This is a genomic window from Type-D symbiont of Plautia stali, from assembly GCF_001485335.1.
Classification (GTDB): domain Bacteria; phylum Pseudomonadota; class Gammaproteobacteria; order Enterobacterales; family Enterobacteriaceae; genus Pantoea; species Pantoea vagans_C.
This window is the reverse complement of sequence record NZ_BBOC01000025.1, coordinates 1-57,671: the sequence shown is the minus strand read 5'-3', so window position 1 is coordinate 57,671 and position 57,671 is coordinate 1. Positions and strand designations below refer to the sequence as shown.

47 protein-coding genes, 2 pseudogenes and 1 riboswitch (1 of these 50 running past the window's edge) are annotated in these 57,671 nt (G+C 54.9%); of the genes and pseudogenes, 26 read left to right on the top strand and 23 right to left on the bottom strand.

Features of this window, described 5'->3' with window-relative positions; genetic code table 11:
* The 5 genes in view from apaG to lptD are tightly spaced (at most 54 nt apart) and all read right to left on the bottom strand, a layout consistent with a single transcriptional unit that may run on beyond the window.
* Positions 1 to 13, bottom strand: partial view of a Co2+/Mg2+ efflux facilitator ApaG/CorD gene (gene apaG / locus PSSD_RS10250; RefSeq protein WP_039329393.1) — the start only. The gene continues 365 nt to the left of window position 1, outside the view; 13 of the gene's 378 nt are visible here — the first part of the coding sequence; it begins with the start codon at positions 11 to 13; the stop codon falls past the left edge of the window.
* A gap of 4 nt (positions 14 to 17) precedes the next feature.
* On the bottom strand, positions 18 to 842 hold the full coding sequence (gene rsmA, locus PSSD_RS10245) for a 16S rRNA (adenine(1518)-N(6)/adenine(1519)-N(6))-dimethyltransferase RsmA (RefSeq protein ID WP_058971227.1): 825 nt from the start codon (positions 840 to 842) through the stop codon (positions 18 to 20).
* Complete coding sequence (gene pdxA / locus PSSD_RS10240) at positions 835 to 1,827, bottom strand: 4-hydroxythreonine-4-phosphate dehydrogenase PdxA (protein ID WP_058971236.1); 993 nt, start codon at positions 1,825 to 1,827, stop codon at positions 835 to 837. The genes rsmA and pdxA overlap by 8 nt, the downstream gene beginning before the upstream one ends.
* Positions 1,817 to 3,112, bottom strand: a complete 1,296-nt coding sequence (surA, locus tag PSSD_RS10235; protein ID WP_039329389.1) for a peptidylprolyl isomerase SurA — start codon at positions 3,110 to 3,112, stop codon at positions 1,817 to 1,819. Before surA ends, pdxA begins: the two co-directional genes overlap by 11 nt.
* Before the next feature lie 54 nt (positions 3,113 to 3,166).
* On the bottom strand, positions 3,167 to 5,545 hold the full coding sequence (gene lptD / locus PSSD_RS10230) for an LPS assembly protein LptD (RefSeq protein ID WP_058971224.1): 2,379 nt from the start codon (positions 5,543 to 5,545) through the stop codon (positions 3,167 to 3,169).
* Positions 5,546 to 5,726: 181 nt separating this feature from the next.
* On the opposite strand from lptD, the gene djlA reads away from it, so the two are divergent.
* Positions 5,727 to 6,539, top strand: coding sequence for a co-chaperone DjlA (gene djlA / locus PSSD_RS10225; RefSeq protein ID WP_058971221.1), 813 nt, complete (start codon positions 5,727 to 5,729; stop codon positions 6,537 to 6,539).
* A 145-nt stretch (positions 6,540 to 6,684) separates the two neighbouring features.
* On the opposite strand, the gene rluA is transcribed toward djlA, so the two are convergent.
* From rluA to polB, 3 genes are all read right to left on the bottom strand, one after another.
* On the bottom strand, positions 6,685 to 7,344 hold the full coding sequence (gene rluA, locus PSSD_RS10220; protein WP_058971218.1) for a bifunctional tRNA pseudouridine(32) synthase/23S rRNA pseudouridine(746) synthase RluA: 660 nt from the start codon (positions 7,342 to 7,344) through the stop codon (positions 6,685 to 6,687).
* A gap of 20 nt (positions 7,345 to 7,364) precedes the next feature.
* Positions 7,365 to 10,271 (bottom strand): RNA polymerase-associated protein RapA, encoded by a 2,907-nt coding sequence (gene rapA, locus PSSD_RS10215; protein ID WP_058971215.1) that lies wholly within the window; start codon positions 10,269 to 10,271, stop codon positions 7,365 to 7,367.
* Positions 10,272 to 10,423: 152 nt separating this feature from the next.
* On the bottom strand, positions 10,424 to 12,784 hold the full coding sequence (gene polB, locus PSSD_RS10210; RefSeq protein WP_058971212.1) for a DNA polymerase II: 2,361 nt from the start codon (positions 12,782 to 12,784) through the stop codon (positions 10,424 to 10,426).
* A 153-nt stretch (positions 12,785 to 12,937) separates the two neighbouring features.
* Between polB and PSSD_RS10205 the strand changes: the two genes are divergently transcribed.
* A complete protein-coding gene (locus tag PSSD_RS10205; protein WP_039329378.1) occupies positions 12,938 to 13,702 on the top strand; it encodes a DedA family protein in 765 nt (254 codons plus the stop codon).
* Here PSSD_RS10205 and thiQ read toward each other — a convergent pair.
* The 4 genes and pseudogenes from thiQ to sgrR form a co-directional block, all read right to left on the bottom strand.
* Positions 13,699 to 14,400, bottom strand: a complete 702-nt coding sequence (gene thiQ / locus PSSD_RS10200) for a thiamine ABC transporter ATP-binding protein ThiQ (protein WP_058971209.1) — start codon at positions 14,398 to 14,400, stop codon at positions 13,699 to 13,701. The two genes, PSSD_RS10205 and thiQ, sit on opposite strands and share 4 nt — an antisense overlap.
* Positions 14,384 to 15,970, bottom strand: a complete 1,587-nt coding sequence (gene thiP, locus PSSD_RS10195) for a thiamine/thiamine pyrophosphate ABC transporter permease ThiP (RefSeq protein WP_058971205.1) — start codon at positions 15,968 to 15,970, stop codon at positions 14,384 to 14,386. Before thiP ends, thiQ begins: the two co-directional genes overlap by 17 nt.
* On the bottom strand, positions 15,970 to 16,956 hold the full coding sequence (thiB, locus tag PSSD_RS10190) for a thiamine ABC transporter substrate binding subunit (RefSeq protein WP_058971233.1): 987 nt from the start codon (positions 16,954 to 16,956) through the stop codon (positions 15,970 to 15,972). The genes thiP and thiB overlap by 1 nt, the downstream gene beginning before the upstream one ends.
* Positions 16,957 to 17,004: 48 nt before the next feature.
* Positions 17,005 to 17,097: riboswitch (TPP riboswitch) on the bottom strand.
* A gap of 35 nt (positions 17,098 to 17,132) precedes the next feature.
* A pseudogene (gene sgrR / locus PSSD_RS10185) lies at positions 17,133 to 18,793 on the bottom strand (HTH-type transcriptional regulator SgrR).
* 254 nt (positions 18,794 to 19,047) lie between these two features.
* Between sgrR and PSSD_RS10180 the strand changes: the two are divergent.
* Positions 19,048 to 20,229: an MFS transporter gene (locus tag PSSD_RS10180; protein ID WP_058971202.1), complete on the top strand. Its 1,182-nt coding sequence runs from the start codon at positions 19,048 to 19,050 to the stop codon at positions 20,227 to 20,229.
* 73 nt (positions 20,230 to 20,302) lie between these two features.
* Here the strand turns inward: PSSD_RS10180 and leuD are convergent, their stop codons facing one another.
* The 5 genes from leuD to leuL form a co-directional block, all read right to left on the bottom strand.
* Positions 20,303 to 20,908: a 3-isopropylmalate dehydratase small subunit gene (gene leuD, locus PSSD_RS10175; protein ID WP_039329368.1), complete on the bottom strand. Its 606-nt coding sequence runs from the start codon at positions 20,906 to 20,908 to the stop codon at positions 20,303 to 20,305.
* Between the two features lie 3 nt (positions 20,909 to 20,911).
* Positions 20,912 to 22,318, bottom strand: coding sequence for a 3-isopropylmalate dehydratase large subunit (gene leuC, locus PSSD_RS10170; protein WP_058971199.1), 1,407 nt, complete (start codon positions 22,316 to 22,318; stop codon positions 20,912 to 20,914).
* Positions 22,319 to 22,322: 4 nt separating this feature from the next.
* Positions 22,323 to 23,414: a 3-isopropylmalate dehydrogenase gene (gene leuB, locus PSSD_RS10165; RefSeq protein WP_058971196.1), complete on the bottom strand. Its 1,092-nt coding sequence runs from the start codon at positions 23,412 to 23,414 to the stop codon at positions 22,323 to 22,325.
* A 2-nt stretch (positions 23,415 to 23,416) separates the two neighbouring features.
* Positions 23,417 to 24,979 (bottom strand): 2-isopropylmalate synthase, encoded by a 1,563-nt coding sequence (gene leuA, locus PSSD_RS10160; protein ID WP_058971194.1) that lies wholly within the window; start codon positions 24,977 to 24,979, stop codon positions 23,417 to 23,419.
* A 90-nt stretch (positions 24,980 to 25,069) separates the two neighbouring features.
* A complete protein-coding gene (gene leuL / locus PSSD_RS28435) occupies positions 25,070 to 25,153 on the bottom strand; it encodes a leu operon leader peptide (RefSeq protein WP_153011429.1) in 84 nt (27 codons plus the stop codon).
* A gap of 998 nt (positions 25,154 to 26,151) precedes the next feature.
* Between leuL and ilvI the strand changes: the two genes are divergently transcribed.
* From ilvI to mutT, 22 genes are all read left to right on the top strand, one after another.
* Positions 26,152 to 27,876 (top strand): acetolactate synthase 3 large subunit, encoded by a 1,725-nt coding sequence (ilvI, locus tag PSSD_RS10155; RefSeq protein WP_039329361.1) that lies wholly within the window; start codon positions 26,152 to 26,154, stop codon positions 27,874 to 27,876.
* A 2-nt stretch (positions 27,877 to 27,878) separates the two neighbouring features.
* Positions 27,879 to 28,370, top strand: coding sequence for an acetolactate synthase small subunit (gene ilvN, locus PSSD_RS10150; protein ID WP_008108620.1), 492 nt, complete (start codon positions 27,879 to 27,881; stop codon positions 28,368 to 28,370).
* Between the two features lie 198 nt (positions 28,371 to 28,568).
* Positions 28,569 to 29,579 carry a catabolite repressor/activator gene (gene cra / locus PSSD_RS10145; protein ID WP_039329358.1) on the top strand — a complete coding sequence of 337 codons (1,011 nt, stop codon included), beginning with the start codon at positions 28,569 to 28,571 and terminating at the stop codon, positions 29,577 to 29,579.
* Positions 29,580 to 30,072: 493 nt separating this feature from the next.
* On the top strand, positions 30,073 to 30,531 hold the full coding sequence (gene mraZ / locus PSSD_RS10140; protein ID WP_039329356.1) for a division/cell wall cluster transcriptional repressor MraZ: 459 nt from the start codon (positions 30,073 to 30,075) through the stop codon (positions 30,529 to 30,531).
* A gap of 2 nt (positions 30,532 to 30,533) precedes the next feature.
* Entirely contained in the window at positions 30,534 to 31,475 is a 942-nt protein-coding gene (gene rsmH, locus PSSD_RS10135) for a 16S rRNA (cytosine(1402)-N(4))-methyltransferase RsmH (protein WP_058971191.1), read from the top strand.
* Positions 31,472 to 31,792 (top strand): cell division protein FtsL, encoded by a 321-nt coding sequence (gene ftsL / locus PSSD_RS10130; protein WP_039329354.1) that lies wholly within the window; start codon positions 31,472 to 31,474, stop codon positions 31,790 to 31,792. Before rsmH ends, ftsL begins: the two co-directional genes overlap by 4 nt.
* Positions 31,793 to 31,808: 16 nt before the next feature.
* A complete protein-coding gene (locus PSSD_RS10125) occupies positions 31,809 to 33,575 on the top strand; it encodes a peptidoglycan glycosyltransferase FtsI (protein ID WP_039329353.1) in 1,767 nt (588 codons plus the stop codon).
* Complete coding sequence (gene murE, locus PSSD_RS10120; protein ID WP_058971188.1) at positions 33,562 to 35,049, top strand: UDP-N-acetylmuramoyl-L-alanyl-D-glutamate--2,6-diaminopimelate ligase; 1,488 nt, start codon at positions 33,562 to 33,564, stop codon at positions 35,047 to 35,049. Before PSSD_RS10125 ends, murE begins: the two co-directional genes overlap by 14 nt.
* Positions 35,046 to 36,407, top strand: a complete 1,362-nt coding sequence (murF, locus tag PSSD_RS10115; RefSeq protein ID WP_058971185.1) for a UDP-N-acetylmuramoyl-tripeptide--D-alanyl-D-alanine ligase — start codon at positions 35,046 to 35,048, stop codon at positions 36,405 to 36,407. The genes murE and murF overlap by 4 nt, the downstream gene beginning before the upstream one ends.
* Positions 36,401 to 37,483 (top strand): phospho-N-acetylmuramoyl-pentapeptide-transferase, encoded by a 1,083-nt coding sequence (gene mraY / locus PSSD_RS10110; RefSeq protein WP_039329348.1) that lies wholly within the window; start codon positions 36,401 to 36,403, stop codon positions 37,481 to 37,483. Before murF ends, mraY begins: the two co-directional genes overlap by 7 nt.
* Positions 37,484 to 37,485: 2 nt before the next feature.
* Positions 37,486 to 38,802, top strand: coding sequence for a UDP-N-acetylmuramoyl-L-alanine--D-glutamate ligase (gene murD / locus PSSD_RS10105; RefSeq protein WP_058971184.1), 1,317 nt, complete (start codon positions 37,486 to 37,488; stop codon positions 38,800 to 38,802).
* A complete protein-coding gene (gene ftsW / locus PSSD_RS10100; protein WP_039329344.1) occupies positions 38,802 to 40,016 on the top strand; it encodes a cell division protein FtsW in 1,215 nt (404 codons plus the stop codon). Before murD ends, ftsW begins: the two co-directional genes overlap by 1 nt.
* Positions 40,013 to 41,071, top strand: coding sequence for an undecaprenyldiphospho-muramoylpentapeptide beta-N-acetylglucosaminyltransferase (murG, locus tag PSSD_RS10095; protein ID WP_058971180.1), 1,059 nt, complete (start codon positions 40,013 to 40,015; stop codon positions 41,069 to 41,071). Before ftsW ends, murG begins: the two co-directional genes overlap by 4 nt.
* Positions 41,072 to 41,142: 71 nt before the next feature.
* Positions 41,143 to 42,618, top strand: coding sequence for a UDP-N-acetylmuramate--L-alanine ligase (murC, locus tag PSSD_RS10090; protein WP_039329341.1), 1,476 nt, complete (start codon positions 41,143 to 41,145; stop codon positions 42,616 to 42,618).
* Positions 42,611 to 43,531, top strand: a complete 921-nt coding sequence (locus tag PSSD_RS10085) for a D-alanine--D-alanine ligase (RefSeq protein ID WP_058971177.1) — start codon at positions 42,611 to 42,613, stop codon at positions 43,529 to 43,531. Before murC ends, PSSD_RS10085 begins: the two co-directional genes overlap by 8 nt.
* Before the next feature lies 1 nt (position 43,532).
* On the top strand, positions 43,533 to 44,372 hold the full coding sequence (ftsQ, locus tag PSSD_RS10080; RefSeq protein WP_039329338.1) for a cell division protein FtsQ: 840 nt from the start codon (positions 43,533 to 43,535) through the stop codon (positions 44,370 to 44,372).
* Positions 44,369 to 45,625, top strand: coding sequence for a cell division protein FtsA (gene ftsA / locus PSSD_RS10075; RefSeq protein ID WP_013507861.1), 1,257 nt, complete (start codon positions 44,369 to 44,371; stop codon positions 45,623 to 45,625). Before ftsQ ends, ftsA begins: the two co-directional genes overlap by 4 nt.
* A gap of 70 nt (positions 45,626 to 45,695) precedes the next feature.
* Complete coding sequence (gene ftsZ / locus PSSD_RS10070) at positions 45,696 to 46,850, top strand: cell division protein FtsZ (RefSeq protein ID WP_039329333.1); 1,155 nt, start codon at positions 45,696 to 45,698, stop codon at positions 46,848 to 46,850.
* A 101-nt stretch (positions 46,851 to 46,951) separates the two neighbouring features.
* The gene (gene lpxC, locus PSSD_RS10065) at positions 46,952 to 47,869 is read left to right on the top strand and encodes a UDP-3-O-acyl-N-acetylglucosamine deacetylase (protein WP_058971174.1); all 918 of its coding nucleotides are present in this window, start codon (positions 46,952 to 46,954) and stop codon (positions 47,867 to 47,869) included.
* Positions 47,870 to 48,142: 273 nt separating this feature from the next.
* Positions 48,143 to 48,643, top strand: a complete 501-nt coding sequence (gene secM / locus PSSD_RS10060; protein ID WP_058971171.1) for a secA translation cis-regulator SecM — start codon at positions 48,143 to 48,145, stop codon at positions 48,641 to 48,643.
* A gap of 74 nt (positions 48,644 to 48,717) precedes the next feature.
* Positions 48,718 to 51,423, top strand: coding sequence for a preprotein translocase subunit SecA (gene secA / locus PSSD_RS10055; RefSeq protein WP_039329327.1), 2,706 nt, complete (start codon positions 48,718 to 48,720; stop codon positions 51,421 to 51,423).
* 111 nt (positions 51,424 to 51,534) lie between these two features.
* Positions 51,535 to 51,930: an 8-oxo-dGTP diphosphatase MutT gene (gene mutT / locus PSSD_RS10050; protein WP_039329325.1), complete on the top strand. Its 396-nt coding sequence runs from the start codon at positions 51,535 to 51,537 to the stop codon at positions 51,928 to 51,930.
* A gap of 25 nt (positions 51,931 to 51,955) precedes the next feature.
* Here the strand turns inward: mutT and yacG are convergent, their stop codons facing one another.
* Genes yacG through coaE form a run of 3 tightly spaced genes read right to left on the bottom strand, consistent with a single transcriptional unit; the run spans position 51,956 to position 53,518 of the window.
* The gene (yacG, locus tag PSSD_RS10045) at positions 51,956 to 52,153 is read right to left on the bottom strand and encodes a DNA gyrase inhibitor YacG (protein WP_034829659.1); all 198 of its coding nucleotides are present in this window, start codon (positions 52,151 to 52,153) and stop codon (positions 51,956 to 51,958) included.
* Positions 52,154 to 52,161: 8 nt separating this feature from the next.
* Positions 52,162 to 52,905 carry a cell division protein ZapD gene (gene zapD / locus PSSD_RS10040; protein ID WP_058971169.1) on the bottom strand — a complete coding sequence of 248 codons (744 nt, stop codon included), beginning with the start codon at positions 52,903 to 52,905 and terminating at the stop codon, positions 52,162 to 52,164.
* A 4-nt stretch (positions 52,906 to 52,909) separates the two neighbouring features.
* A complete protein-coding gene (gene coaE / locus PSSD_RS10035) occupies positions 52,910 to 53,518 on the bottom strand; it encodes a dephospho-CoA kinase (protein WP_039329320.1) in 609 nt (202 codons plus the stop codon).
* Between the two features lie 218 nt (positions 53,519 to 53,736).
* Here coaE and PSSD_RS10030 point away from each other — a divergent pair, with 218 nt between their 5' ends.
* The gene (locus PSSD_RS10030; RefSeq protein ID WP_039329319.1) at positions 53,737 to 54,777 is read left to right on the top strand and encodes a GMP reductase; all 1,041 of its coding nucleotides are present in this window, start codon (positions 53,737 to 53,739) and stop codon (positions 54,775 to 54,777) included.
* A 30-nt stretch (positions 54,778 to 54,807) separates the two neighbouring features.
* Here PSSD_RS10030 and hofC read toward each other — a convergent pair whose 3' ends face one another.
* The 3 genes and pseudogenes from hofC to PSSD_RS10015 all read right to left on the bottom strand — a co-directional run.
* Positions 54,808 to 56,007 (bottom strand): protein transport protein HofC, encoded by a 1,200-nt coding sequence (hofC, locus tag PSSD_RS10025; RefSeq protein WP_058971166.1) that lies wholly within the window; start codon positions 56,005 to 56,007, stop codon positions 54,808 to 54,810.
* Complete coding sequence (gspE, locus tag PSSD_RS10020) at positions 56,000 to 57,388, bottom strand: type II secretion system protein GspE (RefSeq protein WP_058971164.1); 1,389 nt, start codon at positions 57,386 to 57,388, stop codon at positions 56,000 to 56,002. Before gspE ends, hofC begins: the two co-directional genes overlap by 8 nt.
* A 2-nt stretch (positions 57,389 to 57,390) precedes the next feature.
* A pseudogene (locus PSSD_RS10015) lies at positions 57,391 to 57,671 on the bottom strand (prepilin peptidase-dependent pilin); the annotation flags it as partial.

The window sequence follows — 57,671 nt, the reverse complement described above, 5'->3', positions numbered from 1 at the left end:
CCAATTCACTCATACACTCAGCTCTCCGGCGTTTCAGCCTGATGGTTACCCAGCCAGTTGGCCAGTTGACAATACTGCGCCACGGTGACATTTTCTGCACGCAGCGAGGCATCAATATCGAGTTGATCCAGCGCACCGGCCGCAAACATATGTGCGAGACTGTTACGCAGAGTTTTACGACGTTTACCGAACGCTTCCGTGGTAATACGGCTCAGCAGACGAATATCGCTGACCGGATGCGGTGGCTGTGCATAAGGCATCAAACGTACCACGGCGGAATCCACTTTAGGTGGTGGGGTAAAGGATTCAGGTGGCACTTCCAGCACCGGAATAACCTGGCAGTAATATTGCGCCATCACGCTCAGACGACCATAGGCTTTGCTGCCTGGTCCGGCAACTAAACGGTTAACCACTTCTTTCTGCAGCATGAAGTGCATGTCTTTAATCGAACCAGTATAGCTGAAAAGGTGGAACATCAGCGGCGTGGAGATATTGTAAGGCAGATTGCCGAACACTCGCAGCGGCTGACCTTTCTCCTGCGCCAGAGCGGAGAAATCAAAGGTCATCGCATCTTGCTGATAGATGGTCAGCTTAGGGCCGAGGAACGGATGGGTCTGCAAACGCGCGGCCAGGTCGCGGTCCAGCTCAACAACGGTCAATGCATCGAGACGTTCGCCGACGGGCTCCGTTAAGGCGCCAAGGCCGGGACCAATCTCCACGATAGCTTCTCCCTTCTGCGGGTGAATAGCGGAGACAATGCTGTCGATAATGTACTGATCGTTCAGGAAGTTTTGCCCGAAACGTTTACGGGCGTAGTGCCCCTGGTGGACGCGATTATTCATTACTGCTCTTGATCATAGTGATGGCGAGATTAAGCGCCGTGATAAAGCTGCCCGGTTCTGCCTTGCCCTGGCCGGCTAATTCAAGCGCGGTGCCGTGGTCGACAGAGGTCCGGATAAAGGGCAGGCCAAGGGTGATATTCACCGCACGACCAAACCCCTGAAATTTTAGCACCGGTAAGCCCTGATCGTGATACATCGCCAGGACGGCATCGGCATGTTGCAAATATTTCGGCTGGAACAAGGTATCCGCTGGCAAAGGGCCAGTGAGCTGAATGCCTTGCTGACGCAGTTCGTCGAGCGCCGGAATAATGGTATCAATTTCTTCGCGACCCATGTGACCACTTTCGCCAGCATGAGGGTTTAAGCCGCAAACGAAGATGTGTGGCTGCGCTAAGCCAAATTTCTGCTGCAAATCCTGATGCAGAATGGTGATCACTTCATGCAGGCTGTCGCGGGTGATGGCATCGGAGACATCTTTTAATGGCAGATGGGTGGTCGCCAAAGCAACGCGTAACTCTTCCGTTGCCAGCATCATCACCACGCGGTCTCCGCCTGCGCGATCGGCAAAGAATTCGGTATGGCCGGTAAACGGAATGCCGGCATCATTGATCACACCTTTATGGACCGGACCGGTGATCAGCGCAGCGAACTCGCCATTCAGGCAGGCATCACAGGCACGTGCCAGCGTCTCCAGCACATAGTGACCGTTTGCGACGGTGAGCTCACCGGGCGTCACGGGTTGAGCGGTATCGACCTGCAACAGCGTTAACGTACCCGCCTGCTGCGGTTGCGCGGCTACACCAGCTTGGTAATCACGCAGCGTTAACGGCAAGCCGAGTTGGCTGGCGCGTTGGCGGAGCAGATTACCGTCGGCACACACCACCAGCTCAACTGGCCAGTCAAGCTGGGCCAGTTGAACGGTGAGATCAGGACCAATCCCGGCGGGTTCGCCGGGCGTGATCACCACACGATAGTTACTGGCCATTGCCATCCAGAATTTTCACGTAAGCACTGGCGCGCTGTTCCTGCATCCAGGTCTGTGCTTCTTCAGCAAATTTACGGTTGAACAACAGGCGATAAGCACGCTCTTTCTGCGCTGCATCGGTTTTGTCCACCTGGCGGGTATCCAGCAGCTGAATCAAGTGCCAGCCGAAGGATGAGTGTACTGGCTCGCTGATCTGGCCTTTCTGCAACTTCAGCAGTGCATCACGGAATGCCGGATCGTAGATTTCTGGGGTTGCCCAGCCGAGATCGCCACCCTGGTTAGCCGAACCGGGATCGTCAGAGAACTGTTTTGCTGCGGCGGCAAAGGTGGTTTTACCACTTTTGATATCAGCAGCGATCTGCTCGATCTTCGCCTGCGCCTGCGCGTCAGTGAGAATCGGTGACGGCTTCAGCAGAATGTGACGCGCATGTACTTCGGTTACCGAGATATTTTTACTCTCACCGCGCAGATCGTTCACTTTCAGGATGTGGAAGCCCACGCCGGAACGGATTGGGCCAACGATGTCTCCTTTCTTCGCGGTGCTCAGTGCCTGAGAGAACAGGGTTGGCAGTTCTTCAATTTTTGCCCAGCCCATGTTGCCGCCTTTCAGCGCTTGTGGATCGGCAGAGTAGGTGACCGCCAGTTTACCGAAGTCGGCACCGCCTTTCAGTTGTCCCACCAGCTGACGCGCCAGCGCTTCCTGATCGTCCACCTGTTGCTGGGTTGGATTTTCGGGCAGCGGCAGCAGGATCTGGCTGACATTCAGCTCCGTACCCTGGGCGTTTTGTGAACCAACCTGAGCGGCGAGCGCATCAACTTCCTGTGGCAGGATGGTCACACGACGGCGCACTTCGTTGTTACGCACTTCAGAAATCAGCATCTCCTGGCGAATCTGCGCACGGTAAGCATTGTAATTCATACCGTCATAGGCGAGGCGGCTGCGCAGCTGATCCATGGTCATCTTATTCTGTGCGGCAATGTTCTGGATCGCCTGATCCAGCTGCTGATCGCTGACCTGCAGGCCGGCTTTTTCACCCATCTGAAGAATGATGGCATCCATGACCTGACGCTCAAGGATCTGATGACGCAAGGTTTTGTCATCAGGTAACTGCTGATGTGCCTGCTGCGCCTGTGATTTCACGGTGCGCATCATGTTATCAACGTCACTTTCCAGCACCACACCGTTGTTCACGACTGCGGCAACTTTATCAACCTCTTGTGGGGCTGCGAACGCAGTGTTAGCGGTAATCGCTACACCAAGAATCAGCATTCTCCAGTTCTTCATACTTTATCCATTGTTGTTTCCGCACTGCGGGATAGCCTGTCAAACATCACAACATCAGAAAGCGCGCTGGTAAGGGATGATGCCCTGACGCAGCATTTCATTGGTGCCTAAGCCATAGTTAGAACTCAGACCACGTAGCTCAATGTTGAATGAGATTTGGTTGTCGTACTTACTGTCGTTGTTTTCCCAACCGTTGATCTTGCGCTCGTAACCCAGACGAATGGCATAGCAGCACGAGCTGTACTGCAAGCCGATAAGCTGCTCAGCCGGACGACTGTTGCGGGTATCGTAGTAATAACCTCCCACCAGTGACCAGGCATCGGCAATCGGCCAGCTCCCGGTCGCACCCACTTGTGAAATCCCGTTCTTATAAATCGGGTTAGTCAGCAAGCTGGCGTTATTCAGTGCCTGAGCAACATACTCCGGGCTGCTGTAACGGTAGCTTAACTGCACCATACGATCGGCATCCTGGCGGTATTCCAGGATGGCGTTGCCTTGAGCGACGTTATCGAGGCGGGTGTCATATTGCAGTCCGCCGCGCGCGCCCCAGCGATCGCTGATTTTCCAGTACGTATCGCCAGCCCACACCAGGCTGCCGGTATCATCTTCGTCACTTGTCTGGTTTACGCCGGTACGAGACGGGGTAAACGAGTAGATTTGACCTACAGAAACGTTAAAACGTTCAACCAGATCGTTATCATAAATTCGTGTGGTCAAACCGGTTGCGACTTCGTTCGCTGAAGCGATGCGGTCCAGACCACTGTAAGTACGATCGCGGAACAGGCCGGTGTAGTCTGTTTGCAACAGTGTGGAGTCGTACGGATAGATGTTGCTCTGGTTACGATACGGAATGTAGAGGTACTGAACACGCGGCTCCAGCGTTTGCGTGTAGCCCGGCTCCCAATCCATATTACGGTCAAATACCAGACGTCCATCCACTTTGAATTGTGGCAGAGTACGGTTGACCGAATCATCTAAGTGATTCCCTGTACTGTCGATACCTGAGATTTGGTTATTGTTGTATCGATCAATATTGTCTTGCTGGTAATGAGTGGCCAGGAATTTGGCTTCAGTATCCAGACTTGCCCAGCCATTAGACAGCGGCAGATTCAGCGTTGGCTCAATGTGGAGACGGGTGGCCTCCGGCATTTTGCTGTTCACGTTAGTGAATTTCACCGCCTGTGCATAGATGCGGCCATCAAAGGGTCCAATATCGTTCTGATAAAGATTCAGATCGAGCTGCGGCATCGCGCGATACACGTTGGTGGAGTCTGTGGTGCCGAAGACCTGGAAGTCTTTGGTCGACAGGGTCGCATCCCAGTTTGTGTCGGCGTAACCGAAGCTAAATTTCTGCGTCGCGTAACCGTCGGTAGAGCTGTAATACTTCGAGTCGAGATCGTTGAAGTAGTAAGGATCGCTCACCTTGGTGTAGTTGGCATTGAAACGCCAGTGCTGTTCATAGACGCCCGCATGCTGCCAGTAGAACAGCCAGCGATCGGAGCTGTCATTCTCGGCGATTCCACGCACCGCTTTGTCGTTGTCGTACTGCTTATCTGAAGGCAGATAATCCAGTTCCATCAAACCGGCACCAAACACGGTCAGATAGCGGAATTCATTCTGCAATTGCAGACCACGTTTACTCATGTAATGCGGCGTAATAGTGGCATCTGCCTGTGGCGCGATGTTCCAGTAATACGGCAACATGAACTCGAAGCCATTGTTACTGCCGTACTTCGCGTTGGGGATCAGGAAACCAGAACGACGGCGATCGCCAATCGGTAACTGCAGATACGGGCTGTAGAATACCGGGACATTGCCGAGTTTGAAGCGCGCATTCCAGATTTCGGCCACTTCTTCCTGGCGATCCTGAATCACTTCGGAGCCAACCACACTCCAGCTGTTGGAACCCGGCAAGCACGATGTAAAGCTGCCGTTTTCCAGAATGGTATAGCGGTTATCACCGCGCAGTTTCATCTGATCGGCGACGCCACGCCCCTGACGGCCGACCATTTGATAGTCACCGTTCCAGACGTTGGTGTCTTTAGTATTAAGATTGGACCATGCTTTCGGACCTTTCAGGATGACCTGATTGTCGTCATAGTGCACATTACCCAGCGCATCGACTGTACGTACTGGCGTGGTTTGCCCATCCTGCTGGCGCTGATGCAGTTGCATCTCATCGGCGCGTAAGCGGCTATTGCCCTGCTGCACGTCAACATTGCCAGTAAAAACCGCGTCATTCGGGTAGTTACCCTTGGCCGAGTCAGAGTGAATGGTGACAGGCAACGAATTGGTATCGCCACTGACCAGTGGACGGTTGTAGCTCGGCACGCCCAGCATACACTGCGACATAAGGTCGTCGGCGAACGTCTGCTGACTGTAGAGCGCTGCACCAATCATGGTTGCCAGCAGGGTAGGTATCTGTTTTTTCATACGCGGTTCGGGATTTCCATGAGAACGGGCATCATGCCGACAATCGGCTCAGAGACTAACTTACTGCCCGGCGTTGTGCCAGTGTTAATCCTTGTCTGATCGCGTTGCTGTTAGGCACTGAAGTAAATGAAAGGTATGATAATGCAATTTTCAGCCGCAAGCATGGCGAATTGAGGAGTTTATGCGCTACTGGGGAAAAGTTATTGGTCTGGCTCTCGGCTTACTTTCCGGGGCAGGCTTTTGGGGCATTGTACTGGGTCTGCTCATTGGCCATATGTTTGACAAAGTGCGCAGTGTGAAAGGACAGGGTTATTTCGCCAACAATCAGGCGCGACAAACCCTGTTTTTCAGTACCACTTTTCAAGTGATGGGCCATTTGACCAAGTCAAAAGGGCGCGTCACCGAAGCCGATATTCAGATTGCTTCTTTATTCATGGATCGTATGCAACTGCATGGCGATGCGCGCGTGGCTGCCCAAAGGGCTTTCCGCGAAGGCAAGCAGAGCGACTATCCACTGCGGAATAAACTGCGTGAGCTGCGTAGCGCCTGTTTTGGCCGCTTCGACCTGATTAGGATGTTTCTGGAAATTCAGATCCAGTCAGCGTTCGCCGATGGGTCGCTGCATCCCAATGAGCGTCAGGTGCTGTATGTGATCGCTGAAGAGCTGGGTATTTCGCGCACTCAGTTCGATCAGTTCCTGCGCATGATGGAAGGCGGGCAACAGTTCGGCGGCGGTGGTTCGTCCTACGGTGGTGCCTATCAGCAGGCGAAACGTGGGCCAACGTTAGAGGATGCGTGTAGCGTGCTCGGCGTGAAAAGCAGTGACGACAGCACCACCATCAAACGGGCTTACCGCAAACTGATGAGCGAGCACCATCCGGATAAACTGGTGGCGAAAGGATTGCCTCCGGAAATGATGGAGATGGCGAAGCAGAAAGCGCAGGAGATTCAGGCGGCTTATGATCTGATTCGTAAGGAAAAGGGGTTTAAGTAGGGCTTTTTTCCCCTCCCCCTGGCCCTCTCCCGCAAGCGGGCGAGGGGACTGATTGAGCGAATTTCTATTAAAGCTTCAGACTGACACATCACACTGTACGTCACCTTCTCCCGCTTGCGGGAGAAGGCTGGGATCAGGGAAGCCGTTAAAAATCCGCCGGCTGCTTAAACGTCATGCTATTGCCGAAGGCCGGATGGGTGATCGTCAGGGACTCCGCATGTAACTGCAAACGCTCGCCCATGGCTAATGCCTCTTCGTGGGCATAAAAACGATCGCCCAGAATCGGATGACCCAGTGCCAGCAAATGCACGCGCAGTTGATGCGAGCGTCCGGTAATCGGCTTAAGCCGCACGCGAGCACTGTTTCCTGCCTCATACTCCAGCACCTGATACTCGGTCTGCGCGGCTTTACCGTTCTCGAAGCACACCATTTGCTTTGGCCGATTTGGCCAGTCACAAATTAAGGGCAGATCGATCAAGCCCTCTTCAGCAACAGGATGGCCCCAGATGCGTGCGACATAGTACTTAGAAGGCTCCCGCTCACGGAACTGACGCTTTAGCTCTCGCTCCGCCGCTTTATTCAGCGCCACTACGATCACACCGCTGGTCGCCATATCCAGTCGATGTACCGATTCCGCCTGAGGAAAATCACGCTGGATGCGCGTCATCACGCTGTCCTTATGCTCCTCAAGCCGGCCCGGCACGGACAACAAGCCACTTGGCTTGTTCACCACCATAATATGCTCGTCCTGATACAGAATATGTAACCAGGGTTCCAGCGGCGGATTGTAGGCTTCCATCAACATGTCGTAGTGACCTTAAGCGATTATTGGTGCGTCACGACGATCAGACGCAGCGCATCCAGACGCCAGCCCGCATCGCCCAGGCTTTCCAGCACCTGCTCGCGATTGCTTTCCAGCGCTTCAACCTCATCATCACGGATGTTAGGGTTGACCGCTTTCAACGCTTCCAGGCGTGACAACTCGGCGCTCAGCTTCTCATCCGCTTCCACTTTCGCGGCAGCGATCAATGCCTGTGCTTCCGGCACAATCATCTTCTCGGCCTGCGTCAGAATCTCGTGCACTTCCTGCTGAACCGCATTAACCAGCTTGCTGCCGGTGTGGCGATTAACGGCATTCAGCTGACGGTTGAAGCTTTCAAACTCCACTTTGCCTGCCAGGTTGTTACCGGCACGGTCCATCAGCAAACGTACCGGTGTCGGCGGCAGGAAGCGGGTGAGCTGCAGGCTCTTCGGCGCCTGGGCTTCCACGACGTAAATCATCTCAACCAGCAGCGTGCCCACTGGCAGCGCCTTGTTTTTCAACAGCGACAGCGCGCAGCTGCCGGTATCGCCCGACAGAATCAGGTCGAGACCGTTGCGGATCAGCGGATGTTCCCAAGTGATAAACTGGGTATCTTCACGTGACAACGCCTGGTTACGGTTGAACGTGACCGTGCAGCCGTCTTCTGGTAAGCCTGGGAAATCCGGCACCAGCATGTGATCGGAGGGGGTCAGCACGATTAAGCTGTCGCTGCGGTCTTCCTGATTGATACCGACGATATCAAACAGATTCAGCGCGAAGTTGACCAAATCGGTGTCGTTATCCTGCTCGCCAATCGCATTCGCCAGCACTTGCGCCGCTTCACCACCGTTTGAGTTCAACTCCAGCAAGCGGTCACGGCCTTGTTCCAGCTGGGCTTTCAGCGCGTCGTGCTGTTTCCGGCTTTCTGTGATGAACTCATCCAGACCTTGCGGGTTCTCTGGTGCCGCGAGGAATTCAATCAGTTTGCTATATTCGCTGTCGTAAATGGTGCGACCGGTTGGGCAGGTATGCTCAAACGCATCCAGCCCTTCGTTGTACCAACGCAGCAGCACCGCCTGTGCGGTTTTTTCCAGCCACGGCACCAGAATCTGGATATCGTGCATCTGACCGATACGATCGAGACGACCAATACGCTGTTCCAGCAAATCCGGGTTGAATGGCAGGTCAAACATCACCAGGCGGCTGGCGAACTGGAAGTTACGGCCTTCCGATCCGATTTCAGAGCACAGCAGCACCTGCGCACCTTCTTCTTCAGAGGCGAAGAAAGCCGCTGCGCGGTCGCGTTCCAGAATCGATAACCCTTCATGGAACACCGCGGCACGAATGCCTTCGCGCTCACGCAGCACTTGCTCAAGCTGCAGTGCAGTGGCGGCTTGGGCACAGATCACCAACACCTTCTCTTTACGGTTACTGGTCAGATAGCCCATCAACCATTCAACGCGAGGATCGAAGTTCCACCAGGTGCCACTATCACCTTCAAACTCCTGGTAAATCTTCTCTGGATACAGCATGTCGCGCGCACGCTCTTCAGCACTTTTACGCGTTCCCATGATGCCAGAGACTTTGATCGCGGTTTGATACTGCGCGGGCAGCGGCAAACGGATCTGATGCAGTTCGCGTTTTGGGAAGCCCTTCACGCCATTACGGGTGTTACGGAACAGGACGCGGCTGGTGCCGTGGCGATCCATCAGCATGGAAACCAGCTCTTTGCGCGCGTCCTCTTTGCCGTCGCGATCGCTATTGGCGACCTGCAGCAGCGGCTCAATATCTTGCTCGCCGATCAGGTCGTTGATCAGGTTCATCTCTTCTTTGCTGATCGCATGGTCGGCCAGCAGCGAGCTGACGGCATCGGCCACCGGACGATAGTTCTGCTGCTCAGCCACAAACTGGCTGAAGTCGTGGAAGCGATTGGGATCCAGCAGGCGCAAACGTGCGAAGTGGCTCTCCAGGCCCAGCTGTTCAGGTGTGGCGGTCAGCAACAGTACGCCAGGGGTTTTCTCCGCTAACTGCTCAATCACCTGGTATTCGCGGCTAGGTGCTTCTTCGCTCCAGGCCAGGTGGTGAGCTTCATCGACCACCAACAGATCCCATTCGGCATCGGCCAGTAATTCGAGACGCTGTTTATTACGACGCACGAAGTCCAGTGAGCAGATAATCAGCTGCTCGGTTTCAAAGGCGTTGTCACTGTCGTGTTGCGCTTCGGTGTAACGGTCATCATCAAACAGCGCAAAGCGCAGGTTGAAGCGACGTAACATCTCAACCAGCCACTGATGCTGCAAGGTTTCCGGTACCACGATCAGCACACGTTCGGCGCGGCCAGCCAGCAACTGCTGCTGGATAATCATCCCGGCTTCGATGGTTTTACCCAAGCCCACTTCATCGGCCAGCAAAACGCGAGGGGCATGACGGCGACCCACATCATGGGCGATGTGCAGCTGATGGGGGATTAGATTGGTGCGCATTCCGCGTAAGCCGCTGATCGGCAAGCGATACTGCTCACTCTGATATTTACGCGCGCGGAAACGCAGTGCAAAACGATCCATGCGGTCGAGCTGACCGGCAAACAGACGGTCCTGAGGTTTGCTGAATACCAGTTTGCTATCCAGCATCACTTCACGCATCACCACGCCGCTTTCTGCGGTGTCGAGACGTGTGCCGATGTAAGTCATTAATTCGTTATCGTTACGGACTTCATCGACGCTCATCTGCCAACCTTCGTGGTTGGTGATGGTGTCACCCGGATTAAAAATCACACGCGTGACGGGCGCATCATTGCGGGCATACAGGCGGTTTTCGCCGGTTGCCGGAAACATCATGGTGATCATGCGCGTATCAATCGCCACAACCGTTCCCAGTCCCAGTTCACTTTCTGTATCACTAATCCAGCGTTGACCCAGTGTAAAAACCATATATTTTTAGCTCGACTCTCTGACATGCCATAAAGAAGTTCACCTGTACTCAGGCAATACATCGCCGCCAAACGAGAGTTTGGTCAGATTGTATCTGCGGTGAGAATCAGGAAGGGCGCTATGGTACTGGATGGCAAGGCATTCGTCACCTGTCAAAAAAGCCCCAACTGCCCAGTAATGAGTGTAGCAAAGTCATCGCCAACGAAGGGTAAAATGCCTTCCGCCACCGGCTGTAACTGCTTGGTGACGTAGTGATCGTAGTCTAAGGGCGTGCTGCGTGCTTCCAGCGGTTCCGGGCCAGCGGTCGCCATCACATAGCGAATGGAGCCGCCATTTTGATACTGCAGCGGGCGCTGTAGTTTCCGATTTTGCTCATCGGCAATACGCGCTGCGCGCACATGGGGTGGCACATTTTTTTCATAATCTTTTAACGCCCGGCGCAGCCGCTTTTTGTAGATCAACTGATCATCCAGTTCGCCCGCCAGCAACTGGGCTACTGTTTCACGGATATAGTCTTGCCAGGGCTCGCCACGGAAAATGCGACCATACAAATTTTGCTGGAACTGCTGTGCGAGCGGCGTCCAGTCGGTGCGCACCGATTCCAGCCCTTTGAACACTAATCGTTCCGTGCCGTCGGTACGAATCATCCCGGCGTAACGCTTTTTGCTACCTTGCTCGGCCCCGCGAATGGTCGGCATCAGGAAGCGGCTGAAATGGGTTTCGTATTCCAGCTCCAGTGCACTCTCCAGCCCGTAAGTTTGCTGCAGATGCTGCTGCCACCAGCTGTTGACCTGTTCTGCCAGGCGACGGCCAATTGCTGTGGCATCCGCTTCGCTGTGTGCGCTTTTCAGCCAGACAAAGGTTGAATCGGTATCGCCGTAAATGACATCAAAACCCTCGGCTTCGATCAGTTGACGCGTTTGCTGCATGATGGCGTGCCCGCGCAGGGTGATCGATGACGCCAGGCGAGGATCAAAGAAGCGGCAGGCGCTGGTGCCGAGCACGCCATAAAAGGCGTTCATGATGATCTTTAATGCCTGCGACAAGGGTTGATTGCCCTCGCGCTTTGCGGCTTCACGCCCTTGCCAAATCTGCTGCACAATCGCCGGTAAGCAATGTGTATGGCGCGAGAAGCGCGCATGGCGGAAGCCGGGCACCGAATCTTTATCATCCGGATGTGCCAGCCCTTCAACCAGACCCACAGGATCGATCAGGAACGTGCGGATAATCGAGGGGTAGAGGCTTTTGTAGTCCAGCACCAGTACCGAATCATAAAGACCGGGACGAGAATCCATCACGTAGCCGCCAGGGCTGGCTTCGGGGGCCACTTCACCGAGATTAGGTGCGACAAACCCGGCGCGATGCATGCGCGGAATATAGAGGTGACCGAACGCGGCCACCGAGCCCCCGTGGCGATCCACGGCCAGGCCATTGACGGTGGCGCGTTCCAACAGGAACGGCATGATGGCAGTGTGCTGAAAGATACGCGTCACCAGCTCGCAGTCTTTCAGGTTGTACTTCGCCAACGCCGGTTTGTCATGGGCAAAACGCCAGTTGATCTCTTCCATGCGCTGCCAGGGGTTATCAATGGCTTTGCCTTCACCGAGCAACTGTCGTGACACCGCTTCGAGGCTGAATGAGGGGAAATCCCAAAACGCTGATTTAAGCGCTTCAATGCCATCGATCACCAGCCGCCCTTGGGCCTGGGCGAAAAACACACCCGGTTTGAAACCGTGCTCGCGCCACTCCAGCGCTTGATTTTGCCGGCCTAAACGCAGCGGAATGCCATAACGGTCGGCGTGTTTTTGCAGCACGCGCAGGTCAAACTGCACCACACTCCAGCCAATAATCACGTCCGGGTCGTGACGCGCAAACCAGGCATTGAGCTGCTCCAGCAACTGGGGGCGACTGTCCACATAGATCAGGTCGAAATCCAGCGCGCTGGCATCGCCGTTTGGCGGACCGAGCATGTAAACCTGGCGCTGACCGCAGCCTTCAAGTCCGATACAGTAGAGTTCGCCGTGCTCGGTGGTTTCAATGTCCAGCGACACCCATTTCAGCTGTGGACGATAATCAGGATGCGGTTTCAGGCGCGCATTGACCACGCTGTCGCCACGAACGTCACCGCTGAACCACACGGGGGCGGTAATGAATCGCTCCATTAAATAGCGTTCAGGCGGCCGAATATCGGCTTCATATACGGCGATGCCATTTTCGCGCAGGCGCTTTTCCAGATTTTGCAACTGGCGGTTGCTGCGGCAATAGAGACCAAATACCGGACGGCGACGAAAATCTTTCAGGGTCAGTGCTTGCAGACGCGTGTGACGCTCATCAGCGATCAGCGCTTCGGTTTGGCTGCGAAATTCTTCCGGAATAAACGCCACCGACTCCTGCGCGGGCAGCACCAGGCGTTGCGGCCCTTGGTCGGTGGCCAGCCACAGCACCACTTCGCTGCCCGTTGGCGTGTCTCGCCAGTGTCGGGTGAGTAGAAAACCTGCGCGCGGATCGGTCACGTGAACTCCAGAGATTGAATTACATTGAGTATATCATGGATGTTTATACAGTGTGCTGTTGGCTGAATTGTCAATATTGACGTACAAATCTTGGCTTGACGCTGTGGCGCTGGCTCCGGACAATCCAGCCTCTATATTCCGCAGAGGATAGTTATGGAAGCCTGGATTCAACACCTGTTTACGCAATCGCTGGAGTTCGCCCTCTTTGCCGTGGCGCTGGTCACCTTTCTGGAGTCGCTGGCGTTCGTGGGATTGCTGTTACCAGGCACCGTATTGATGGCCAGCCTTGGGGCGCTGGTCGGTAGCGGACAGATTGGCCTTTATCCCGCCTGGGCGGCTGGTTTTGCCGGTTGTCTAATCGGCGATTGGGTGTCATACGGTATCGGCTGGAAGTTTCAGGGGCCGCTGCATCGTTGGAAATATCTGAAAAAGTATAAAGGCTTGCTGGATAAAACCGAGCATGCTCTGCACGAACACAGCATGTTCACCATCCTGGTGGGGCGCTTTGTCGGTCCGACCCGACCACTGATTCCACTGGCGGCGGGCATGCTGGAGCTGCCGGTACGCAAGTTCCTGCCGCCTAACCTGATCGGCTGTATTCTCTGGCCGCCCGCCTATCTGATGCCGGGTATTTTGGCGGGTGTGGCGATTGATGTGCCGCAGGCGGCGCAAGGAGGCAACTTCAAATGGCTGCTGTTGCTGGTTGCGGTGCTGGTGTGGCTGGGTTGCTGGCTGCTGTGGCGTTGGTATCGCAGTGGCAAAACGATCGATTGGGCGACCAAATATCTGCCGCTCGCCCGTCTGCGTTGGCTGGCACCGCTGTCGGCAGCCATCGGCGTGGCGGCATTTATTGCCATTCAATACCACCCGATGATGCCGATCTTCCGTCAGTTGCTGTGGAAGGTGTTCTTCGCTTAAGACTTTCTCACGCCAAGGATGGCGGCCGCTTCACTCTCACCGTTGATCAAACTTTCTGTGCTGCCATCCCAGTAAATCTGGCCATCCACCACCACCAGGCTGCGTGGGGCAATCTGTTGCGCATCTTCCAAACTGTGCGACACCATCAGCAAGGTAATGTTGCGACTTTCGCACACCGAGCGCACCAGTTGCAGCATCTCACCGCGCAGTGCCGGATCGAGCGCGGAAAAAGGCTCATCCAGCAGTAAGATTGGCTGATTGCGCAGCAGGCAGCGCGCCAGCGCGACGCGTTGACGCTGACCGCCTGACAGCTGACCGGGTAAGCGCGTCAGCAGGCTTTGCAAACCGGTTTGTTCGGCGATGGCGGCGATCTGTTGCTGCTGTTGCGGCGTGAGTTTCAGGCCGGGGTGTAAACCCAATCCCAGATTCTGCTGCACCGTGAGGTGCGGGAACAGATTGTTCTCCTGAAACAGCATCGATACCGGTCGCGCCGAGGGGACGCTGCGCGTGTGATCGACGCCATTCATGATCAAGGTTCCCTGGCTGACGGGCAGGAAGCCGCCCAGCAGACTCAGTAAGGTGCTTTTACCCGCACCGCTTGGGCCAAGGATCGCCAGGCGCTCACCCGCCTGCGCCTCGAAACGGAAGCGCATCGGCAAGTTTTGGTACAGGTAGGTGAGGTTATTCAGTGTCAGCATGGCGACCCGGCAATTTTTCCATCAGAGTAAAGAGTAACAGGCACAGCAATAACAGCAGCAGTGCCGTGACGGCACCATCCTCACCGCGATAGGCCCCAATTTGCTGGAACAGATAGAACGGCAGGGTGCGGAAATCGGCGCTGCCAAACAGCGCGACCACACCGAAATCGCCGATGGAGAGCACGCAGGCAAATGCCAGCGCCTGGGCCAATGGGCGCTTCAGCGCGCGCAGTTCAATCATTTTCAGGCGATTAAACCCGGCAATGCCGAGCGAAGCACAGAGCTGGCTGTAACGCGTATTGATATCGCGCATCGGGTTTTCCAGCACTTTCATGGCATAAGGGATGGCGATCAACGCATTGGTGAAAATCACCAGCCCGTCGGCCCGCTGTGGCAAACCGATCGTGGCGTTGAACAGCAGGAAGAATCCACTGGCCAGCACGATGCCTGGCATCGCCAGAATCAGCATACCGCTCAGTTCCATCGCCTGAGCCGCCACCTTACGTTGGCGCTGGCGTAATTCTCGGCTGCTCCACAGCAGCATTATGGTCAGTATCACGCACAGCAGCCCGGCACCGAGCGCGATGCGCAGTGACGTCAAGGTCGCCTGCCACAGCGCAGGTTGTTGCAGCGCGCCCGCCACGCCGCCGCGTAAGCCATCAACAACCACTGCGGCTAAGGGCGGCAGGAGCAGCAAGAGCGCAAGGCCAATCAGTAGGGTATCGCTGATGCGTGCCTGCCAGGAATCCTGCGGGTCGCGCCAACCGCGAATGTTCTGGCTGCCCGTGGGAATGGCTTTGCTAAAGCGTTGGCTTAACAGCACCAGCATTAAGCAGCAACCGAGCTGGAGCAGTGCCAGCAGCGCCGCCCGGCTGGGATCGTAATCGAAACTCAACGCCTGATAGATCGCCAACTCCAGCGTGGTGGCTTGTGGGCCGCCACCCAACGCCAGCACCGTGGCGAAACTGGCAAAGCACAGCATAAAGATCAGCGCGGCGGTGGGCAGGATTTGGCGGCGCAACCACGGCCACTCCAGCAGACGAAACTGGTTCCAGCCTCGCAGGCCAAGCTGTGCGGCGAGTTGGCGCTGTTCACCGGGAATATTCTCCAACGCCTGCAGTAGCATGCGCGTGGCCAAAGGCAGATTGAAGAACACGTGCGCTAGCAGAATGCCCTGCAAACCATAAGGTGAGAAGCGGTAATCAAGGCCCAACAGAGCACAGAGTTGGGCCAGCCAGCCGCTGCGACCGTAGACGCTGAGCAGCCCGAACACCGCGACCAGCACCGGCAGCACCAGCGTCATGGCGCACAGGCGTAGCAACAGCGTTCGTCCGGGGAAGCGACGGCGATAGAGCGCCCGCGCGAGCAAAATGGCGGGCAGCACGGACATCAGGGCCGACAGCAGCGCCTGCTCAAAGGAGAACGCCAGCACATGATGCAGATAACTGTCTGTGAGCAGGGCGCGCCAGTCTGTCACTGGCGCGGCCACGACCAGCGCGCCAAAGGCCAGCAGCGCCACCGCACAGAGTAGGAGTGCGATGGCCGTGCCAGGGATCAACCAACCGGGCATTATTGGCTAACGGCGCGTTGCCATGCGCTAATCCAATCGGCACGATGATCGGCAACTTGCGCAGGTGTAAATTGCAGGGCGTTTGCCGGGACAGTCAGCGATTGATATCCGGCGGGCAGATCGCTTTTGATCACCGGATACATCCAGTTGCCTGTGGGGATGGTCTGCTGGAAGGCTGGTGACACCATAAACTGCATAAATTGCTGTGCCAGTTTCGGTTGCTTGCTGCTGGCGAGTTGGGCTGCAACTTCCACCTGCAAATAGTGCCCTTCGCTGAAGGAGGCGGCCGCGTAGTTCTCTTTTTTCTCTTCAATGATGTGGTAAGCCGGAGAAGTGGTGTAACTCAGCACCAGATCGCTTTCCCCTTTCAGGAACAAGCCGTAGGCTTCACTCCAGCCTTTGGTGACGGTAACGGTCTTTTTCGCCAGCTTCTGCCAGGCGTCAGGTGCTTGATCGCCGTACACTTTCTGCATCCACAGCAGTAAACCGAGGCCAGGCGTACTGGTGCGCGGATCTTCATAAATTACGCGCCACTTCTCAGAGCTTTCCACCAACTCTTTCAGGCTTTTCGGCGGGTTTTTCAGCTTGTTTTTATCGTAAACGAACGCGAAGTAGCCGTAGTCAAACGGAATGAAAGTGTCGTTGTGCCAGGCATCTGGCAACTGGAGTTTGCTGGTGTCCACGGCGCTCTTGGCGAACAAGCCGGTTTTCTCGGCGGCCTGCACCAGATTATTGTCGAGACCCAGCACTACATCGGCTTTACTGTTTTTGCCTTCCATGCGCACGCGGTTGAGCAGTGACACACCATCTTCCAGAGCGACATATTTCAGTTCGCAGCCACATTCAGCTTCAAAGGCTTTTTTAACTGCCGGGCCCGGACCCCAGTCCGCAGAGAAGGAATCATAGGTATACACGGTGAGTACCGGTTTGGCGGCGAAAGCCGGGGCAGCAACCAGCAGGACCAGAGGCAGGACTTTGTTTAACACTTTGCGCTCCTTGAGGAGAATAATAAGTTCGAGTCGCAAAGGATCTGAGTTAATGGACATCTCAAATCCCTACGCCGGTATTAACCGGATCAGGTTCGACGGGTTTATCTCAGCCCGGAAAGGGCACCCCGTTGAGAACGGCCTAGTTTAGACACTTCTGTGACAGCGTGAAAGCCTCACAACTCCGGCGGCGCAAACCAGGCCGATTTAAAGTCAAACCAGCCGAGCGTGTTCAGGCGCACCCCACGCATACTGCGTTGACCTTCAAGCAGTAACCAGTGGTGAAACAGCGGATGGATGAAGTCATTGTTGACCAGATGTTTGCTCCATTCGGCCAGAGGCAGGTTTTTTGTCGCCACTGTTCAGCATCGGCTTGCCAGTCAATGGGCACACAGTGATGCATCAGCGGCAGCTCGTACAGTTGGGCAAACAGTGCGTAGTCCAGTGGTAACGTAAAATTGACGCTGCCGAGCCAGATATCGCTTTCACCCGCGCCCTCGAACCACGCTTCATAGCTGAGTTCTTGGGTAATTAGCTCAACACCTTGTTCCGCCAGTAGCGGACGTAACGCATTTGCGATGCCCTCATGTTCGACATGATGGCTGTACCAGCTCAGTGTCAGTTGCGTTAACCCTTCAGGTTTTGTGGCAGGCGTCAGGTCGCGACGATGGTGCCAGCGCGGCAGTAAACCGTACGCCGGGAACCAGTAGCGCTGATAACCTACTCCTGCATGGTTCAGCAGGGCGATGGGATTGAACAGATAGCTGACCCAGCGGCGAAAATGGGCATCGCGTCCACGTTCGGACCGCTGATCGTACAGCAGAAAATAGCAGCCTTCTTCAAGCCGGCTCTCTTCGGACTTCTCATCCGCGGTTTCACCCTGCAGTTTCACCCCGGCGTACACCAGTTCATCACTGATCTCAGGCAATACCCAAATAGACACATCATCAATTAAGGCGCGATAGCCAAAATAGTCATCCCAGGCGGCGATTTTTAGCTGTGTCTGCTGATTACGCACCACGCTGTAGGGTCCGGTGCCGATGGGTTGGCGTGAAAAAAGGCGCAGCGTGGGCCATTCGCGCGGCAGGATCATGGCACTGACGCTAGCCAACAGCCAGGGCAACCAATCGTCAGGTTGGCTCAGGTGGATATCCAGCGTCCAGGGCGCCGGGGAATGCAAATTCTCGATATGGGAAAACAGCGGCTGGGTGCGCACGCGGTCCAGCGAGGCAATGATGTCTTCCATCTCCAGTTCACGACCATGATGAAAGCGAATCGCCGGTCGCAAAAAGAATCGCCAGTGCAGCGGTGAGGTTTGCTGCCAGTGATGGGCGATATCCGGTTCGACTTCCCCCTTTTCCTCATTTACTCGCGTCAGGCCATTGAAAATTTGTCGCGCCAGATGGGTTTCAGAGCGACGCAGCGGCGAGCCGGGCAGCAGATTAGGCAATGGGCGGTAGTAGAGCACGCGCAGGATGTGTTTTCCCTGACGGAAACTGCGCCCAAGGTGGGCGGCGATCATCTGGCGCACCTGATCCTTGTCACCCACCAGTTGCACCAACTGCTCGATGCGATCCTGCTCCAGCAGATCCTCGGCACGCTGCTGCTGGAGTGCCAAACCGGTGTAATTGAAACTTAAAGTGGAGCGTTTACCGCGCCCCGCCTCTGCCTGCCAGATCAGCCAACCTGCGGCCTGCATGGCATTGAGCAGGTTACGCATATGGCGTCGTGAACAGTGTAAAAGATCGGCCAGCTCGCTTAGTGTGGTTTCCTGATCCTGGCCCTGGCAGCTTTGCCACAGGCGGATGAACTGCTGTTGCAGTCGCGCAGAGGACATAAAAGGGGAACTCCTTCTCAGAATCGCTCAGTTTTTCCTGCCCCATATTAGAGGCATACTGCCCAGCAATGGAAGAGCGGGAGGCATTCAGCAATGAATGGCGCTCTGCCAGCGGTTCTGCCGACGTAGAACCTCTTTCTGAGTAGGGTGCATTTTCACCGCCAGCAGCGTTTTCTCTGCTGGCTTTTTTCGTTTTGCTGTGGAATCTTCTACCCTCTTTTCTGTTGTCCGATTCTCCTCAAAGGGATTTCTGCATGAAATCGCTGTTAACGCGCCAGCGCCGTCTCAATCCGGTTTATCTCTCTTTTATGGCTGTGTCCTTTATGACGGGTGTGGCAGGGGCCTTACAGGCACCCACGCTCAGTCTGTTCCTGACGCGTGAAGTGCAGGTGCGGCCGTTTTGGGTGGGATTGTTTTTCACCATTAACGCCATAGCCGGGATTGTGATTAGCCTGTTGATGGCGAAGCGCTCGGACAGCCGGGGTGACCGCCGTAATCTGATCCTGTTTTGCTGTCTGATGGCGGTGCTCAATTCTTTATTGTTTGCTTTCAATCGTCACTATCTGACGTTGATCAGCGTAGGTGTATTGCTGTCAGGGCTGGCCAGTGTGGCGATTCCGCAGATCTTTGCCTTGGCACGTGAGTATGCCGATCAGTCGGCACGTGAAGTGGTGATGTTCAGTTCGGTGATGCGTGCGCAACTCTCGCTGGCGTGGGTGATTGGCCCGCCGCTCTCTTTTGCACTGGCGCTCAACTACGGTTTCGTGACGCTGTTTTGCGTGGCGGCCGCGATTTTCCTGCTGAGTTTGCTGCTGATCTGGCGCACGCTGCCATCAGTGCCGCGTGTTGCAGCCACACCCGAGCAAGTGCTGACCCAGCTCAGCCCATGGAAAGACAGCCAGGTGCGCATGCTATTCATCGCATCGGTGGTGATGTGGGCGTGTAACACCATGTATATCATCGATATGCCGCTGTATATCAGCGCAACGCTAGGCCTGCCGGAAAAGCTGGCGGGTCTGTTGATGGGAACCGCGGCTGGGCTGGAGATCCCTATCATGTTGTTGGCCGGTCACTACGCAAAACGGTTTGGCAAACGCAAGCTGGTGCTGTTGGCGCTGGTGGCGGCCATTCTGTTTTATCTCGGTTTGGTGCTGTTCCATTCGCGCACGGCGTTGATGGTGCTGCAACTGTTTAATGCCGCGTTTATCGGCATTGTGGCGGGGATTGGCATGCTGTGGTTCCAGGATTTGATGCCGGGACGCGCCGGTGCGGCTACCACAATGTTCACCACGTCCATTTCGACCGGTCTGATCATTGCGGGATTGATTCAGGGCACGCTCAGTGAGCGCTTCGGACATGAATCGGTGTACTGGCTGGCGTTGGTAATGGCGGTAGTGGCGTTGGGACTGGCGTCGCGCGTGCGGGATGCGCAATAAATAAAGGTCGCCATAAATGGCGACCCCAGGGCACGCTTTACGTAGGGTGCGCATTGATGCGCACCTGTTTATATCAACGTAAAAACGCGGGCTGGCTGGTCTCGTAGTTGGCGATGGATGCTTCGTGTTGCAGCGTCAGGCCAATGCTGTCGAGGCCATTGATCATGCAGTGGCGACGGAAGCTGTCGATTTCAAAGCTATAGGTCTTATCACCCGCCGTCACCGTCTGCGCTTCCAGGTCCACCGTGAAAGTCACACCTGGCTGCGCGGCAACCAGTTTGAACATCTCATCAACTTCTTCATCGCTTAATTTCACTGGCAGCAACTGGTTGTTGAAGCTGTTGCCGTAGAAAATATCCGCGAAGCTTGGCGCAATCACTACATGGAAACCGAAATCAGTCAGTGCCCAAGGAGCGTGCTCACGGGATGAGCCACAGCCGAAGTTTTCACGCGCCAACAGAATGCTGGTGCCTTTAAACTCCGGTTTGTTCAACACGAAGCTGGCGGTGGGCACGGTGCCGGCGTCATCTTCGAAGCGCCAGTCGTGGAACAGATGCGCGCCGAACCCGGTGCGGGTCACTTTCTGCAAGAACTGCTTAGGGATGATGGCATCGGTGTCGACGTTGGCGGCATCCAGTGGGGCCACAATCCCGGTGTGCTGAGTAAATTTGTTCGCCATGGCTTAAGCTCCCTGAGTCAATTCACGAATGTCGGCAAAACGACCGGTTACCGCCGCAGCTGCAGCCATCGCCGGGCTCACCAAGTGAGTACGACCACCGCGGCCCTGACGACCTTCAAAATTACGGTTGCTGGTGGACGCGCAACGCTCGCCTGGATTCAGACGGTCGTTGTTCATCGCCAGACACATGGAGCAACCCGGCAGACGCCATTCAAAACCCGCCTCCAGGAATATTTTATCCAGACCTTCCGCTTCGGCTTGCGCCTTCACTGGACCGGAACCCGGTACCACCATCGCGACGACGCCTGGTGCCACTTTGCGGCCTTTAGCGATAGCGGCAGCCGCACGCAGATCTTCAATACGTGAGTTGGTGCAGGAACCGATAAACACTTTATCGATGGCTACGTCGGTCAGTTTGATGCCTGGCTGCAAATCCATATAAGCCAGCGCTTTTTCGGCAGAGGCGCGCTCAACCGGATCGGCGAAGGACTGTGGATTCGGGATAGCCTGATCCACCGCCATCACCTGGCCTGGGTTGGTGCCCCAGGTCACCTGTGGTGCGATATCAGCCGCGTTCAGGGTGACAATGGTATCGAATTTGGCATCGCTGTCGGACTTCAGAGTGCGCCAGTAAGCCACAGCCTCTTCCCACTGCTCGCCTTTCGGCGCGAACTGCTTATCTTTCAGATACGCGAAGGTGGTGTCGTCTGGCGCGACCAGGCCGGCTTTCGCGCCCATTTCAATCGCCATATTACACAGCGTCATACGGCCTTCCATGCTCAGCGCTTCAATCGCCGGGCCACAGAACTCCACCACATGACCGGTACCGCCGGCGCTGCCGGTTTTACCGATAATCGCCAACACAATGTCTTTCGCGGTGATGCCCGAGGCAGCTTCGCCCAGGACTTCAATCTTCATGGTTTTGGCACGACCCTGCTTCAGGGTCTGAGTGGCAAAGACGTGCTCCACTTCAGAGGTCCCGATGCCGAAGGCCAGTGAACCGAATGCGCCATGCGTGGCGGTATGAGAGTCACCGCAGACAATGGTCATGCCTGGCAACGTCATGCCTTGTTCAGGCCCAATCACGTGCACGATGCCCTGGAACGGGTGATTCAGGTCATACAGCTGAATACCGAACTCAGCACAGTTCTTGATCAGCTCTTGCATCTGAATACGCGCCATCTCACCCGACGCATTAATGTCTTTGGTCTGAGTTGAAACGTTGTGATCCATGGTGGCGAACGTCTTTGACGGCTGGCGCACTTTGCGGCCGTGTGCGCGCAGGCCATCAAAGGCCTGCGGTGACGTCACTTCATGGATCAGATGGCGATCGATATACAGTAACGGGGTTTCGTTAGGTGCTTCGTGGACGACATGTGCATCAAATAACTTCTGGTATAAGCTTTTCATTTTATTATTTTTCCTCAGCGATGAAACCGGCAATGATGCTGCCCATCTCATCTGTGCTCACGGCTGGGCCGTTGCCGGCCAAATCGCGGGTGCGGTGGCCCGCTTCCAGCGCACGGCTCACCGCACGCTCAATGCTGTTTGCTGCGTCATCCGCGTTCAGGCTGTAACGCAACAGCATAGAGAGTGAGAGAATCTGGGCAATCGGGTTAGCGATATTCTGACCGGCGATATCTGGCGCAGAGCCGCCTGCTGGCTCGTACAAACCAAAACTCTCTTCGTTCATGCTGGCAGAAGGCAGCATGCCCATCGAGCCGGTAATCATTGCGCACTCATCTGACAGAATGTCACCGAACAGGTTAGAACACAGCAGCACGTCAAACTGTGATGGATCTTTAATCAGCTGCATGGTGGCGTTGTCGATGTACATATGGCTCAACTGCACATCCGGGTAATCTTTTGCCACTTCGTTGACGATTTCACGCCACATCACGGAGGTCTGCAACACGTTGGCTTTATCAACGGAAGTCACTTTGTTACGGCGCTTACGTGCAGCTTCAAAGGCGTTGCGGGCGATACGTTCAATCTCAAAGCGGTGATACACCTCAGTATCGAAAGCACGCTCGTGTGGGCCGGTGCCTTCACGACCTTTTGGCTGGCCGAAGTAGATACCGCCGGTTAATTCACGCACGCACAGAATGTCGAAACCGCGTGCTGCGATATCGCTGCGCAGTGGGCAGAACGCTTCCAGACCTTTGTACAGGGCAGCAGGGCGCAGGTTGCTGAACAGCTTGAAGTGCTTACGCAACGGCAGCAGTGCACCGCGCTCAGGCTGACCGGCTGGTGGCAGGTGTTCCCATTTTGGTCCACCCACTGAACCGAACAGAATCGCGTCGGCCTGCTCAGCACCCGCAACGGTGGCCGGTGGCAGAGGTTCACCGTGACGATCGATGGCGATACCGCCCACGTCATATTCGCTGGTGGTGATGCGCATGTCGAAACGCGCGCGAATCGCATCGAGCACTTTCATGGCCTGCGCCATTACTTCCGGGCCGATTCCGTCGCCGGGCATTACCGCAATATGGTAAGACTGAGTCATAGTTACACCGTTTCCTTCTGATCTTTAAATTTACGCTGCAATTCTTTTTCTACCTGCTTGGCACGCCAGATGTTGTTCAGGGCATTCACCATCGCTTTAGCAGAAGATTCGACGATATCGGTCGCCAGACCAACGCCATGGAATTTACGACCGTTGTAATTAACGACGATATCGACCTGGCCCAGGGCATTTTCGCCGTGACCTTTCGCTGTTAATTTGTAGTTCACCAGTTCAGCTTCAAAACCGGTAATACGGTTGATGGCTTGATAAACCGCATCAACTGGACCGTTACCGGTCGCTGCATCCGCTTTGGTCTCTTCACCACAGCCCAGCTGGACAGAGGCGGTAGCAGTGACGCTCGAACCGGTCTGCACGTTGAACTCTTTCAACTGGAAATATTCAGGCTCTTCGTTCTGCTTATTAATGAAGGCCAAGGCTTCCAGGTCGTAATCGAATACCTGACCTTTTTTGTCCGCCAGCTTCAGGAAGGCATCGTACAAAGCATCCACGTTGTAGTCGGAATCTTTGTAGCCCATCTCTTCCATGCGATGTTTTACCGCCGCGCGGCCTGAACGAGAGGTCAGGTTAAGCTGGATTTTGTGCAGGCCAATAGATTCTGGCGTCAGGATTTCGTAGTTCTCGCGGTTCTTCAATACGCCATCCTGGTGGATGCCAGAAGAGTGGGCGAAAGCACCGGTGCCGACGATGGCTTTGTTGGCCGGAATCGGCATGTTGCAGATCTGGCTGATCAACTGGCTGGTGCGGTAGATTTCCTGATGATGGATATTGGTGTGCAGGTTCATGATCTGCTGGCGGGTTTTAATCGTCATGATCACTTCTTCCAACGCACAGTTGCCGGCGCGCTCACCTAAACCGTTGATCGTGCCTTCAACCTGGCGAGCACCGGCCAATACTGCGGCAACCGCATTGCCGGTGGCCATACCTAAGTCATCGTGGGTGTGAACCGACAAAATCGCTTTATCGATATTTGGTACACGTTCGCGCAGTTGGCTGAAGATGTTGGCGTATTCATGCGGCAAGGTGTAGCCAACGGTGTCCGGAATGTTGATGGTGGTGGCGCCTGCGTTGATAGCGGCTTCGACCACGCGGCACAAATCGTCGATCGGCGTGCGTCCACCATCTTCACAAGAGAACTCTACGTCGTCGGTATAGTTACGGGCACGTTTAATAGAGGCTACCGCGCGCTCAATCACTTCGGGCAGGGTGCTGCGCAATTTGGTGGCGATATGCATCGGCGAAGTGGCGAGGAAGGTGTGGATACGAAATGCCTCTGCAACGCGCAGTGCTTCGTAAGCGGCATCGATATCTTTATCAACGCAACGCGCCAAAGCGGCAACACGGCTGTTTTTCACCGAGCGGGCGATGGTCTGTACCGATTCGAAATCGCCAGGTGAGGAAATAGGGAAACCGACTTCCATTACATCCACGCCCATACGTTCCAGTGCCAAGGCGATCTGCAGTTTTTCTTTAACACTCAGGCTGGCCTGTAATGCTTGTTCGCCGTCACGCAGAGTGGTATCGAAAATAATAACTTGCTGGCTCATGGTCATCTTCCTTTTGCTTTAACTTCGCCGTTGCGAGCATAAAAAAACCCGCGCATCGGCGCGGGTTTCTTAAACTTCTTCAGGTTCGAATCAGTGATTGATTCCGCCCACAAGTCTACCGCGCAAACTGAATGCGTTTAGTAGTAGACCGAGTAGACGGAAAGAACGGGACATGATTCGAACCTCGTAAATTTTGTGTTGCCCATATTGATACTGGGATTGCGGCGGGAAGTCAACCCTAAGTGAAAGGGTATTTCTTAAGGTGGCTAAGGGCGATCTGCTGTGAATATCTGGCTGTGCAGAGCATTGGCGTTAATTAGCTGCTGCCTGAAGGGGTTAATCATCCTAAAAAATCTTTTAAAAAAGCCGATTAATTTTAAGGTGTTGAATTTTAATTGTTTTTCTTGGTGGTGGATGTGGTTTTATACAGAGCGTTCAGCGCATTGCATAGCACAATGTCATGCGAATACAGGATTTCAAAGTTAATCACGCCAGAAAGTAATTCTCAGGGGAAATTGTGGACTGAGCGGTCAGGCAATATGAAAATCATATTTCTTAGAACACGCTGCAAATAATCGCCAAACCAGCATATTCCTCTGTGGTTGTGCAGTCAGATTAGTTTAATCCTCGCGAGCAATTATCACGCGTCAGTGCCTTTTCTGCCGGATTAAGCGCGCCGTGGTGTCCTGACGTTTGCAGGGCGGGTTTTCTACGGTTATGGTAATCGACCTACTCTTAAAAGAATTCAGGCTGCGTCCCGCCATTATTCGTGGATGCCGCTGGATGCTAAATGGCCTTGCGGCAAGGCATGAATCACGAGGTTTGGTGGGCCCAAATACGTGATGAATAACGCAGCTGCAAGGCCATTTAGCTCCAGCCCTACGGGTCGCATCCTTAAAAGCCGTTCTCATCGTTGTCGGGTTTGGCCATAGGCTCACTATGGCCTTCACCCTCCGCCTTGATAACGGCTTTTAAGGATGTGACGGCACCGCGAATAATGGCGGGACGCAGCCTAAAAGTAGATTCCCTGTACCTGGAAGACAGAAATGAATTCTGTGTTCTGAGCATAAACATAAGATTTTGATCTTAATTGGCGAATAGAGAGCGGTATGCCAGTCGCGCAGGGATAATTCGCGTTGCTGGGTGCTGATCCTCAAGCCTGGAGGCAGAAAATGGAGATGTTGTCAGGAGCCGAAATGGTCGTCCGTTCGTTAATCGATCAGGGCGTTAAGCAAGTATTCGGCTATCCGGGCGGAGCGGTGCTCGATATTTATGATGCGCTGCAAACGGTCGGTGGTATTGACCACGTACTGGTTCGCCATGAGCAAGGCGCAGTGCATATGGCTGATGGTCTGGCGCGCGCAACCGGCGAAGTCGGTGTGGTGCTGGTCACCTCAGGCCCGGGCGCAACCAATGCGATTACCGGTATTGCTACCGCGTACATGGATTCTATTCCGATGGTGATTCTGTCGGGACAGGTACCCTCTTCATTGATTGGTTACGATGCGTTCCAGGAGTGCGACATGGTCGGGATTTCCCGTCCAGTGGTGAAGCACAGCTTCCTGGTGAAAAACGCGGAAGAGATCCCAACCGTGCTGAAAAAAGCCTTTTGGCTGGCAGCAAGTGGTCGCCCAGGCCCGGTGGTGATCGATCTGCCAAAAGATATCCTGAATCCTGCGAACAAATTACCGTATGTCTGGCCGGAAACAGTGAGCATGCGCTCATATAACCCGACCATTCAGGGTCACAAAGGGCAAATCAAGCGTGCTCTGCAAACGTTGCTGGCGGCACACAAACCGGTGATTTACGCCGGTGGTGGCGCAATTATGTCAGGCTGTGAAGCGGAACTGCTGCAACTGGCAGAACAGCTGAACATCCCAGTGACCACGTCGCTGATGGGGCTGGGCGTGTTCCCTGGCACACACCGTCAGTGTGTGGGCATGCTCGGCATGCACGGTACTTATGAAGCCAACATGACGATGCACAATGCCGACCTGATTTTCGGCATTGGTGTGCGTTTTGATGACCGTACCACCAACAATCTGGCGAAATACTGCCCGAACGCCACCATCATGCATATCGACGTTGACCCAACGTCGATTTCGAAGACGGTGAGCGCGGATATTCCGATTGTTGGCGATGCCAAACAAACGCTGTCTCAGATGTTGGAAATGCTGGCGCAAAGCGATGCCAAACAAGAGCTGGATAGCCTGCGTGACTGGTGGCAGACCATTGATGGCTGGCGTAGCCGCAAGTGTCTGGAGTTTGACCGCACCAGTGACAAGATCAAACCGCAGGCAGTTATTGAGACCATCTGGCGTTTGACCAAAGGCGATGCTTACGTCACCTCTGACGTGGGTCAGCATCAGATGTTTGCTGCGCTTTACTATCAGTTCGACAAGCCGCGTCGTTGGATCAACTCCGGCGGTCTCGGCACCATGGGCTTCGGCTTGCCAGCGGCGCTGGGCGTGAAAATGGCGCTGCCTGATGAAACCGTTATCTGTGTTACCGGCGATGGCAGTATCCAGATGAATATTCAGGAGCTGTCGACCGCGCTGCAGTACGATCTGCCGGTGCTGGTGCTGAACCTGAACAACGGCTTCCTCGGCATGGTGAAGCAGTGGCAGGACATGATCTATTCCGGTCGCCACTCGCAATCTTACATGCAATCTCTGCCTGACTTCGTGCGTTTAGCGGAAGCCTATGGCCATGTGGGGATTTCGATTGCCCATCCTGCCGAGCTGGAAGAGAAGCTACAGCTGGCATTGGATACCCTGGCGAAAGGGCGTCTGGTGTTTGTGGATGTGAATATTGATGGCAGCGAGCACGTGTATCCAATGCAGATTCGTGGTGGCTCGATGGACGAGATGTGGTTGAGCAAAACGGAGAGGACATAATTATGCGTCGTATTTTATCAGTTCTGCTGGAAAACGAATCCGGCGCATTGTCTCGCGTGGTGGGCCTGTTCTCTCAGCGCGGCTACAACATCGAAAGCCTGACGGTTGCACCAACGGACGATCCTACACTTTCACGCATGACCATTCAGACCGTCGGCGACGAGAAAGTGCTGGAGCAAATCGAGAAGCAACTGCACAAGCTGGTGGACGTGTTACGTGTCAGCGAACTGGGGCAGGGTGCCTACGTTGAACGTGAAATCATGTTGGTGAAAATCCAGGCGAGCGGTTATGGCCGTGAAGAAGTGAAGCGTAGCGCGGAGATTTTCCGTGGTCAGATTATTGACGTCACACCAACGCTGTACACGGTTCAGCTCGCGGGCACCAGTGATAAACTCGACGCCTTCCTCAACACGGTGCGCGACGTCGCTGAGATCGTTGAAGTGGCACGCTCGGGTATTGTTGGCGTCTCGCGTGGCGACCGCGTGATGCGTTAATTCCGCCATGTGACCATTGTGTATCAAAGCTAACCCGGCGTAATGCTGGGTTTTTTTATTTTATGCGCTTGTGAGAGCTGCCAGATAAAAGCGGTTGCTCAGCGTAGTTTTCTGCGGTTAGATGTTACAAATGTTTTACCCCTAGCTACACTGCGGACATTTCCGCCAGCCATAGCTAATCAGAATTAAGGTGTCATCGTGAAACTGGATGAAATTGCGCGCCTGGCGGGCGTGTCGCGCACCACGGCCAGCTATGTCATTAATGGCAAAGCGCGGCAGTATCGTGTCAGCGACAAAACCGTTGAAAAAGTGATGGCGGTGGTGCGTGAATACAATTATCACCCCAATGCCGTTGCGGCGGGCCTGCGCGCGGGTCGAACGCGTTCGATTGGCTTAGTCATACCTGATTTGGAAAACACCAGTTACACGCGTATCGCGAACTACCTTGAGCGCCAGGCGCGTCAGCGTGGCTATCAATTGCTGATTGCCTGCTCAGAAGATCAGCCTGATAACGAAATGCGCTGTATTGAGCATCTGCTGCAACGTCAGGTGGATGCGATTATCGTTTCAACCTCACTGCCACCTGAGCACCCGTTCTATCAGCGCTGGATCAACGATCCGCTGCCAATTATCGCGCTTGACCGTGCGCTGGATCGTGAACACTTCACCAGCGTGGTAGGGGCCGATCAGGACGATGCACATGCCTTGGCCGCTGAATTGCGTCAGCTTCCGGTGAAGAATGTGCTGTTCCTCGGGGCGCTTCCGGAGCTATCGGTAAGTTTTCTGCGTGAGATGGGCTTCCGTGATGCGTGGAAAGATGACGAACGTCCTATCGATTACCTCTACTGTAATAGCTTTGACCGTGCCGCTGCTGCCACGCTTTTCGAGAAATACCTCGAAGATCATCCGATGCCGGAAGCCCTGTTTACCACCTCTTTTGGTCTATTGCAGGGCGTGATGGACGTCACACTGAAACGCGAAGGACGCTTGCCGACTGAGTTGGCGATCGCCACCTTTGGCGACCACGAATTACTGGACTTCCTGGAGTGTCCGGTGCTGGCCGTTGGGCAGCGCCACCGCGATGTGGCCGAGCGCGTGCTGGAATTAGTATTAGCCTCGCTGGATGAACCGCGGAAACCCAAGCCGGGATTAACCCGCATTCGTCGTAATTTATTCCGCCGAGGACAATTAAGTCGTCGCACAAAATGAAATCGTGGGCAGAAGCTTGCCCGCGTTTATTCATCCTGCAAATATTTTATTGCCAGCGGATTGCGGTAAAAAAGCGTAAATTATCGCCACCTCTGCTAACGAATTAACAGCGCTACATTTTCTTACTTGTTTACATCTTCTACAGTGATGCGTAGCAGAGCTGGCGCGATGGTGCTGGGCTTCCTTTCAGAAATCCCCTAAAATGCAGCCGCTGTCGCATATCCCGGGATAATTATCTTTCGCGGTAAAAGCGCTTTATTTTTCACCATTTCTCAAATCGTGAAAATTTTTATTCCATTATTCATTAGGTTAATTTTTTATTTTGCCATTCTTCAGCTGTCATTTCCCTTCACTAAATAATTCTATCCCTTGTAAAGAGTGATATTCACTTGTCGTTGCGGCTTGACAAGGATTTCATAGGCTCCGTAAACTCGTTTCGTGGTAAAAAGTGGGATAAAGTGGTGAAAACGGGTGACTGAGGGGTAAGGCTGGCATGTTCCGTGGGGCAACGTTAGTCAATCTCGACAGCAAAGGCCGACTGGCGGTACCTACGCGCTATCGTGATTTGCTCGTCGCAGAGTCTCAGGGTCAAATGGTGTGTACCATTGACCTCCATCAGCCCTGCCTGTTGCTTTATACCCTGCCCGAATGGGAAATCATTGAGAAAAAACTGGCGCGCTTATCCAGCATGAATCCGAATGAACGTCGCGTGCAGCGACTGCTGTTAGGGCATGCCAGTGAATGTCAGATGGATAATGCAGGTCGTTTGTTGCTGGCCAATACGCTACGCCAACATGCGAGCCTCACCAAAGAAGTGATGCTGGTTGGACAGTTCAACAAGTTTGAGCTGTGGGATGAACAGACCTGGTATCAACAAGTTAAGGACGATATTGACGCAGAACAGTCAGCTCAGGAGCCTTTATCTGAGCGGTTGCAGGACTTGTCGCTATAGCTATGCAGGATAATTTTAAACACACCACAGTGCTGCTGGATGAGGCGGTTAACGGCCTCAATATCAGGGAAGACGGCATTTACATTGACGGCACTTTTGGTCGCGGCGGTCACTCACGCCTGATCCTTTCGCAGCTTGGCGCGAATGGACAGTTACTGGCGATTGACCGCGATCCGCAAGCCATCGCTGCTGCCGCTGAAATCCAGGACCCGCGCTTTTCGATTGTGCACGGGCCGTTTTCCGCCCTGGCTGACTATGTTGAAGAGCGTGGCCTGACGGGCAAGATCGATGGCGTATTGCTGGATCTGGGTGTTTCGTCACCCCAGTTAGATGATGCAGAGCGCGGTTTCTCATTCATGCGTGATGGCCCACTGGACATGCGCATGGACCCAACGCGGGGACAATCTGCCGCAGAGTGGCTGATGAGCGCGGAAGAGGCCGATATCGCTTTTGTGATTAAGACCTACGGTGAAGAGAAGTTTGGCAAACGCATCGCACGCGCCATTGTGGAACGCAACCGCGAACAGCCAATGACGCGTACCAAAGAGTTAGCCACGGTGATTGCCGCTGCGATGCCAGTCAAAGACAAATTTAAGCACCCGGCAACGCGCACCTTCCAGGCGATCCGTATCTGGATCAACAGCGAACTGGAAGAGATTGATACCGCATTGAAAGGCGCGATGTCGGTACTGGCACCGGGTGGTCGGTTGTCCATTATCAGCTTCCACTCACTGGAAGACCGCTTAGTGAAACGCTTTATGCGCGATCAAAGCCGAGGCCCACAAGTGCCAGCGGGCATTCCAATGACTGAAAGCCAGCTAAAAGCGCTGGGTGGACGCGAATTGAAATCGCTGGGCAAGCTGATTCCTGGCGAAGCTGAAGTGAATGAAAACCCACGCGCACGCAGTTCAGTCCTGCGTATTGCTGAAAGGACCGCGACATGATTGGAAACGAGCGACATAGCCTGCCCGGCGTCATTGGGGGTGACTTGCTGCGATTCGGCAAGATCCCGGTGTTGCTGCTGGTTGCGGTGCTGGTGTCCTCGATTCTGGTGGTGACCACCACGCATAAAACCCGTCTGTTGACGGCACAGCGTGAGCAATTGGTATTAGAACGCGATGCCCTCGATATCGAGTGGCGTAACCTGATTCTGGAAGAGAATGCGCTTGGCGATCACAGCCGGGTAGAGCGGATAGCAACCGATAAGCTGCAGATGCAGCATGTTGATCCTTCACAGGAAAATATTGTGGTGCAGAAATAAGGAATCGCAGATTTCAATGAGCGGCGCAGGCAAAACGCTGAAGTTAAAAAAACAGGAAGATAAGGCCAGCTTTATAAGCTGGCGTTTTGCGTTGCTGTGCGGCTGTATTTTACTGGCTCTGGGCGGCTTGCTGTCACGCGTTGCGTGGTTGCAGGTGATCAATCCTGACAAGCTGGTGAAAGAAGGGGATTTGCGTTCCCTGCGTGTGCAATCCGTTCCTACTGCTCGTGGGATGATAAGCGATCGTGCAGGTCGTCCTTTAGCCGTGAGTGTGCCGGTGAATGCGATCTGGGCCGATCCCAAAGAGCTGGCAGAACATGGCGGGGTCTCTCTGGATAGCCGCTGGAAAGCGCTGTCCGATGCGCTATCGATCCCACTGGATCAACTGGCTGCACGCATCAACGCAAACCCGAAAGGGCGCTTTATCTATCTGGCACGTCAGGTCAACCCGGCGATTGGTGAGTATGTCAAAAAACTCCGTTTGCCAGGCATTTACCTGCGTGAAGAGTCACGCCGCTATTACCCTGCAGGCCAGGTCACCGCGCATCTGATTGGCTTTACCAACATTGATGGTCAGGGCATCGAAGGAATCGAAAAAAGCTTCGACAAATGGCTGACCGGTGCACCGGGCGAACGTACCGTGCGTAAAGATCGCAATGGCCGCGTGATTGAAGATATTTCTTCGGTAGACAGCCGCGCTGCTCACAACCTGACACTGAGCATTGATGAGCGTTTGCAGGCGCTGGTTTACCGTGAACTGAATAATGCTGTGGCGTTTAACAAAGCGGAGTCGGGTACCGCGGTTCTGGTGGATGTGAACACCGGTGAAGTGCTGGCGATGGCTAACAGCCCAGCCTACAACCCCAATAATCTCAGCAACACCCCGAAAGATGTGATGCGTAATCGCGCGATTACCGACATCTTCGAGCCAGGCTCCACAGTGAAGCCGATGGTGGTGATGACCGCACTGCAACGCGGTGTGGTGAAAGAGAACAGCGTCCTGAATACCGTGCCGTACCGCGTGAATGGTCATGAGATCAAAGACGTGGCGCGCTATAACGAATTGACCCTTACCGGGGTTTTACAGAAGTCGAGTAACGTCGGGGTTTCACGTTTGGCGTTAGCGATGCCCTCCTCAGCACTCGTAGAAACTTACGCGCGCTTTGGACTGGGTAAACCGACCAATTTGGGGCTGGTCGGGGAAAGTAGTGGCTTATACCCTCAAAAACAACGGTGGTCTGACATAGAGAGGGCCACCTTCTCTTTCGGCTACGGGCTAATGGTAACGCCGTTACAGTTAGCGCGAGTCTACGCAACCATTGGCAGCTATGGCATCAATCGCCCGCTGTCGATCACCAAAGTTGACCCGCCGGTGGCGGGTGAACGCGTTTTCCAGGAAGACCTGGTGAAAACGGTGATGCACATGATGGAAAGCGTTGCATTGCCTGGCGGTGGTGGTGTGAAAGCCGCTATCAAAGGCTATCGCATCGCTATCAAGACCGGTACCGCCAAAAAGGTCGGGCCGGATGGACGCTACGTCAATAAATACATTGCTTACACCGCAGGCGTTGCGCCTGCCAGTCGCCCTCGTTTTGCACTGGTGGTGGTGATCAACGATCCCCAGGCCGGTAAATATTATGGTGGTGCGGTTTCTGCACCGGTGTTTGGCGCCATCATGGGCGGTGTGCTGCGTACCATGAACATCGAGCCTGATGCGTTGCCAACAATTGATAAGAACGAGTTGGTGAAGAACAGAAGTGAGGAATCAAGTGACCGATCGTAACCTGCGCGAATTACTGGCCCCGTGGGTGCCGGGTGCGCCGGCGCGTCCACTCCGTGACATGACACTGGATAGCCGCGCAGCGGCTGCTGGCGATCTGTTTATCGCCGTGGCGGGCCATCATGCTGATGGACGTCGTTTTATTCCGCAAGCTATTGCTCAGGGCGTAGCGGCAGTGATTGCCGAAGCCGAGGGCGAAGCCAGCGATGGAGATATCCGCGAGATGCACGGCGTCCCGGTTATCTATCTGGCGCAGTTGCAGCAGCGTCTCTCTGCACTGGCCGGGCGCTTTTATCAGCAGCCTGCTGAAAAACTCAAATTGATCGGCGTGACGGGTACCAATGGAAAAACCACCACGACACAGCTCATTGCTCAGTGGGCCAACCTGCTAGGCGAAACCGGCGCAGTGATGGGCACGGTGGGGAATGGCCTGTATGGTCAGTTGGTGCCTACCGAAAACACCACCGGCTCTGCGGTTGATGTGCAGCATGTGTTGAATGATCTGGTCGAGCAGGGCGCAACTCTGGCGGCGATGGAAGTCTCTTCACACGGTCTGGTGCAACACCGTGTGGCTGCGCTGCCGTTTGCCGCCGCCGTGTTCACCAACCTCAGCCGCGATCATCTTGACTATCACGGCGATATGCAGAGCTACGAAGCGGCGAAATGGCTGCTGTTCTCTGAGCATCTGGTGAACGCTGCGATCGTCAATGCCGATGACGAAGTGGGCCGCCGCTGGCTGGAAAAATTACCGGATGCGGTTGCCGTTACCATGGGCGACAATTTGCAGTCGGGTTGCCGTGGTCGCTGGCTTAAAGCCACCGCAGTGAACTATCACGATGGCGGTGCGCATATTCAGTTCAGCTCAAGCTGGGGTAACGGTGAATTTGACAGCCGCCTGATGGGCGCATTCAACGTCAGCAATCTGTTGCTGGCCTTAGCGACCTTGCTGACGCTCGATTATCCGCTGGACGCGCTGGTCTCAAGCGCCTCGCAGTTGCAGCCGGTATGCGGTCGCATGGAAGTATTCACCGCGCCAGAAAAACCCACGGTAGTGGTGGATTATGCTCACACTCCCGATGCGCTGGAAAAAGCGCTGGAAGCCGCTCGTTTGCACTGCAAAGGCAAGCTGTGGTGCGTGTTTGGCTGTGGCGGCGATCGTGACAAAGGCAAACGTCCACTGATGGGCGCGATTGCCGAGCAGTTCTCTGACATTGTGGTGATCACTGACGACAATCCGCGTAGCGAAGAGCCTGGCGCGATTGTTAACGATATTATGACTGGTCTGCTCGATCCCGGCCGCGCTCGCATCGTTGCAGGCCGTGCGCAAGCGGTCACTAACGCGGTGATGCAAGCCAGCGCTGATGACATCGTGCTGGTGGCCGGTAAAGGCCACGAAGACTATCAAATCATTGGCAACCGCCGCCTTGATTACTCCGACCGTGAAACTGTCGCCCGCTTGCTGGGGGTGATGGCATGATTCCGATTTCCCTGAAAACACTGGCAGAGATCAGCGGTGGTGAATTGCTGGGTGCAGACCTGACCATTGCGGATGTGACAAGCGACACGCGTAAGGTTACCGATGGCAGTCTGTTTGTTGCGCTGGTGGGTGAACGTTTTGATGCACATGATTTTGTGAACGATGCCATCGCTAACGGTGCCAAGGCGCTGCTGGTAAGTAAGCACTTGCCGGTGGATGTGCCACAGGTGGTGGTCGCGGATACGCGTATTGCTTTTGGTCAGCTAGGTGCCTGGGTGCGCCAGCAGTCAAAAGCCCGTGTGGTGGCGTTGACCGGATCATCTGGCAAAACCTCCGTCAAAGAGATGACGGCGGCAATTCTGCGCCAGTGTGGTGAGACCCTGTACACTGCGGGCAACCTGAACAATGATTTTGGCGTGCCGATGACACTGCTGCGCCTGACGCAGGATCACGATTACGCAGTGATTGAGCTGGGTGCCAATCATCAAGGCGAAATTGCTTACACCACCGATCTGGTGCGCCCTGAAACCGCGCTGGTGAATAACCTGGCCGCGGCGCACCTGGAAGGATTTGGTTCACTGGCTGGCGTGGCGAAAGCCAAAGGCGAAATTTTTGGCGGATTGCCAGTACATGGCACCGCGATTGTGAACGCCGAGAGCAATGACCTCGCCAACTGGCAATCACAGTTTGTCGATAAAACGCTGTGGCGCTTCTCCCCGCAGCCGATGGCAGAGGCAGAATTCCGCGCCAGCGACATTGTGCTGCGTGCGGATGCCACGCTGTTTACCCTGCATACTCCGCGCGGTGACATTGCCGTGGCGTTACCTTTACCCGGACGTCACAACATTGCCAACGCACTCGCGGCGGCAGCGTTGGCACTGTCGGTTGATGCTCCGCTGAGCGCGATTCAATCTGGCCTGAAAACCCTGCAGCCCGTGCCGGGCCGCCTGTTCCCGATTCGTCTTGCTGACAATCAGTTACTGCTCGATGACAGCTACAACGCCAACGTCGGTTCCATGACGGCGGCTGCGCAAGTGTTAGGCGATATGCCGGGCTATCGCGTGATGGTGGTCGGGGATATGGCCGAGTTGGGCGATGAAGCCGAACAATGTCACCAGCAGGTAGGGGAAGCCGCGAAGGCAGCGGGTATTAATTGTGTGTTGAGTACCGGCACGCTGAGCCGATTGATCGGTGAAAGCAGCGGTAAAGGCGAACATTTCGCCACTAAAGCCGATCTGACGGAACGTTTACGCACATTGCTGTCCCAACATCGGGACATCACTATTTTGGTTAAAGGCTCACGTAGCGCCGCCATGGAGCAGGTCGTCGAGAGCTTACAGGAGAAAGGAACATGCTAGTCTGGCTGGCCGAACATCTGGTCGCACTTTATTCCGGCTTTAACGTCTTCTCGTATCTGACGTTTCGCGCCATTGTCAGCCTGCTGACCGCTCTGTTCCTTTCGCTGTGGATGGGACCGCGTTTGATTGCCTGGCTGCAGAAATTGCAGATTGGCCAGGTGGTACGTAACGACGGTCCAGAGTCGCACTTCAGTAAACGTGGTACGCCGACCATGGGCGGCATCATGATCCTCACCTCGATTACCGTTTCGGTGCTGATGTGGGCTTATCCTTCCAACCCATATGTGTGGTGTGTGTTGGCGGTACTGGTGGGCTTTGGCGTAATTGGTTTTGTCGATGATTATCGCAAAGTGGTACGCAAAGACACCAAAGGTCTGATTGCCCGCTGGAAATACTTCTGGATGTCGGTGATCTCGCTGGGCGTGGCTTTTGCCCTGTATGCCGCAGGACACGGCACGCCAGCCACGCAGTTAGTGGTGCCGTTCTTTAAGGACATCATGCCGCAGCTGGGCCTGTTTTATGTGTTGCTGGCCTACTTTGTGATTGTCGGTACCGGTAATGCCGTAAACCTTACCGATGGTCTGGATGGTCTGGCAATCATGCCAACCGTGTTTGTCGCCGCAGGCTTTGCGCTGGTGGCATGGGCGACTGGTAACGTGAAGTTTGCTGAATATCTGCATATTCCGTATCTGCGTCACGCGGGTGAACTGGTGATTGTGTGTACCGCCATCGTCGGTGCCGGGCTGGGCTTCCTCTGGTTCAACACCTACCCGGCGCAAGTCTTTATGGGTGATGTCGGCTCACTGGCGCTGGGTGGCGCGCTGGGCACCATCGCGGTGCTGCTGCGTCAGGAGTTCTTGTTGGTAATCATGGGCGGCGTGTTTGTGGTTGAAACCCTGTCGGTGATCTTGCAGGTGGGGTCGTTCAAGCTGCGTGGTCAGCGTATTTTCCGCATGGCACCGATTCACCACCACTATGAATTGAAAGGCTGGCCGGAGCCGCGCGTAATTGTGCGCTTCTGGATTATTTCACTGATGCTGGTGCTGATTGGCCTGGCAACGCTGAAGGTACGTTAATCATGGCTGACTATCGGGGCAGAAAAGTCGTCATCATCGGATTAGGCATTACCGGCCTGTCCTGTGTTGATTTCTTCCTCGCGCAGGGCGTTACGCCTCGCGTGATGGATACCCGTGTGTCTCCGCCGGGCCTCGATAAACTGCCTGAGTCGGTAGAACGTTATGTTGGCGGTATCAACAGTGACTGGTTGCTGGCGTCTGATTTTATCATCGCCAGCCCGGGCATCGCGTTAGCGCATCCAGCGTTGCGTGAAGCTGCGGATGCCGGGATCGAGATCGTCGGCGATATCGAACTGTTCTGCCGAGAAGCGCAGGCACCGATTGTCGCCATCACCGGTTCGAACGGTAAGAGCACCGTCACCACCCTTGTGGGCGAGATGGCGCGTGCGGCAGGCTGGCAGGTGGGCGTGGGCGGCAATATTGGTTTGCCGGCACTCACCCTGTTGAAATCCCCGGCGCAGCTGTATGTGCTGGAACTTTCCAGCTTCCAGCTCGAAACCACTTACAGCTTAAAGGCCGCAGCGGCGACCATTCTCAACGTGACTGAAGATCATATGGATCGCTATCCGTTGGGTATGCAGCAGTATCGCGCGGCGAAACTGCGCATTTATGAAAATGCCCGCATCTGCGTGGTGAATGCCGACGATGGCATGACCATGCCCGTTCGTGGCGTTGACGCGCGCTGTGTCAGTTTCGGCATTAACCTTGGCGACTACCATCTGACGCAACAGCAAGGCAGCACCTGGCTGCGTGCCCAGGGCGAACGCGTGTTGAACACCGATGAGATGACATTGGTGGGGCAACATAACTACACCAACGCCCTCGCTGCACTGGCGCTGGCTGATGCCGTCAATATTCCACGAGCATCAAGCCTGAAAGCGTTAACCACCTTCACCGGCCTGGCGCACCGTTTCCAACTGGTGCATGAAGCCAACGGCGTGCGCTGGATTAATGACTCCAAAGCCACCAACGTCGGCAGCACCGAAGCGGCACTCAATGGCTTGCAGGTGAAAGGCACCTTGTGGCTGCTGATGGGAGGTGACGGCAAATCGGCTGATTTCAGTACCCTGACGCCTTATCTGCAGGGTGACAACGTACAGCTGTTTTGCTTCGGTCGCGACGGTGATGCACTCGCCGCACTGCGCCCGGAGATTGCCACGTGCACCGAGACCATGCAGCAAGCGATGGCGTTGATTGCACCTCAGGTCAAAGCCGGCGATATGGTGCTGCTTTCCCCTGCGTGTGCCAGCCTTGACCAGTTCCGTAATTTTGAACAGCGTGGCGATCAGTTCGCGCAACTGGCGAAGGAGTTGAGCTGATGCGCATTCCGGGTGCCAGTATTGCCAGCTTCCTCTCTGTTCGCTTACGCGATTGGGTGATGGGTGGCCGTGAAAATGATGACGCACCAGTGGTGTTGTACGATCGCACGCTGCTGTGGCTGACCTTTGGCCTGGCGATCATTGGTTTTGTGATGGTGACGTCGGCGTCAATGCCGGTTGGGCAGCGTCTGAATGAAGATCCGTTCTACTTTGCCAAGCGTGACGCGTTTTACATCGCGCTCGCTTTAGGGATGGCGCTGGTGACTTTGCGCGTGCCAATGGATTTTTGGCAGCGCTACAGCAACGTGATGTTGATGGCATCGGTGGTGATGCTGCTAATCGTGCTGGTGGTCGGCAGCTCCGTTAACGGTGCATCACGTTGGATCGCGCTCGGCCCCTTGCGTATTCAGCCCGCGGAGCTATCGAAGCTCTCGCTGTTCTGCTATCTCGCCAGTTATCTGGTGCGCAAGGTGGAAGAGGTGCGTAATAACTTCTGGGGCTTCTGCAAGCCAATGGGCGTGATGGTGGTGCTGGCCGTCTTGCTGTTGGCACAGCCTGACCTCGGCACCGTGGTGGTGTTGTTCGTCACCACGCTAGCGATGCTGTTCCTCGCGGGGGCGAAGATGTGGCAGTTCCTGGCGATTATCGGCTCCGGTATTTTTGCCGTGGTCCTGCTGATTATCGCCGAACCTTACCGTATGCGCCGTGTGACCTCCTTCTGGAACCCATGGGAAGATCCCTTCGGCAGCGGTTACCAGCTGACGCAGTCCCTGATGGCCTTTGGCCGTGGTGAATTCTGGGGACAGGGCTTAGGCAACTCGGTGCAGAAACTGGAATATCTGCCGGAGGCACATACCGACTTTATCTTCTCCATCATTGGTGAAGAGTTGGGTTATGTCGGTGTGGTTTTAGCGCTGTTGATGGTATTCTTCGTCGCTTTTCGCGCGATGTCGATTGGTCGCCGTGCACTTGAGATCGATCAGCGCTTTTCTGGCTTCCTCGCTTGTTCAATTGGCGTGTGGTTTAGCTTCCAGGCGCTGGTTAACGTCGGTGCAGCTGCAGGTATGCTGCCGACCAAAGGTCTGACATTGCCGCTAATCAGTTACGGTGGTTCGAGTTTGATCATCATGTCGACTGCCATCGTGTTTTTATTGCGCATTGATTATGAAACGCGTCTGGCAAAAGCACAGGCGTTTACCCGAGGTGCTCGATGAGTAGCAAGCGGCTGATGGTGATGGCCGGCGGAACCGGTGGACATGTGTTCCCGGGTCTGGCAGTGGCCCATCACCTGATCGAACAGGGCTGGCAAGTACGCTGGCTGGGAACCGCTGATCGCATGGAAGCGGATTTGGTACCGAAGCATGGCATCGAGATTGAGTTTATCCGCATCAGCGGTTTACGCGGAAAAGGCGTGAAAGCTTTGTTACTGGCACCGGTCAGAATTTTCAATGCATGGCGTCAGGCGCGCCGCATCATGAAAAACTGGCAGCCGGATGTGGTGCTCGGTATGGGCGGATATGTTTCCGGACCGGGTGGTCTCGCGGCGTGGAGCTGCGGTATCCCTGTGGTACTGCACGAGCAGAATGGTATTGCTGGGCTGACCAACAAATGGCTGGCGAAAATCGCCACCAAAGTGATGCAAGCCTTTCCGGGTGCATTTCCCACCGCGGATGTCGTTGGCAACCCGGTGCGCACCGATGTGCTGGCACTGCCTTTGCCCGCAGAACGTCTGAGTGGCCGCATGGGTCCGATTCGCGTGCTGGTGGTCGGTGGCAGCCAGGGGGCGCGTATTCTTAATCAGACTATGCCACAGGTTGCCGCGCAGCTGGGTGAGGCTATCACTCTCTGGCATCAAACCGGTAAGGGCGGGCTGGAAACGGTGCAACAGGCTTATCGCGATGCAGGACAACCACAGCATAAAGTCACCGAGTTTATCGATGACATGGCCGAAGCCTACGCATGGGCCGATGTGGTGGTGTGCCGTTCGGGCGCATTGACGGTGAGCGAAGTGGCTGCCGCAGGTTTACCGGCAATTTTTGTGCCTTTCCAGCACAAAGATCGTCAGCAGTACTGGAACGCGCTGCCGCTTGAGAAAGCGGGCGCGGCCAAAATTTTCGAGCAGCCGCAATTTACTGCCGCTGCGGTCGCAGACACGTTGCGCGATTGGGATCGCACCACGCTATTGGCGATGGCAGAAAAAGCCCGCCAGGTCGCGATTCCTGATGCAACCGATCGGGTTGCGCAAGAAGTCGCACGCGTCGCGAAGTAAGTTAACAGGTTGGTTTGACTGACCCGTACCTGAATGCAGGTACAAACGGGATAAACAGGTAATTGAGACAGATGAATACACAACAATTGGCAAAACTGCGTTCTATTGTGCCCGAGATGCGTCGCGTCCGGCACATTCACTTTGTCGGCATCGGTGGTGCTGGCATGGGCGGTATTGCCGAAGTGTTGGCGAACGAAGGCTATCACATTAGCGGGTCCGATCTGGCACCTAACCCGGTGACCCAGCACCTGGCCGCGCTAGGCGCGACAATCTATTTCAACCATCGTCCGGAAAACGTGACCGATGCGAGTGTTGTGGTGGTGTCAACCGCGGTAGCGCAAGACAATCCAGAGCTGGTTGCGGCACGCGAACAGCGTATCCCGGTAATTCGTCGTGCCGAAATGCTGGCCGAATTGATGCGTTTCCGTCACGGCATCGCGATTGCCGGCACGCACGGTAAAACCACCACCACGGCGATGGTGACCAGTATTTATGCCGAAGGCGGATTAGATCCTACCTTCGTTAACGGCGGGTTAGTCAAAGCGGCGGGCACACATGCGCGCCTGGGAACCAGCCGTTACCTGATTGCGGAAGCCGATGAGAGCGACGCGTCCTTCCTGCATCTGCAGCCGATGGTGGCGATCGTCACTAACATCGAAGCGGATCATATGGACACCTATCAGGGCGATTTCGAAAACCTGAAGCAGACGTTCATCAACTTCCTGCATAACCTGCCGTTCTACGGTCGTGCGGTGATGTGTGTCGATGATGTGGTGATTCGCGATCTGATCCCACGCGTGGGGCGTCAGGTTACCACTTACGGCTTCAGTGATGATGCTGACGTCCGCATTGAAAACTACGAGCAGCGTGGCGCGCAAGGGCACTTCACGCTGATTCGCCAGGATAAGCCAGTGCTGAAAGTGACCCTGAATGCACCAGGACGCCACAATGCATTAAATGCGGCGGCGGCCGTAGCAGTTGCCAGCGAAGAGGGCATTGAAGACAACGCCATCCTCGCGGCGCTGGAGAGCTTCCAGGGCACAGGACGTCGCTTCGACGTGCTGGGCGAGTTTGACACCGCTGCCGTCAACGGCAATCCTGGCAGTGCGATGCTGGTTGATGACTACGGTCATCACCCAACCGAAGTAGACGTCACCATCAAAGCAGCCCGTGCGGGCTGGCCAGATAAAAAACTGGTGATGGTATTCCAGCCGCACCGCTACACGCGTACGCGCGATCTGTTTGATGACTTCGCGAATGTGCTGTCACAGGTGGATGTCCTGCTCATGCTGGACGTTTATCCGGCCGGTGAAGCGCCAATTCCGGGCGCAGACAGTCGCTCACTGTGCCGCGCCATCCGTAACCGTGGCAAGGTTGATCCGATTCTGGTGTCAGAACATGACGCATTACCGGATGCACTGGCACCGCTGCTTTCTGGCGACGATCTGGTGATCGTGCAGGGCGCAGGCAATATCGGCAAAATCGCCCGCAAACTGGCTGAAATCGAATTGCAGCCTGCTGCAAAAGCGGAGGCGCGTCATGGCTGAGAAAGTCGCCGTCCTGATGGGCGGAACCTCGGCAGAGCGCGATGTGTCGCTCAATTCGGGCAGCGCGGTATTAGCGGGTCTGCGCGAAATGGGCATTGATGCGCACGGTGTTGATACCCGTGATGTCTCGGTGCTCGACCTGAAAGCGCAGGGTTTTGCCAAAGCGTTCATTGCATTACATGGCCGTGGCGGTGAAGACGGCACGCTGCAAGCGGTGCTGGAGTTCCTGCAAATGCCTTACACCGGTAGCGGCGTAATGGCTTCGGCCATCACCATGGATAAACTGCGCAGCAAACTGCTGTGGCAGGGCAGGGGACTGCCATCGGGCAAATTTGTCTGGCTGACGCGTCAACAGCACGATGCGGGTTTGGATGCGGCAACGCAGACGGCGATCGCCGCCCTCGGTTTACCGCTGTTCGTGAAGCCAAGCTGTGAAGGGTCAAGCGTAGGCATTAGCCGCGTTAACAGCGTCGAGGCCTTGCCTGCAGCGCTGGAAGAGGCATTCCGTCACGATAATGACGTGCTGATCGAAGCGTTTCTCAGCGGTGCAGAGTACACCGTGGGTATCCTGGGGGATGAAATTCTGCCATCCATCAGAATAAAAACCGCCAGCGAGTTCTATGACTATGAAGCTAAATACATTTCTGACGATACTGAATACTTCTGCCCGAGCGGTTTAAGCGCAGAGAAAGAAGCAGAATTGCAGACATTGGTGTTGGCGGCATGGCGTGCACTGGGATGCAGTGGCTGGGGCCGTGTGGATGTGATGGCTGACGGTGAGGGTAATTTCCAGTTGTTGGAAGTTAACACCTCCCCTGGCATGACCAGCCATAGCCTGGTGCCGATGGCGGCTCGACAGGCGGGATACAGTTTCCCGCAGTTGGTCGCCCGTATTCTGGAGCTGGCTGACTGATATGTCTCAGGCGGCCCTACGCGTAAGAAATCGCGAACCCCAGGAGCGAAGCAGCACCGGGCGTAGCAACGGTGCACGGCTGTTTGGCATCGTGTTCCTGCTGATGGTGTTGGGCATCATGGCGGCGGGCGGCTTGGTGGTGCTGAAGTGGATGAATGATGCTTCGCGCCTGCCTTTATCGAAACTGGTGGTGACGGGTGAAACCCACTACACCACGCACGATGATATTCGCCAGGCCATTTTGTCGCTTGGCGCGCCGGGGACGTTCATGTCGCAAAACGTGGACATCATCCAGCAGCAGATTGAGCGTTTACCGTGGATTAAGCAGGTCAGTGTGCGTAAGCAGTGGCCTGATGAGCTGAAGATTAACCTGGTAGAGTATGTTCCGGTGGCTCGCTGGAATGACTCCCACATGGTAGACGCCGATGGCGTCTCCTTCAGCGTCCCGGCCAGCCACATCGGTAAAGAAACACTGCCGATGTTGTATGGCCCGGAAGGCAGTGAAACAGAGGTGCTGGCCGGTTATCACACCATGCGTGATGTGCTCCAGGCCAGCAAGTTTACCCTGAAGGTCGCGTCGATGACGGCGCGGCGCTCGTGGCAGTTAGTGACCAGCGACGATGTGCGCATCGAGCTGGGTCGCAGCGACACCATGAAGCGTCTTAACCGTTTTATTGAGCTCTATCCGGAGCTGCAACAGCAGGGCCAGAGTCAAAACAAGCGCATTGCGTATGTCGATTTGCGCTATGACTCGGGTGCCGCAGTAGGCTGGGCAGCGGCTCCGTTGGAGCAACAGGACAGTAATCAGCAACAAAACCAGGCACAGGCTAAACCACAATGATCAAGGCAACGGACAGAAAACTGGTAGTAGGACTTGAAATCGGCACCGCCAAGGTTGCCGCCCTGGTTGGGGAAATTCTGCCTGATGGTATGGTCAACATTATTGGGGTGGGCAGTTGCCCGTCTCGTGGTATGGATAAAGGTGGCGTAAACGACCTTGAGTCAGTGGTGAAATGCGTTCAGCGTGCCATAGACCAGGCCGAACTGATGGCTGATTGTCAGATTTCGTCGGTTTACCTTGCTTTATCGGGCAAACATATCAGTTGTCAGAACGAAATCGGGATGGTTCCGATTTCGGAAGAGGAAGTCACTCAGGATGATGTAGAGAACGTGGTACATACGGCGAAATCCGTACGCGTGCGCGATGAACATCGTATCCTGCATGTCATTCCTCAGGAATATGCCATTGATTATCAGGAAGGCATCAAGAACCCGGTGGGGCTTTCCGGCGTGCGTATGCAGGCAAAGGTGCACTTGATCACCTGCCACAACGACATGGCAAAAAATATTGTTAAAGCCGTTGAACGATGCGGCCTGAAAGTTGACCAACTGATTTTTGCCGGACTGGCATCCAGTTTTTCAGTTCTGACAGAAGATGAACGTGAGCTGGGAGTCTGTGTTGTTGACATCGGTGGCGGTACAATGGATATCGCAGTCTATACTGGCGGCGCACTGCGTCACACCAAAGTGATCCCTTATGCAGGGAATGTGGTGACCAGCGATATCGCGTATGCCTTCGGTACGCCACCAACCGACGCAGAAGCCATTAAAGTCCGCCATGGTTGTGCATTGGGCTCGATTGTAGGCAAAGACGAAAACGTCGAAGTGCCAAGTGTGGGTGGACGTCCACCGCGCAGCCTTCAACGTCAAACGCTGGCGGAAGTGATTGAGCCGCGTTACACCGAACTGCTGAATCTGGTGAATGACGAGATTCTGCAACTGCAGGAGCAACTGCGCCAGCAGGGCGTGAAACATCATCTGGCGGCCGGTATCGTGCTGACCGGTGGTGCGGCGCAGATTGAAGGCCTGGCCGCTTGCGCACAGCGTGTGTTCCACACACAGGTGCGTATTGGCCAGCCACTTAACATCACTGGCCTGACGGATTACGCGCAGGAGCCGTATTACTCAACTGCAGTCGGTCTGCTGCATTACGGCAAAGAGTCACATATGAACGGTGATGCAGAAACGGAAAAACGTGCTTCAGTGGGCAATTGGTTTAAACGAATCAATAGCTGGCTGAAGAAAGAGTTTTAATTTTGAAAAAGGAGACCATGCAGGCAATGTTTATGGTCTCCAGGCGACAGGCACATAACGGAGAGAAATCATGTTTGAACCTATGGAATTAACCAATGACGCGGTGATTAAAGTCATCGGCGTCGGCGGTGGCGGTGGCAACGCCGTAGAGCACATGGTACGCGAACGTATCGAAGGTGTAGAATTCTTCGCTGTAAACACCGACGCACAAGCGTTGCGTAAAACAGCGGTTGGCCAGACGATTCAGATCGGGACCGGTATCACCAAAGGTCTCGGTGCGGGTGCCAATCCGGAAGTCGGTCGTACCTCAGCGGAAGAAGATCGCGAAGCACTGCGTTCTGCACTGGAAGGGGCAGACATGGTGTTTATTGCTGCTGGCATGGGCGGCGGTACCGGTACCGGTGCAGCGCCAGTGGTGGCTGAAGTAGCAAAAGATTTGGGTATCCTGACCGTTGCGGTGGTGACTAAGCCATTCAACTTTGAAGGCAAAAAGCGTATGGCTTTTGCTGAGCAGGGTATCGCAGAGCTGTCTAAGCATGTTGATTCACTGATCACCATTCCTAACGACAAGCTGCTGAAAGTGCTGGGTCGCGGTATCTCTCTGTTGGATGCGTTCGGCGCAGCTAACGACGTGCTGAAAGGCGCGGTGCAGGGTATCGCAGAGCTGATTACTCGCCCGGGCTTGATGAACGTTGACTTCGCTGACGTGCGTACCGTGATGTCAGAAATGGGCTACGCGATGATGGGTTCAGGCGTGGCATGCGGTGAAGACCGTGCGGAAGAAGCGGCCGAAATGGCGATCTCCAGCCCACTGCTGGAAGACATCGACCTGTCAGGCGCGCGCGGCGTGCTGGTCAACATCACGGCGGGCTTCGACCTGCGTCTGGATGAGTTCGAAACTGTGGGTAACACTATCCGCGCCTTCGCCTCTGACAATGCAACCGTGGTGATCGGTACTTCCCTGGATCCAGAGATGAACGACGAGCTGCGCGTGACCGTTGTTGCCACCGGTATTGGTATGGACAAGCGTCCAGAAATTACCCTGGTGACCAACAAGCCAGCTACTCAGCCAGTGATGGACCATCGTTACCAGCAGCACGGTATGGCACCGTTGCCTCAGGAACAAAAACCTGCGGCAAAAGTGGTCAATGACCAGCCTGCATCATCTAACAAAGAGCCAGATTACCTCGATATTCCAGCCTTCCTGCGTAAGCAGGCTGACTAAGAATATCCTGATAATTGGGATTCTCCGCTCTTTGTGCTAAAGTGTTCGCCCGCCGGTAATTTATACTGGCGGTCGGATGGGTAATATTGCGAGATAAAGCGATGATCAAACAAAGGACATTAAAACGTATTGTTCAGGCGACAGGTGTCGGTTTACATACCGGCAAGAAAGTCACGCTGACCTTACGCCCTGCGTCGGCTAATACCGGGGTCATCTATCGTCGCACTGACTTGAATCCACCGGTTGATTTCCCGGCTGATGCAAAATACGTGCGCGACACCATGCTGAGTACTTGCCTGGTGAATGATGAAGGCGTGCGTATTTCGACGGTTGAACACCTGAATGCAGCATTGGCTGGCCTGGGCATTGATAACATTATCGTTGAAGTCGATGCGCCAGAAATTCCAATCATGGATGGCAGTGCCGCGCCTTTTGTCTATTTGCTGATGGATGCAGGCATCGAAGAGCTGAGCAGCGCGAAGAAATTCGTCCGCGTGAAGCAAACGGTGCGTGTGGAAGATGGTGATAAGTGGGCTGAGATCAAACCGTACAACGGTTTCTCGCTCGATTTTACTATCGACTTCAAACACCCAGCGATTGACTCAAGCTCGCAGCGTTACCAGCTGAACTTCTCGGCTGAGGCGTTTGTTCGCCAAATCAGCCGCGCGCGCACTTTTGGCTTTATGCGTGAAATTGAATATCTGCAGTCTAAAGGCCTGTGCCTGGGCGGTAGCTTAGACTGTGCGATTGGACTCGATGATTTCCGCGTACTTAACGAAGACGGTCTGCGCTTTGAAGATGAATTCGTTCGTCACAAAATGCTGGATGCTATCGGTGATTTGTTCATGTGTGGTCATAACGTGATTGGCGCATTCTCTGCGTTCAAATCAGGCCATGCGCTGAACAATAAATTACTGCAGGCGGTTCTGGCTAAGCAGGAAGCCTGGGAATGGGCAACCTTCGAAGACGAAGCTGAACTGCCGCTGGCATTCAAAGCACCAAATTTAGTGCTGGCGTAAGCCAGACGTAAAAACGGCAGGTCTCGCTGACACCCTCTCCGGTCAGCCGAGCCTGCCGTTTTTTATTGCCTGATAATCAATCCTGCAAGACCGCTCGCAATTCTTCACTCAGACTGGCGAAAGCCTGTACAAAAAAACGTGAATTCCCCCGTAAGCCCTTTAAACACTGGTGTCGTTGCCCCACATAAGTGCTATTATCTGGCGCTCGTATGAGTAGGGTCGTGGATGACCACGGCAGCTCCATCACTTATTTAATTAAACTCTGGACAGGTTGTGATCGGGATTTTCTCACGCTGGCGACAATTAGGCAGACGCTATTTCTGGCCTCATCTCTTATTAGGGATGGTGGCGGCCAGTTTGGGCTTGCCTGCCTGTGCGCAAAGTGCGGAGCCCACGGCGACTGACTCGCCCATCAGCAGCCTGTTTGTCGGCAACGCTGTACACTTCGATCATTTGATTCGCCTGCAGGAAAGTGCGCGTCGACCGAACTTTAACGTCGATTACTGGCACCAGCATGCGATCCGTACCGTCATTCGCCACCTTTCATTTAGCATGACACCGCCCGCAGTAGCGGAGGCTGAGCAAGCTGTGCCGCTGGCGGCGCAAAAGCTGGCGTTAATTGATTCGTTGCAGGCGCTGCTGACATCGCCTGTCCAACCCGCTCTGGCGCTTGACGCGCAAAAAACCCCAGGTCATCACGACCTCTCAATCCCAACTTCTGCTGACTGGCAGGCTGCTATCCATGGCATCCGCGCTGGGCCACTCAACGCTTAACTGCTAACTTTTTTCCACATCCTGTTTTAGATTTTCCAGACCGTAAATTACGGCTGAATTGAGAAAAATTTATCATGTTAATCAAATTATTAACCAAGGTTTTTGGCAGCAGTAACGATCGTACTCTGCGCCGTATGCGCAAAATTGTTGATGTCATCAACAAGATGGAACCGGACTTCGTTAAGTTGTCTGATGATGAGCTGAAAGCCAAAACCGATCTGTTCCGCGAGCGTCTGAAAAAAGGCGAGAGCCTTGAAAGCCTGATTCCAGAAGCTTTTGCCACCGTGCGTGAAGCCAGTAAGCGTGTGTTTGGCATGCGTCACTTCGATGTGCAGCTGATCGGCGGTATGGTGCTGAATGAGCGTTGCATCGCGGAGATGCGTACAGGTGAGGGTAAAACCCTGACCGCAACCCTGCCGGCCTATCTGAACGCGCTGAGCGGCAAAGGCGTCCACGTTGTTACCGTCAACGACTATCTGGCCCAGCGTGATGCGGAAAACAACCGCGCACTGTTCGAGTTCCTCGGCCTGTCTATCGGTATCAACCTGCCGAATATGCCTGCTGTGGCGAAGCGCGCCGCATACGCCGCTGATATCACTTACGGTACCAATAACGAATACGGTTTTGACTACCTGCGTGACAACATGGCGTTCAGCCCGGAAGAGCGCGTCCAGCGTAAACTGCACTATGCGCTGGTGGATGAAGTTGACTCCATTCTCATCGATGAAGCGCGTACACCGCTGATCATTTCCGGACCGGCGGAAGACAGCTCTGAGCTTTACACCAAAGTAAACAAAATCATTCCGCACCTGGTGCGCCAGGAGAAAGAAGACTCTGACACCTTCCAGGGTGAAGGTGATTTCTGGGTGGATGAAAAAGCACGTCAGGCTCACATGAGCGAGCGCGGCCTGGTCAAGGTCGAAGAGCTGCTGGTCAGCCAAGGCATCATGGAAGAGGGTGAGTCACTTTACTCCCCAACTAATATCATGTTGATGCACCACGTTACCGCTGCGCTACGTGCCCACGCGCTGTTTACCCGCGACGTTGACTACATCGTTAAAGACGGTGAGGTCATCATCGTTGATGAACACACCGGACGTACCATGCAGGGTCGCCGCTGGTCAGACGGCCTGCATCAGGCGGTTGAAGCCAAAGAAAGTGTCGAGATCCAGAACGAAAACCAAACGCTGGCATCCATTACCTTCCAGAACTATTTCCGTATCTACGAAAAACTGGCCGGTATGACGGGTACTGCAGATACCGAAGCGTTTGAATTCAGCTCTATCTACAAGCTCGATACCATCGTGGTGCCAACCAACCGTCCGATGGTGCGTAAAGACATGGCCGATCTGGTCTACATGACCGAGAAAGAGAAGATTGATGCCATCATTGAAGACATCCGTAACTGCACAGCAAAAGGTCAGCCAGTGCTGGTCGGTACCATTTCAATTGAAAAATCAGAAGTGGTCTCCCAGGAATTGACGCGTGCGGGCATTAAGCACAGCGTACTGAACGCTAAGTTCCACGCCAGCGAAGCGGATATTGTTGCTCAGGCGGGACAGCCTGCAGCCGTGACTATCGCGACTAACATGGCCGGTCGTGGTACCGACATCGTACTCGGTGGTAGCTGGCAGGCAGAAGTTGCCGCGCTGGAAGCACCAACTGAAGAACAAATCCAGGCAATTAAAGAGGCGTGGAAACTGCGTCACGATGCGGTACTGGCATCGGGCGGTTTGCACATTATCGGTACTGAGCGTCACGAATCTCGCCGTATCGATAACCAGCTGCGCGGCCGTGCCGGTCGTCAGGGTGATGCCGGTTCCTCTCGCTTCTACCTGTCGATGGAAGATGCGCTGATGCGTATTTTTGCCTCGGATCGTGTCTCTAATATGATGCGCAAACTGGGTATGAAGCCGGGCGAAGCGATCGAGCACCCATGGGTGACCAAAGCGATTGCTAACGCACAGCGCAAAGTTGAAAGCCGCAACTTCGACATTCGTAAGCAGCTGCTGGAATACGATGACGTGGCTAACGATCAGCGTCGCGCCATTTACAGTCAGCGTAATGAGCTGCTGGATGTGTCCGATGTGTCCGAAACCATCAACAGCATCCGTGAAGATGTGTTCAAAGCGACCATCGATACCTATATTCCGCCACAGTCTCTGGAAGAAATGTGGGATGTTCCGGCGCTGGAAGAGCGTCTGCGTAACGATTTCGACCTCGATCTGCCGATTGCAGAGTGGCTGGACAAAGAGCCAGATCTGCATGAAGAGACGCTGCGTGAGCGTATCATGACTCATGCACACGAAAGCTATGCCGCCAAGGAAGAAGTGGTGGGCGCTGAGATGATGCGTAACTTCGAGAAAGGCGTAATGCTCCAGACGCTGGACTCACTGTGGAAAGAGCACTTAGCGGCGATGGATTATCTGCGCCAGGGTATCCATCTGCGTGGTTATGCGCAGAAAGATCCGAAGCAGGAATATAAGCGTGAATCCTTCTCTATGTTCGCTTCGATGCTGGAATCACTGAAATATGAAGTGATCAGCACCCTGAGCAAGGTACAGGTACGCATGCCAGAAGAAGTTGAAGCGATGGAGCAGCAGCGTCGTGAAGAAGCGGAACGTCTGGCACAGCAGCAACAGTTGAGTCATGTTGATGATGAAACGGCGGCTGCCGCTGCACTGGCTGCACAGGGCGGAGAGCGCAAAGTCGGGCGTAACGATCTGTGCCCATGCGGTTCCGGTAAGAAGTACAAACAGTGTCACGGCCGTCTGGCCTGATGAACAAGGAGCCTGCGGGCTCCTTTTTTATTTGAGTGTCGGCATCGGGTTAACATTACTGGGCGACTGCTTTAAAATCAGCGCTCACTTACTCAAAGCGGAATCCAGCTTATGAAACACCTGCAGGTCGCGGTGGGCATCATTCGCAATGCCAGTCACCAGATCTTTCTTGCTCAGCGCGCGGCAAGCTCTTACATGGCCAACAAATGGGAGTTTCCTGGCGGCAAAATCGAACAGGATGAAACCGCGGAACAAGCCCTAAAGCGTGAATTGATGGAGGAAACAGGCATCGATGTGACGGCAGCCAAAGCCATCGGTTTAGCCGATCATAGCTATGATGACCTGCGCGTCACGCTGCATTTCTTTCTGGTGGAAGGGTGGAACGGTGAGCCGTATGGTCGAGAAGGACAGCCACAACGCTGGGTTGAGCAGCGTGATCTGGTCGCGGATGAATTTCCTCCCGCAAACCACCAACTGATTGCTCAGTTAGTCGCTGGCGAGATTTAAGCCAAGGGGCGGTGCCCCTTGCGCATCAGTGCTGCTCTTCACTCCAGTCATCGCTGTCGGTCAGGTCGCTGTCACTGGGGATGCGTTTCTCCTCCGCTGCCCATTCGCCCAAATCAATCAGCTGGCAACGTTTGCTGCAAAACGGGCGCCACGGACTCAACTCATCCCACATCACGTCTTTACCGCAGTTAGGGCAGGGTACGGTAATCATCTCTTCTTGCATAACATCCTCTAGCAACAGGCTAATTCAAAATTCAGTCGAGCGGGGACTTCCCCTCGTTCGCTATCAAGTGGCAGGAAGCGAATAGCGTAACGGCTCTTATGGCCTGAGACTTGCGGGTAAAGCGCATCTTCCAGCGTGAGTTGCAGGCGCAGTAAGTCCGAGCCTTCAGCATTATCCTGATAAAAACCGTTGAGGCTGGTTTGATGACGAAAGGCACCTGACTGGCGAATCAGATCAAGGATCAGGGTCAGGCTATTGCGCAGCGGCATCAGGGACGCCAGCCAGCTGTTCACCTGAGTATCCCGCAGTGACTGTTCCTGATGGAGCCAGATATGCAGGCTGGGCAAATCAAAACTGCAGCAACCGCCGGGTATGCTCAAGCGTTGGCGCACCAGCGCGATGAGGCGATCTTCACGTAACTGTTGTCCCATGCGTGGGGCAGCCATTAATTCAGTGGATTGGCGTTTTAAACGATCGCGCAAACTGACAATGGTTTGCTCGTCGACACCGGGCACATCCAGCCAGGCGCGCAGCTTTTGCTGCTGGCGCTCCAGTTCTTTGAGTAACTCGGTGCGCATATCCCCGCGTTCGAAGATATCCAGCAAATCACCCATAATACGAAACACTGCCAGGGCAGATACCGAGCCGCTAACAGGGACCGTTTCATGTAACTGGTTCAGCAGAAACTCGACACGCAACCAGGTGCGCATCTTCTCATTCAGTGGGTGCTCAAATAGAACAACTGTGCTCATGATGTTAATCCTGTCGGGTTGCTGCCAGGCGTAAATAGCACTGGTGAAGTTCAGCAACGCGCGGTAACGCCTGCTCGGGTGTACCGCTATTATCAATGATGTCATCCGCACAGGCTAAGCGCTGTTCGCGACTGGCCTGCGCGGCAAGAATATTTTTCGCCTGGCTGAGCGTAATGCCATCCCGAGACTGCGTTCGCTGAAGTTGCGTTGCCTCATCCACGTCGACGACCAGAATGCGATCGGCCTGATGTTGTAAGCCGTTCTCCACCAGCAGTGGCACTACCCACAATACATAGGGTGAAGTCGCGAGTAATTTTAACTGATGTGTTCGCGCATTGATGAGCGGATGAAGTAACTGATTAAGCCAGTTTTTCTCCTTTGGCTGCTGGAAAATAATTTCTCGCAACCGAGCGCGATACAGCGTTCCTTCTGCCGTCAGGATCGACTCACCATGGCGCTTAACTATCGCCGATAAGGCCGGGGTGCCGGGCTCAACCACTTCTCTGGCAATCACATCGGCGTCAATGATATCAACGCTCAGCGCCGCGAAAGCGTTGGCAATGGTGCTTTTACCGCTGCCAATACCTCCGGTGAGCGCAACGGTAAAAGGCATCGCGTTCTCTCGGAATGTGTCTCATCGGCGACCACAGGTCACAGCAAGATGAGAGCATGATCACAATCAATTTTCTCAGCTAAATTTAAGGGATTGTAGCCTAAATAAAGTGAAATTCGCAGTCTTGTCACGTCAGTAATGGCGCGTATGATAACGAGACTGGAGCCGTGAGCGCTACCCGAACTGCGGTTCGTCGTCACTAACCAGGACATCCTGCTATGCGTATTGAAGAAGATTTAAAGCTGGGCTTTAAAGATGTTTTAATCCGGCCCAAGCGCTCTACCTTAAAAAGCCGTTCTGAGGTTGAACTTGAACGCACCTACACCTTCAAACACTCTGGCCTGAACTGGACGGGCGTGCCGATAATTGCCGCCAATATGGACACCGTTGGTACCTTTACCATGGCCGAGGCCTTGGCGAGTTTCAACGTGTTGACGGCGGTGCATAAGCACTACAGCGTTGACGCCTGGCAGGCATTCATTCAGCGTGTCTCACCAACGGTACTGCGCCATGTGATGGTCTCTTCCGGCACTTCAGAATCTGACTTCACCAAGCTGGGCGCGATCCTGGCATTGACGCCGCAACTCAATTTTATCTGCATCGATGTCGCTAACGGTTATTCAGAGCACTTTGTTGAATTCCTGCAGCGAGTGCGGGAAAGTTTTCCCGGTAAGACTATCTGTGCGGGGAACGTAGTAACCGGTGAGATGGTTGAAGAGTTGATTCTCTCTGGTGCGGATATCGTCAAGGTTGGCATTGGGCCTGGTTCTGTGTGCACCACCCGCGTCAAAACCGGCGTCGGCTATCCACAGTTATCCGCGGTAATTGAGTGCGCTGATGCCGCACATGGACTCGGTGGACAGATTGTCAGTGATGGTGGCTGTTCTGTGCCTGGTGATATTGCGAAAGCCTTTGGCGGCGGAGCCGATTTCGTCATGCTCGGCGGAATGTTGGCGGCGCATGATGAGTGCGAAGGTTCCATCGTTGAAGAGAATGGCGAGCAATTTATGCTGTTCTATGGCATGAGTTCGGAGTCGGCGATGAAACGCCACGTTGGCGGCGTTGCCCAATATCGCGCAGCAGAAGGTAAAACCGTGCGGCTGCCGCTGCGTGGCCCGGTTGAAGAGACGGTGAAAGATATCCTCGGCGGATTACGCTCTGCCTGCACCTACGTTGGGGCAGAACGGCTGAAAGAGCTGACAAAACGCACCACCTTCATCCGTGTAGCAGAACAGGAAAACCGGGTGTTCACACGCTAGTGCCGGAAACAGGTGCGCGGTGCGCACCTGCTAACGGATAGCCTCTCCCAGGCCAAATACCGGCAAGTACATTGCAATCACCAACGTTCCAACGATGCCGCCTATCACCACCATCATCAGTGGCTCCAGCGATGCCGCAAGGGTATCCGCACGAGACAGCGTTTGAGCTTCATGCCATTCAGCCAGACGCGCCAGCATCACATCCAGCGCTCCCGCTTCCTCTCCGACGCGAATAAGTTGAGCACACAGCGGCGTGAAGAGTGCATGTTGTTGTAGTGCCTGATGCAGCGGTGCGCCAGCGGCGATATGCTGTTGCAGTGCGACAATGTCCTCACGCCACAGACATGAAGACAAGGTGACTTCTACCGCCTGCAGGCTATGCAGCAGGGTTAAACCGGCCTGCTGTGTCAGGTGCATAATGGCGTAGATCTGACTCAGTTGCCCTCCGCGCCACAGTGGAGATAACAGCGGCAGGCGCAAGAGCCCGCGTTCTACACGCCGTTGCCATGGCATTGAGCGACGATAAAGCCACTTGCCGATCAATATCAATGCGGCGATGAGCAGCGAAAGGGGAACGGCAGCCTGCTGTAACCCTTCCGACAGCGCGATGACTGCCGCAGTAAAAGCGGGAAGTGGGGCATTAAAACTGGCATACACAGAGACGAACTCTGGCAGGACAAACAGCAACATACCGGCACTGACCGCTATCGCAACCAGTAGAATAAACAGCGGATAACGCAGCGCTTTAATCACTTTCTGGCGCAGATGCTGTTGCTTACTTTGCTGGAGCGCCAACTGTCGGCAGCACTCATCGAGTTGGCCTGTCAGTTCCCCTACCTCCATTAATGCTGGAAAGAGCGGCGGAAATATCTGCGGCCAGGCACGCAGTGCCTGCGAGAAAGTGCCTCCCGCTATAACCCGGCGGTGTAATTCACTCAGCAACACGCGCCATCCCGCATGCGGATGGCCCTCTGCCAGCAAGGTCAGGCTTTCCGCCAGCGGCAAGCCTGCCTTCAGCAAAGTGGCCAACTGGCGAACCAGGTCGATTTTCTGTTGCCATTTCCAGTCCCGAGCACGCCAGCATCGGCCGCGATGCCAGTTGACCGGCAGCATTCCGCGGTTCGAGAGCTGATTAAGCAGCGAATCCTGGTTTGCCACGAGCGAGGTGCCGTCCAGTAACAACCCCATAGTGTCGAGCGCCTGCCAGCGGTAAGAATAGAGATTAGCCATCACCCAATCCCACGACGCGCTGCATCTCCTCGAAAGACGTTTCTCCCCGACTTACCGCATCCAACCCAGCGGTGAGCAAGCTTTTCATCCCCAGCTCATTGGCTAGCGCGATAACGTGCTCCAGCGGCATATCGGCCGATATCGCGTTTTGCAGCTTATTACTCATCGGGAGAATTTCGAACAGTGCAACACGACCGTAATAGCCGGAAAAACAGTGGTCACATCCCGGTGCACGCCAGGTTTGCAATGTGCCCGGCCACATTTCATGGGGTAAGTGGGCAATCGCCTGCGCCGGCTGGCGGCAATGTGTACACAGGCGCCTGACTAAACGCTGCGCCACGACCAACTGTAATGCCGGGCCGAGCAGATAGCCGGGAATGTCCATCTGCCGCAGGCGTGTGAGGGTTTCTGCGGTAGAGTTTGTGTGTAGGGTCGAGAGGACTAAATGCCCAGTCTGTGCCGCTTTCACGGCAATGCTGGCGGTTTCGGCATCGCGGATCTCTCCCACCATGATGACATCAGGATCCTGCCGTAATAGTGCGCGCAGCACGCGGTTAAAATCGAGGCCGCTGCGTGGATGGATCTGAGTCTGATTGATGCCATCGAGTGGGATCTCGACCGGATCCTCAACACTGCATACATTCTTATCCGGCACGTTCAGCGCGCTCAATCCACTGTAAAGCGTAAAGGTTTTTCCACTGCCTGTCGGTCCGGTGACCAGAATCAGCCCTTGAGGTTTAGCCAGGGCATTTTTCAACAGACGCAATTGCGTGAGCGGCATACCGAGCTTATCCAGCGTGATGGCGCTGTTTTCACTCTGCAGCAGCCTGACCACCGCTTTTTCGCCGTGGCTGGTAGGGAGCGTGGAGAGGCGAAAGGCCATCATCTGCTCATCGATCGGCAACGTAAATTGACCATCCTGTGGCAGACGGCGTTCGGCAATATCCAGACCACCCAGAATTTTGAGCCGAGCCAGCACTGCAGCAGGTTGTGCATCAGGCAGTTGTGACAATTTATGCAGCACGCCATCAATGCGCAGACGGATGCGTAAGCCATGGCGTTGTGGTTCAAAATGCACATCCGAAGCGCGCCGATGGCTCGCCTGACGCAGAATGTTTTCCACGGCGTTGATCGCAGACTCTGACGTAGCAGGTTCACGTGTGACAGCAGCGGCGTCGGGGTTATGCAGTAACTGCTCCAATCGCGCGGCGGGCCAACACTCGACTTCAACCTTGCACTGGCTGGCGAATTGCAGCGCCTCAAGCAGGAGCGGGTCGGGGGTCTCTGCAACGGCGACGCGCAGTAATGTCGCGTCGTGTTGCAGCATCACGGCTTGATAGTGCGCGCACAAGCTCTGCAATGCCGGATTAGAATGCTCCATTGTTAGCTGTCCTTATCGGCAAAACGAAACTGTTCCAGGCAGCTATCGCGCAAGCTGGCGTTGGTGCTGGTGCAACTGCGTTGCCAGTCAATTGTGCCTTCTGTGGCATTCCAGGCCGGCGTCATCTCCACCTGCAACCCGCTGAGACTCTCCTGACCGGCTAAGGAAATCACTCCATTAGCCACGCTCAATGTTGCGACATAACGCGAGCCTTTGGCCGCAGGAATACCCCCTGTACCCGCCTGGCACTGCGCCGGATCGCCACGCTCAATGGCGCAAAGCT

Excerpts from the sequence above, each read along its gene's own strand:
- rsmA (WP_058971227.1), bottom strand. The coding sequence starts at position 842 with ATGAATAATCGCGTCCACCAGGGGCACTACGCCCGTAAACGTTTCGGG.
- pdxA (WP_058971236.1), bottom strand. The coding sequence starts at position 1,827 with ATGGCCAGTAACTATCGTGTGGTGATCACGCCCGGCGAACCCGCCGGG.
- surA (WP_039329389.1), bottom strand. The coding sequence starts at position 3,112 with ATGAAGAACTGGAGAATGCTGATTCTTGGTGTAGCGATTACCGCTAAC.
- lptD (WP_058971224.1), bottom strand. The coding sequence starts at position 5,545 with ATGAAAAAACAGATACCTACCCTGCTGGCAACCATGATTGGTGCAGCG.
- djlA (WP_058971221.1), top strand. The coding sequence starts at position 5,727 with ATGCGCTACTGGGGAAAAGTTATTGGTCTGGCTCTCGGCTTACTTTCC.
- rluA (WP_058971218.1), bottom strand. The coding sequence starts at position 7,344 with ATGTTGATGGAAGCCTACAATCCGCCGCTGGAACCCTGGTTACATATT.
- rapA (WP_058971215.1), bottom strand. The coding sequence starts at position 10,271 with ATGGTTTTTACACTGGGTCAACGCTGGATTAGTGATACAGAAAGTGAA.
- PSSD_RS10205 (WP_039329378.1), top strand. The coding sequence starts at position 12,938 with ATGGAAGCCTGGATTCAACACCTGTTTACGCAATCGCTGGAGTTCGCC.
- thiQ (WP_058971209.1), bottom strand. The coding sequence starts at position 14,400 with ATGCTGACACTGAATAACCTCACCTACCTGTACCAAAACTTGCCGATG.
- thiP (WP_058971205.1), bottom strand. The coding sequence starts at position 15,970 with ATGCCCGGTTGGTTGATCCCTGGCACGGCCATCGCACTCCTACTCTGT.
- PSSD_RS10180 (WP_058971202.1), top strand. The coding sequence starts at position 19,048 with ATGAAATCGCTGTTAACGCGCCAGCGCCGTCTCAATCCGGTTTATCTC.
- leuD (WP_039329368.1), bottom strand. The coding sequence starts at position 20,908 with ATGGCGAACAAATTTACTCAGCACACCGGGATTGTGGCCCCACTGGAT.
- leuC (WP_058971199.1), bottom strand. The coding sequence starts at position 22,318 with ATGAAAAGCTTATACCAGAAGTTATTTGATGCACATGTCGTCCACGAA.
- leuB (WP_058971196.1), bottom strand. The coding sequence starts at position 23,414 with ATGACTCAGTCTTACCATATTGCGGTAATGCCCGGCGACGGAATCGGC.
- leuA (WP_058971194.1), bottom strand. The coding sequence starts at position 24,979 with ATGAGCCAGCAAGTTATTATTTTCGATACCACTCTGCGTGACGGCGAA.
- leuL (WP_153011429.1), bottom strand. The coding sequence starts at position 25,153 with ATGTCCCGTTCTTTCCGTCTACTCGGTCTACTACTAAACGCATTCAGT.
- ilvI (WP_039329361.1), top strand. The coding sequence starts at position 26,152 with ATGGAGATGTTGTCAGGAGCCGAAATGGTCGTCCGTTCGTTAATCGAT.
- ilvN (WP_008108620.1), top strand. The coding sequence starts at position 27,879 with ATGCGTCGTATTTTATCAGTTCTGCTGGAAAACGAATCCGGCGCATTG.
- mraZ (WP_039329356.1), top strand. The coding sequence starts at position 30,073 with ATGTTCCGTGGGGCAACGTTAGTCAATCTCGACAGCAAAGGCCGACTG.
- rsmH (WP_058971191.1), top strand. The coding sequence starts at position 30,534 with ATGCAGGATAATTTTAAACACACCACAGTGCTGCTGGATGAGGCGGTT.
- ftsL (WP_039329354.1), top strand. The coding sequence starts at position 31,472 with ATGATTGGAAACGAGCGACATAGCCTGCCCGGCGTCATTGGGGGTGAC.
- PSSD_RS10125 (WP_039329353.1), top strand. The coding sequence starts at position 31,809 with ATGAGCGGCGCAGGCAAAACGCTGAAGTTAAAAAAACAGGAAGATAAG.
- murF (WP_058971185.1), top strand. The coding sequence starts at position 35,046 with ATGATTCCGATTTCCCTGAAAACACTGGCAGAGATCAGCGGTGGTGAA.
- mraY (WP_039329348.1), top strand. The coding sequence starts at position 36,401 with ATGCTAGTCTGGCTGGCCGAACATCTGGTCGCACTTTATTCCGGCTTT.
- murD (WP_058971184.1), top strand. The coding sequence starts at position 37,486 with ATGGCTGACTATCGGGGCAGAAAAGTCGTCATCATCGGATTAGGCATT.
- ftsW (WP_039329344.1), top strand. The coding sequence starts at position 38,802 with ATGCGCATTCCGGGTGCCAGTATTGCCAGCTTCCTCTCTGTTCGCTTA.
- murG (WP_058971180.1), top strand. The coding sequence starts at position 40,013 with ATGAGTAGCAAGCGGCTGATGGTGATGGCCGGCGGAACCGGTGGACAT.
- murC (WP_039329341.1), top strand. The coding sequence starts at position 41,143 with ATGAATACACAACAATTGGCAAAACTGCGTTCTATTGTGCCCGAGATG.
- PSSD_RS10085 (WP_058971177.1), top strand. The coding sequence starts at position 42,611 with ATGGCTGAGAAAGTCGCCGTCCTGATGGGCGGAACCTCGGCAGAGCGC.
- ftsQ (WP_039329338.1), top strand. The coding sequence starts at position 43,533 with ATGTCTCAGGCGGCCCTACGCGTAAGAAATCGCGAACCCCAGGAGCGA.
- ftsA (WP_013507861.1), top strand. The coding sequence starts at position 44,369 with ATGATCAAGGCAACGGACAGAAAACTGGTAGTAGGACTTGAAATCGGC.
- ftsZ (WP_039329333.1), top strand. The coding sequence starts at position 45,696 with ATGTTTGAACCTATGGAATTAACCAATGACGCGGTGATTAAAGTCATC.
- lpxC (WP_058971174.1), top strand. The coding sequence starts at position 46,952 with ATGATCAAACAAAGGACATTAAAACGTATTGTTCAGGCGACAGGTGTC.
- secA (WP_039329327.1), top strand. The coding sequence starts at position 48,718 with ATGTTAATCAAATTATTAACCAAGGTTTTTGGCAGCAGTAACGATCGT.
- mutT (WP_039329325.1), top strand. The coding sequence starts at position 51,535 with ATGAAACACCTGCAGGTCGCGGTGGGCATCATTCGCAATGCCAGTCAC.
- yacG (WP_034829659.1), bottom strand. The coding sequence starts at position 52,153 with ATGCAAGAAGAGATGATTACCGTACCCTGCCCTAACTGCGGTAAAGAC.
- zapD (WP_058971169.1), bottom strand. The coding sequence starts at position 52,905 with ATGAGCACAGTTGTTCTATTTGAGCACCCACTGAATGAGAAGATGCGC.
- coaE (WP_039329320.1), bottom strand. The coding sequence starts at position 53,518 with ATGCCTTTTACCGTTGCGCTCACCGGAGGTATTGGCAGCGGTAAAAGC.
- PSSD_RS10030 (WP_039329319.1), top strand. The coding sequence starts at position 53,737 with ATGCGTATTGAAGAAGATTTAAAGCTGGGCTTTAAAGATGTTTTAATC.
- hofC (WP_058971166.1), bottom strand. The coding sequence starts at position 56,007 with ATGGCTAATCTCTATTCTTACCGCTGGCAGGCGCTCGACACTATGGGG.
- gspE (WP_058971164.1), bottom strand. The coding sequence starts at position 57,388 with ATGGAGCATTCTAATCCGGCATTGCAGAGCTTGTGCGCGCACTATCAA.